The sequence below is a fragment of the Citrobacter sp. S39 genome (assembly GCF_009495675.1).
GTDB lineage: Bacteria > Pseudomonadota > Gammaproteobacteria > Enterobacterales > Enterobacteriaceae > Citrobacter > Citrobacter freundii.
The window spans coordinates 2,182,178-2,239,848 of the sequence record NZ_CP045555.1 but is presented as its reverse complement, the minus strand read 5'-3'; the positions used below and the strand labels follow the sequence as shown (position 1 = coordinate 2,239,848).

Here is a 57,671-nt window from a genome sequence, read left to right as displayed (position 1 = left end):
GCTGAACACGCCCGTGAGCTGGCGAAAAATACGCATCTGGATATCGCGACCATTACCGGCGGCGTGGCTTACATGAACCACATGGAAGTCTTTAGCGAAAACCAGGACATCGTGGTTGCCACCACGGGTCGTCTGCTGCAATATATTAAAGAAGAAAACTTCGACTGCCATGCGGTTGAGACGCTAATTCTCGATGAAGCAGATCGTATGCTGGACATGGGTTTTGCCCAGGACATCGAACATATCGCCGGTGAAACCCGCTGGCGTAAGCAAACCATGCTGTTCTCCGCCACGCTGGAAGGCGATGCGATTAAAGATTTTGCCGAGCGTCTGTTGGAAGATCCGGTCGAAGTCTCAGCGGATCCGTCCACCCGCGAACGCAAGAAGATCCATCAGTTTTACTACCGTGCCGATGACATCGAGCACAAAACTGCGCTGTTGATCCATCTGTTAAAACAGCCGGAAGCGACCCGCTCGATTGTCTTCGTACGTAAACGCGAGCGTGTGCACGAGCTGGCAGGCTGGCTGCGCCAGGCGGGCATTAACAACTGCTATCTCGAAGGCGAGATGGTGCAGAACAAACGCAATGAAGCGATCAAACGCCTGACCGATGGCCGCGTGAACGTGCTGGTAGCCACCGACGTTGCCGCTCGCGGGATCGATATTCCTGACGTCAGCCATGTGTTTAACTTCGACATGCCGCGCAGTGGCGATGCCTATCTGCACCGCATTGGCCGTACCGGTCGCGCAGGTCGTAAAGGTACTGCGATCTCTTTGGTTGAAGCGCACGACCATCTACTTCTCGGCAAAGCGAGCCGCTATATTGACGAACCGCTGAAAGCACGCGTCATCGACGAACTGCGTCCAACCACGCGCGCGCCAAGTGAGAAATCCAACGGTAAACCATCCAAGAAAGTGCTGGCGAAGCGCGCCGAGAAAAAAGCGAAAGAGAAAGAGAAGCCGCGGGTGAAAAAACGTCACCGCGATGCAAAAAATATCGGCAAACGTCGTAAGCCGAGCGGAGCTGCTACCCAGCAGTCCGACAAAGAGTAAACCGAATGCCGGGCCGTTTAGCCCGGCATTTTTTCACGTGATGCAAAACTCTCTTCAATACACTCAAGAAACACCCGCATCGCCGGACTAACGACTTTTCCGGCATGATAACCACACAATGCCGTAATTAACTCAGGTTGTTCACTGTACGGTAATTCAATCAATTCCCCAGAACGTAGCTCCTTCTCAACGGCAAAACGCGGCAAAAAGCTGACCCCAAGATTTGCCGATACGCACTGCTTAATGCTTTCAATGCTCCATAGCTCAATGGTATTTTCCAGCGTAATCTGTCGTTTACGCAGTAGCCCCTCGAAGCGCTGTCTGAAAATACATTGCGGCTCATTAATGATAAAACTGCAGGGAATGTGCTGGTTAGACTGAGTAAAATCAACGTGCTGAAGCAGCGGCGAAGCAACTAATGCCAGTGACTGATCGCCTAGCGGCATCAACTCAAGGGCATCGTCATTACCCACTCGATAAAACACCCCCAGATCGACCTCATCACTGAGCAACGCATCGCGAATGACATAGCAATTGAGTGACTGTAAAGACAATCGCACATGGGGCGCACGTTGTTTAAATCGCTGTAAAACCTGCGGCATTTTATACGCCAGCAGCGTTTCGCCCGTCGCGACACGTAGCTCGCCGCTCGGCTGCGCATCCTGATGTGCTGACTGTCGAATCGATGCCATCACGCGCGTCAGGTCATGGATATGCGGCATCAGCCGTTTTCCCTCACTGGTGAGACACATCCGGCGTCCAATTTTTTCAAACAACTGCACCGAAAGTTCTTGCTCAAGCTGTTGAATATGAAAGGTAACTGTTGATTGCGTACAACACAGTTTTTGTGATGCCCGCAGGAATGAGCCCTCTTCCACCACTGTTTTTAACGTAATAAACCGACGTAAATCCATTCGCACTAACCCATCGAAAATATCGAATTCAGAATGCAAAAACATTCATTTTTTTAAATGTTTTGTCTCGGGTACTGTCTACCAAAACAGAGGAGATAACAAGTGACCCCTACCCTTTTAAGTGCATTCTGGACCTATACATTGATTACCGCGCTAACCCCCGGACCAAACAACATCCTTGCGCTCAGTGCCGCGACATCACACGGTTTTCGTCAGAGTATGCGCGTACTGGCCGGAATGAGTTTGGGCTTTTTAATCGTCATGCTGATGTGCGCCGGGATTTCATTTTCACTGGCGGTTATGGATCCTGCCATTATCCATTGGCTCAGTTGGGCTGGGGCAGCTTATATCCTGTGGCTGGCGCTGAAGATCGCCACCAGCCCGGCTACAAACGATGGTTTGCTGTCAGAGCCGATTAGCTTCTGGGCGAGTTTTGGCTTGCAGTTTGTTAACGTCAAAATCATTTTGTACGGCATTACCGCGTTATCCACGTTTGTATTACCGTACACTCAGGACGCGCACTGGCTGATTGGGGTGAGTATTCTGTTGGCGCTGATCGGCACCTTCGGAAATGCCTGCTGGGCGCTGGCGGGCCATCTTTTTCAGCGCGTTTTTCGCCGTTACGGCCGGCAGTTGAATATCATTCTGGCGCTGCTGTTGGTGTATTGCGCAGTAAGGATCTTTTACTAACGGATGCAAAAAAGCGGAAGACACACTGGCATCTTCCGCTTTTTGATTCTTTGCTAAACGGGGTTATTCCCCGTGAGCCTTACAGGCTCTCAGTAAAGGTACGAGCAATAACGTCGCGCTGCTGTTCTGGGGTCAGAGAGTTGAAACGCACTGCATAACCAGAAACACGGATGGTCAGCTGCGGATATTTTTCCGGATGCTTAACTGCATCTTCCAGCGTTTCGCGACGCAGAACGTTCACGTTCAGGTGCTGACCACCTTCCACGCGGACTTCCGGCTGTACGTCTACCGGTACTTCACGGTATTCGATTTCGCCCAGTTTGCTGACAGCAACGACTTCATCAGCATTGAAACCTGCTTTCGCAACGATGCAGCGTGCTTCGCCTTTTTCGCTGTCCAGCAGCCAGAAAGAGTTCAGCAGGTCGTCGTTTGCAGCTTTAGTAATCTGGATACCTGTAATCATTTGATGCCTCCCCGGCAAAATTATTTGATCTCGGTTGGCCGTCATACGGCCAATTGGTAAAACCATTGTTGCTTGAGTGTATATATACCCCTCACACACCCTTGAATCTTTGATTTAAATCAATAAAAACCACACATGAAAAGTGGTGATAGATAGATTTTATTGTTTTACATCAACTTACGCCATGTACATAGCTAAACTTTTTACATAAATTTTCAACTATCTTTAAGGGGTAGACCATTGAGAAACGTACAGAATTTTGCGACGTCGAAAGAAGCAGTTAAGCTAGGGGGATTGAAAATTCGCAGGAGAGCGAGATGGCCACCGAATTAACCTGGCACGATGTGCTGGCTGAAGAAAAACAGCAGCCTTATTTTGTTAACACACTGCATACTGTTGCCGGCGAGCGTCAGTCAGGAATGACAATTTATCCGCCGCAAAAAGATGTGTTTAACGCGTTTCGTTTTACCGAGCTTGGTGACGTGAAAGTTGTCATCCTGGGTCAGGATCCTTACCACGGCCCAGGCCAGGCACACGGTCTCGCGTTCTCTGTCCGCCCCGGCATTGCCACTCCGCCTTCGTTGCTGAACATGTACAAAGAGCTGGAAGCAACAATTCCCGGCTTCACACGCCCCACGCACGGATATCTGGAAAGCTGGGCACGCCAGGGCGTACTGTTACTCAACACCGTACTCACCGTTCGCGCCGGTCAGGCACATTCTCACGCCAGCCTTGGATGGGAAACCTTTACCGATAAAGTTATCAGCCTGATTAACCAACATCGGGAAGGCGTGGTTTTCCTGCTCTGGGGTTCTCACGCACAGAAGAAAGGCGCGATTATTGATGCGCAGCGTCACCATGTGTTGAAAGCGCCACACCCATCACCGCTCTCTGCGCATCGCGGTTTCTTTGGTTGCAATCACTTTGTACTGGCTAATGAATGGCTGGAACAACGAGGTGAAAAACCGATTGACTGGATGCCGGTATTACCCGCAGAAAGCGAGTAAAAAAATGCCAGCGATTCGCTGGCATTTTTATTATCAGGCTTTGTTCTGACGCCACCACTCCGCGAGCAACACGCCGGTCGCGACAGAAACATTGAGCGTTTCTACCTTGCCGGTACCGTCAATCGCCACGCACAGGTCGTCGGCTGAACATGCTGCTTCTGGCAGAGCTTCACGCTCACGCCCTAATACCAGCACCATTTTTTCCGGCAGCGTGGTAGTAAACAGCGGTTTACCTTTCACGCTTGAGGTCATCACTACCGTGTAACCCGCGTTACGGAAATCGTCCAACACATCGACAATGCTGTCACCGGTAATCGGCTGAACATGCTCTGCTCCACCTTCAGCAGTACGGATAGCCGCCCCCGATTCCAGCAGCGCCGCATCCTGAACCACCACGCCTTTCACACCGAAGTGCGCGCAGCTACGCATCATACCGCCCAGGTTATGCGGGTTAGCGATATCTTCCAGTGCCAGCACGCAATCCTGCGCCCCTGCCTGACCGACCCACTGCTTAACGGTAGTACCGTTACGTTTTTTGATCAGGAAACAGACGCCACCGTGGTGTTCAGTGCCAGAGGCTTTCGCCAGCTCGGCTTCGTCAACCACGTGATAGGCTTTGCGGTTTGCCGCCATCCAGCGTAATGCTTCTTTAAAACGCGGGGTTACGCTCTGAACAAACCAGGCGCGGACGATAGCGTCCGGACGACTCTGGAACAGAGCCTGACAGGCATTCTCACCATAAACGCGGGTTTCTTCCGCGCGCTGACGGCGTAATACTTCAGGATCGATAAAGCTCTTACCGCTAATACCGCCGTGATCGGCTTTATCCGCTGCGTCATCATTCGGTGCGCGGGAAACGGTACGCCACGGTGAATCTTCACGTCTGCGGTCGCGTTCTACATCGCGGTCACGCCCGCGTTCACGACCACGTTCGCTGTTCGGACCCTTTCGTTCATCACGGGCAGGGCGACGACCGCCTTCGGCTCGGGAAGTACCGGGGCGACCGCCGCCTTTGCCAGTACGTGGATTTTGGGTGCGTTTATCCGAGTCATCGTCACTGCGGACGTACATCACTTTGACCTTGCCGTTTTTGTTCTTCAGTTCGTCGCTCATGTTTTTCTCCACCTGCTCTGCGCGAAGCGCGCAGATTACCCGATGTGCACGTCGTTAGCCATTATTTCATTTAAAAGCTAAGGACTATTGTACTCATTGAATAAAACGCATTGTTGTTTAGAACAGACTCTCCGATAATATGTAACATAATAGAAACATACTGGCGTTTATGCCGTGAAGTCCACTCCACTCATCCAGAGGTTAGTTATGAATACCGTTTGTACCAGCTGCCAGGCTATCAACCGCATCCCTGACGATCGTGTCCAGGAAGCGGCTAAATGCGGACGCTGTGGTCACGACCTGTTTGATGGGGAGGTGATCAATGCGACCGGTGAGACACTGGATAAACTGTTAAAAGACGATCTCCCGGTTGTCGTTGACTTTTGGGCCCCCTGGTGTGGTCCATGTCGTAACTTCGCCCCGATTTTTGAAGATGTCGCGGAAGAGCGTAGCGGCAAAGTGCGTTTTGTTAAAGTGAATACGGAAGCCGAGCGTGAACTCAGCGCCCGTTTCGGTATCCGCAGCATTCCGACCATCATGATCTTCAGAAAAGGTGAAATCGTCGACATGCTTAACGGCGCTGTACCAAAAGCCCCGTTTGATAGCTGGCTTAACGAATCATTATAATCTCTACGGGGCGCATCTTGTGCCCCGTTTTCACCTCTGCGACAATAGCGTTTTTCAACGTGTTTCCCCATGACCGATAACGCTGTTCTTCAGTTACGCGCTGAGCGCCTCGCGCGCGCCACGCGTCCTTTCCTTGCCCGAGGTAATCGCGTTCGCCGCTGTCAACGCTGCCTGCTGCCGCAGAAGCTCTGCTTGTGCGCAACTCTGGCGCCCTCTGAGGCAAAAAGTCGCTTTTGTCTGGTGATGTTTGACACCGAGCCGATGAAGCCCAGCAACACGGGGCGTTTAATTGCTGATATTCTGCCCGATACCACGGCTTTTCAGTGGTCACGCACCGAGCCACCGCAGGCGCTGCTGGAACTGGTAAAAAATCCGGATTACCAGCCGATGGTTGTATTCCCGGCCTCCTATGCGGGTGAAGAGCGTGAAGTGATTTTCACGCCACCAGCCGGTAAGCCCCCATTGTTTATCATGCTCGACGGCACCTGGCCTGAGGCGCGTAAAATGTTCCGCAAAAGCCCGTACCTCGATAACCTGCCGGTGATCTCTGTTGATTTATCACGCCTTTCTGCTTACCACCTGCGTGGCGTTCACGCCGAAGGGCAATATTGCACAGCCGAGGTGGCCATCGCCTTGTTGGATCTGGCGGGAGATACGCAAGCCGCAGAAGGGTTAAGCGATCATTTTACTCGCTTTAAAACCCGCTACCTGGCAGGAAAAACTCAACATCAGGGAAGCGTCACAGCAGATTTATCAGAAAACGTTTAAAATCATTCGGTCACTGGTGTCATTAAGGAAGCCGATATGAGTCAGCGTGGTCTGGAAGCACTATTGCGACCGAAATCCATTGCGGTGATTGGGGCGTCAATGAAGCCTAATCGCGCAGGTTACCTGATGATGCGTAACCTGCTTGCTGGCGGTTTCAATGGACCTGTTTTACCGGTGACGCCCGCATGGAAAGCGGTGTTGGGCGTACTGGCGTGGCCCAATATCAACAGCCTGCCTTTTAGCCCCGATCTCGCCGTGTTGTGCACCAATGCCAGCCGTAACCTGGCATTACTCGAAGCACTTGGCGAGAAAGGTTGTAAAACCTGCATTATTCTCTCAGCACCCTCGGCGCAGCACGCGGAGCTGCTGGCCTGCGCATCACGCTACAACATACGTCTTCTGGGTCCCAACAGCCTGGGACTTCTCGCCCCCTGGCAAGGACTTAACGCCAGCTTTTCCCCCGTCCCGATTAAGCGCGGCAAGCTGGCTTTCATCTCTCAATCCGCCGCCGTGTCCAATACCATACTCGACTGGGCACAGCAGAGAGAAATGGGCTTTTCTTACTTTATCGCGCTGGGTGATAGCCTGGATATCGACGTTGATGAGCTGCTGGATTACCTGGCACGCGACAGTAAAACCAGCGCGATATTGCTGTATCTCGAACATTTAAGTGATGCCCGGCGCTTTGTTTCCGCCGCCCGTAGCGCCTCGCGCAATAAACCTATTCTGGTGATTAAGAGCGGTCGCAGCCCTGCAGCGCAGCGTTTACTGCATACCAGCGCCGGGATGGACCCTGCGTGGGATGCAGCTATTCAGCGCGCCGGTTTACTGCGCGTACAAGACACTCACGAGCTGTTCTCAGCAGTCGAAACCTTGAGCCACATGCGTCCACTACGTGGCGACAGGCTAATGATCATCAGCAATGGGGCCGCGCCTGCCGCACTGGCATTAGATGAACTGTGGTCAAAAAATGGCAAGTTGGCGACGTTGAATGAAGACACCTGCCAGAAATTACGCGATGCCTTGCCTGAACATGTTGATATCGCCAACCCACTGGATCTGCGTGATGACGCCAGCAGCGAACACTACGTTAAGACGCTGGATATTTTGCTCGCCAGCCAGGATTTCGACGCGTTGATGGTGATTCATTCACCCAGCGCAGCCGCTCCCGGAACCGAAAGCGCACAGGCATTGATTGAAGCGGTAAAGCATCATCCCCGAGGAAAATTCGTCTCGTTGCTGACCAACTGGTGCGGAGAGTTTTCCTCTCAGGAAGCCCGCAGACTGTTTAGCGAAGCCGGATTACCAACCTACCGCACGCCTGAAGGCACTATCACTGCATTTATGCATATGGTGGAGTACCGGCGTAACCAGAAGCAACTGCGTGAAACGCCAGCGCTACCCGACAATCTGACCACCAACACCGCCGAAGCGCATAATCTGTTACAACAGGCGATTGCAGAAGGCGCAACGTCACTGGATACTCATGAAGTTCAGCCTATTTTACAGGCCTACGGCTTACATACACTGCCGACATGGATCGCCAGCGACAGCGCAGAGGCCGTACATATCGCGGAGCAAATCGGCTACCCGGTGGCGCTCAAGCTGCGTTCTCCTGATATCCCGCATAAGTCGGAAGTTCAGGGGGTAATGCTCTACCTGCGTACAGCAACAGAAGTGCAGCAGGCTGCCAATGCAATTTTCGATCGGGTAAAAATGGCCTGGCCGCAGGCACGCATTCACGGTTTATTAGTACAAAGTATGGCGAATCGCGCTGGTGCTCAAGAACTTCGCGTCGTCGTTGAACACGACCCGGTATTTGGTCCGTTGATTATGCTGGGTGAAGGTGGCGTTGAGTGGCGACCGGAAGAGCAAGCCGTGGTGGCCTTGCCGCCATTGAACATGAATCTGGCGCGTTATCTGGTGATCCAGGGGATCAAAAATAAAAAGATCCGCGCTCGCAGCGCACTACGTCCGCTGGATATCGCCGGGTTGAGCCAACTTCTTGTGCAGGTCTCCAACTTGATCGTCGACTGCCCGGAAATTCAGCGTCTGGATATTCATCCTCTGCTGGCCTCCGCCGAAGAATTTACCGCGCTGGACGTTACGCTGGATATTGCCCCTTTCGCGGGAGATAACGAAAGCAGGCTGGCTGTACGTCCCTACCCCCATCAGCTTGAAGAGTGGGTGGAGTTGAAGAACGGCGAGCGCTGTCTGTTCCGCCCCATTTTACCGGAGGATGAACCTCATCTACAGCAGTTCATTTCTCAAGTGACAAAAGAAGATCTTTATTATCGCTATTTCAGTGAGATCAATGAATTTACCCACGAAGATTTAGCCAATATGACGCAGATCGACTACGATCGGGAAATGGCTTTTGTTGCGGTGCGTTGTAAAGATAATCACGAAGAGATCCTCGGCGTAACGCGAGCAATCTCGGATCCTGATAACGTAGATGCTGAGTTTGCCGTACTGGTTCGTTCCGATCTCAAAGGGCTTGGACTGGGTCGCCGATTGATGGAAAAATTAATTGCATATACCCGAGATCACGGACTTATACGTTTGAATGGTATTACGATGCCAAACAATCGTGGGATGGTCGCCCTGGCCCGAAAACTCGGGTTTGTTGTTGACGTCCAGCTCGAAGAGGGAATTGTTGGGCTAACGCTTAATCTGGCCCAATGTGAGGAATCGTGAGTAAGGTACTGGAAATGTTGACCACATTAATGGGTACTGGTGGTATCATTGCCCGCTTATGTCGTCTGCATAGCACAGAGGACCCTTCAATGAACAGAGAAGAAATGCACTGTGATGTTGTCAAAATTTAAGCGTAATAAACATCAACAACACCTTGCCCAACTACCCAAGATTTCTCAGTCAGTTGATGATGTAGATTTCTTTTATGCTCCCGCTAATTTCAGGGAGACTCTGCTGGAAAAAATAGCCAGCGCGACGCGACGGATCTGCATTATTGCGCTGTACCTGGAACAGGATGACGGTGGTAAAGGCATACTTGACGCTCTCTATGCGGCAAAACGGCAGCGTCCTGAACTGGATGTCCGGGTGCTTGTCGACTGGCACAGAGCTCAGCGCGGTCGTATTGGGGCTGCGGCATCCAATACTAATGCTGACTGGTATTGCCGAATGGCGCAAGAAAACCCTGGTATCGATATTCCTGTTTATGGCGTTCCGATTAACACCCGTGAAGCACTTGGCGTCCTGCATTTCAAAGGCTTTATTATCGATGACAGCGTCCTGTACAGCGGGGCCAGTCTGAACGATGTTTACCTGCATCAGCATGATAAATATCGCTATGACCGTTATCAGTTGATTCGCAATGCGCAAATGGCCGATATCATGTTCGATTGGGTTACGCAGAACCTGATAAAGGGTCGCGGCGTTAACCGCCTTGATGATATCAACCGACCTAAAAGCCCGGAAATTAAAAACGACATCCGCCTGTACCGCCAAGAACTGCGTGATGCGTCATTCCATTTTCAGGGTGATGCTGATAACGAACAGCTTTCGGTTACGCCTCTGGTGGGCCTTGGGAAATCCAGTCTGTTAAATAAGACCATTTTCCATCTTATGCCCTGCGCGGAGCACAAACTCACAATCTGTACCCCTTATTTCAACCTGCCCGCCATACTGGTGCGCAATATAATTCAACTGCTGCGTGAAGGGAAAAAGGTTGAAATCATTGTCGGTGATAAAACCGCCAACGACTTTTTCATTCCAGAAGATGAGCCATTCAAGATCATCGGCGCGCTGCCTTATTTGTATGAAATAAATCTGCGCCGTTTCCTGAGCAGATTGCAGTATTACGTAAATACCGACCAGTTGGTCGTACGCCTATGGAAAGATGATGACAACACCTATCATCTGAAAGGTATGTGGGTTGATGATAAATGGATGCTGCTCACCGGCAACAACCTTAACCCTCGCGCCTGGCGTCTGGATCTGGAAAACGCCATCCTTATCCACGATCCTAAGCAAGAGTTGACTCCCCAGCGCGATAAAGAGCTGGAGCTTATCCGTACGCATACTACCGTCGTTAAGCATTATCGCGACCTGCAAAGTATTGCTGACTATCCAGTCAAAGTGCGTAAGCTCATTCGTCGACTACGCCGTATTCGTATCGACAGATTAATTAGCCGTATTCTGTAATCAAGACCCCGTCCAGTGACGGGGTTTTTCATATGGAGGCAACGGTGCGCCTGTTCATTCTTACCAGCATCCTGGCCATTTCTGGCTGCAGCCACATGGCTAACGACCAGTGGAGTGGGCAAGACAAAGCTCAACACTTCATCGCCTCCGCCATGCTTGCCGCAGCCGGCAATGAATATGCCCAACATCAGGGCAACAGCCGCGATCGCAGTGCGGCTATCGGCCTGATGTTCTCAGTCAGCCTGGGCGCGTCAAAAGAACTGTGGGACAGCCGTCCCGCAGGGAGCGGCTGGAGCTGGAAGGACTTCGTCTGGGATGTTGCAGGCGCGTCTACCGGCTATGCGGTCTGGCAACTGGCACATTACTAGAGGCGCAGACCTTTCCCCTTCCCATGCAGCATCAGCGATACTAAAAACGCGACAACTGCCAGCGCGGTGACGTACCAGAAGAATGTCGTTTCCATACCGACAGACTTCAGGGATAACGCCACATATTCAGCTGAGCCACCAAACAGGGCATTAGCCACCGCATAAGATAAGCCAACTCCCAGAGCACGCACCTGCGCCGGGAACATCTCAGCCTTCAAAATACCGCTGATTGACGTATAGAAACTCACGATTAACAGGGCACACATCACCAGAGCAAACGCCATATACGGGGATGTTACGCTTTGCAATGCTGTCAGAATGGGAACAGTGAAAATCGCAGCCAACGCGCCAAAACACAGCATTGAAGTACGCCGGCCAATCTTATCTGACAAAGCGCCGAACAGCGGTTGAACCAGCATGAACACACACAGTGCCGCCGTCATAATCCCGCTGGCTACGTTGGCATGCATACCAGCGGTATTGACCAGGTATTTCTGCATGTAGGTTGTGAACGTGTAAAAACACAACGAACCCGCGGCGGTAAAGCCAAGCACCATGACAAAGGCTTTGCGATTACGCCACAGACCTTTCAGGGAACCCGCTTCTTTCAGCGCGCGAACGTCCTGTTTCGAGGTTTCATCCAGTTGGCGACGCAGCCATAGCGCAACAATAGCCAGCACGGCGCCCAACGCAAATGGAATACGCCAACCCCACGCTCTGAGCGCAGAGTCTTCTAACGTGTGCTGTAATATGACCACAACCAGCAATGCCAGTAACTGTCCGCCGATTAACGTTACGTACTGGAATGAAGCATAAAAACCTTTCTTACCTTCAACGGCAACTTCACTCATATAGGTCGCGCTGGTTCCGTATTCACCACCTACAGATAACCCCTGGAATAGTCTGGCCAGCAATAATAGCGCAGGGGCCCAGGTACCGATAGTTTCATATCCCGGTAGACAAGCGATCACCAACGATCCCATACACATCATACAAACGGACAGCAACATGGACTTTTTACGCCCGTGCTTATCCGCGATGCGGCCAAATAACCAGCCTCCAATTGGTCGCATCAAGAAGCCTGCGGCAAACACGCCGGCGGTTTGTAAGAGTTGTGTGGTGGTATTTCCTGATGGGAAAAAGATATGAGCAAAATAAAGAGAACAGAAAGAGTAGATATAGAAATCAAACCATTCGACCAGATTCCCTGATGATGCTCCGACAATCGCCCATATACGACGGCGGGTATCGCCGTCTGCCAGCGCCCCGTTCTCAGTTACACTACTATCAGCCATTAGAATTGTACCCCTGCCAACGATCGCGTGAATTTATCAATGATGGTTGTGTGTTTTTTGGTGAATCAAATGTTATATAATTGTTATATATTATTATGCAGGAAAGATCACGGTTTTAATTAGCAGAGAAAGGATTCAGATATGTTCGAGGGAGAGATCCGTGACAGTGTGCTTTTGTTAATCGATTAAGGCGGTTAGGTCGAATCCAGCAATCTGCCGCCGGAATTGCCTGATGCGCTGCGCTTATCAGGCCTGCACAATACGTTCAGCCCGGCGGTTTTTACCCCGCACACACGCAAAAAAGCCCATCCGTCAGGATGGGCTTCTTCACTTTATTTGATGCCTGGCAGTTCCCTACTCTCGCATGGGGAGACCCCACACTACCATCGGCGCTACGGCGTTTCACTTCTGAGTTCGGCATGGGGTCAGGTGGGACCACCGCGCTACAGCCGCCAGGCAAATTCTGTTATTAACCCGCTTTTCGCCGGTTAATCTTATCTGTATCAAGCTGAATGTCGTCTCTTCGCCAAAACATCTTCGGCGTTGTAAGGTTAAGCCTCACGGTTCATTAGTATCGGTTAGCTCAACGTATCGCTACGCTTACACACCCGACCTATCAACGTCATCGTCTTTAACGTTCCTTCAGGAGACTTAAAGTCTCAGGGAGAACTCATCTCGGGGCAAGTTTCGTGCTTAGATGCTTTCAGCACTTATCTCTTCCGCATTTAGCTACCGGGCAATGCCATTGGCATGACAACCCGAACACCAGTGATGCGTCCACTCCGGTCCTCTCGTACTAGGAGCAGCCCCCCTCAATTCTCCAGCGCCCACGGCAGATAGGGACCGAACTGTCTCACGACGTTCTAAACCCAGCTCGCGTACCACTTTAAATGGCGAACAGCCATACCCTTGGGACCTACTTCAGCCCCAGGATGTGATGAGCCGACATCGAGGTGCCAAACACCGCCGTCGATATGAACTCTTGGGCGGTATCAGCCTGTTATCCCCGGAGTACCTTTTATCCGTTGAGCGATGGCCCTTCCATTCAGAACCACCGGATCACTAAGACCTGCTTTCGCACCTGCTCGAGCCGTCACTCTCGCAGTCAAGCTAGCTTATGCCTTTGCACTAACCTCCTGATGTCCGACCAGGATTAGCTAACCTTCGTGCTCCTCCGTTACTCTTTAGGAGGAGACCGCCCCAGTCAAACTACCCACCAGACACTGTCCGCAACCCGGATTACGGGTCCACGTTAGAACACCAGCCATTAAAGGGTGGTATTTCAAGGATGGCTCCATGCAGACTGGCGTCCACACTTCAAAGCCTCCCACCTATCCTACACATCAAGGACCAGTGTTCAGTGTCAAGCTATAGTAAAGGTTCACGGGGTCTTTCCGTCTTGCCGCGGGTACACTGCATCTTCACAGCGAGTTCAATTTCACTGAGTCTCGGGTGGAGACAGCCTGGCCATCATTACGCCATTCGTGCAGGTCGGAACTTACCCGACAAGGAATTTCGCTACCTTAGGACCGTTATAGTTACGGCCGCCGTTTACCGGGGCTTCGATCAAGAGCTTCTCCTTACGGATAACCCCATCAATTAACCTTCCGGCACCGGGCAGGCGTCACACCGTATACGTCCACTTTCGTGTTTGCACAGTGCTGTGTTTTTAATAAACAGTTGCAGCCAGCTGGTATCTTCGACTGATTTCAGCTCCATGAGTAAATCACTTCACCTACATATCAGCGTGCCTTCTCCCGAAGTTACGGCACCATTTTGCCTAGTTCCTTCACCCGAGTTCTCTCAAGCGCCTTGGTATTCTCTACCTGACCACCTGTGTCGGTTTGGGGTACGATTTCGTGTTACCTGATGCTTAGAGGCTTTTCCTGGAAGCAGGGCATTTGTTACTTCAGCACCGTAGTGCCTCGTCATCACACCTCAGCGTTAAAAAGGTACCGGATTTACCTGGAACCTCCGCCTACATGCTTAAACCGGGACAACCGTCGCCCGGCTAACATAGCCTTCTCCGTCCCCCCTTCGCAGTAACACCAAGTACAGGAATATTAACCTGTTTCCCATCGACTACGCCTTTCGGCCTCGCCTTAGGGGTCGACTCACCCTGCCCCGATTAACGTTGGACAGGAACCCTTGGTCTTCCGGCGTGCGGGTTTTTCACCCGCATTATCGTTACTTATGTCAGCATTCGCACTTCTGATACCTCCAGCATACCTCACGATACACCTTCAACGGCTTACAGAACGCTCCCCTACCCAACAACACATAGTGTCGCTGCCGCAGCTTCGGTGCATGGTTTAGCCCCGTTACATCTTCCGCGCAGGCCGACTCGACCAGTGAGCTATTACGCTTTCTTTAAATGATGGCTGCTTCTAAGCCAACATCCTGGCTGTCTGTGCCTTCCCACATCGTTTCCCACTTAACCATGACTTTGGGACCTTAGCTGGCGGTCTGGGTTGTTTCCCTCTTCACGACGGACGTTAGCACCCGCCGTGTGTCTCCCGTGATAACATTCTTCGGTATTCGCAGTTTGCATCGGGTTGGTAAGTCGGGATGACCCCCTAGCCGAAACAGTGCTCTACCCCCGAAGATGAGTTCACGAGGCGCTACCTAAATAGCTTTCGGGGAGAACCAGCTATCTCCCGGTTTGATTGGCCTTTCACCCCCAGCCACAAGTCATCCGCTAATTTTTCAACATTAGTCGGTTCGGTCCTCCAGTTAGTGTTACCCAACCTTCAACCTGCCCATGGCTAGATCACCGGGTTTCGGGTCTATACCCTGCAACTTAACGCCCAGTTAAGACTCGGTTTCCCTTCGGCTCCCCTATACGGTTAACCTTGCTACAGAATATAAGTCGCTGACCCATTATACAAAAGGTACGCAGTCACCCCATAAAGAGGCTCCCACTGCTTGTACGTACACGGTTTCAGGTTCTTTTTCACTCCCCTCGCCGGGGTTCTTTTCGCCTTTCCCTCACGGTACTGGTTCACTATCGGTCAGTCAGGAGTATTTAGCCTTGGAGGATGGTCCCCCCATATTCAGACAGGATACCACGTGTCCCGCCCTACTCTTCGAGTTCACAACCTGTGCATTTTGGTGTACGGGACTATCACCCTGTACCGTCGGACTTTCCAGACCGTTCCACTAACACACAAGCTGATTCAGACTCTGGGCTGCTCCCCGTTCGCTCGCCGCTACTGGGGGAATCTCGGTTGATTTCTTTTCCTCGGGGTACTTAGATGTTTCAGTTCCCCCGGTTCGCTTCATTACGCTATGTATTCACGTAATGATAGTGTGTCGAAACACACTGGGTTTCCCCATTCGGAAATCGCCGGTTATAACGGTTCATATCACCTTACCGACGCTTATCGCAGATTAGCACGTCCTTCATCGCCTCTGACTGCCAGGGCATCCACCGTGTACGCTTAGTCGCTTAACCTCACAACCCGAAGATGTTTCGTAAAACACCATCGTGTTGCGAAAATTTGAGAGACTCGAACACACCGCTTTTCATTTCTTATTACGGAGAAATGAAACAGTGTGTCGTTTCAATTTTCAGCTTGATCCAGATTTTTAAAGAGCAAATATCTCAAACGTCACCCGAAGGTAAGTTTTGAGATATTGGGGTCGGCGACTTTCACTCACACATACCAGCAAGTGGCGTCCCCTAGGGGATTCGAACCCCTGTTACCGCCGTGAAAGGGCGGTGTCCTGGGCCTCTAGACGAAGGGGACGTATAAGTCTCAATCGCAAGACGCCTTGCTATTTACTTTTCATCAGACAATCTGTGTGAGCACTACAAAGAACGTTTCTTTAAGGTAAGGAGGTGATCCAACCGCAGGTTCCCCTACGGTTACCTTGTTACGACTTCACCCCAGTCATGAATCACAAAGTGGTAAGCGCCCTCCCGAAGGTTAAGCTACCTACTTCTTTTGCAACCCACTCCCATGGTGTGACGGGCGGTGTGTACAAGGCCCGGGAACGTATTCACCGTGGCATTCTGATCCACGATTACTAGCGATTCCGACTTCATGGAGTCGAGTTGCAGACTCCAATCCGGACTACGACATACTTTATGAGGTCCGCTTGCTCTCGCGAGGTCGCTTCTCTTTGTATATGCCATTGTAGCACGTGTGTAGCCCTACTCGTAAGGGCCATGATGACTTGACGTCATCCCCACCTTCCTCCAGTTTATCACTGGCAGTCTCCTTTGAGTTCCCGGCCTAACCGCTGGCAACAAAGGATAAGGGTTGCGCTCGTTGCGGGACTTAACCCAACATTTCACAACACGAGCTGACGACAGCCATGCAGCACCTGTCTCAGAGTTCCCGAAGGCACCAAAGCATCTCTGCTAAGTTCTCTGGATGTCAAGAGTAGGTAAGGTTCTTCGCGTTGCATCGAATTAAACCACATGCTCCACCGCTTGTGCGGGCCCCCGTCAATTCATTTGAGTTTTAACCTTGCGGCCGTACTCCCCAGGCGGTCGACTTAACGCGTTAGCTCCGGAAGCCACGCCTCAAGGGCACAACCTCCAAGTCGACATCGTTTACGGCGTGGACTACCAGGGTATCTAATCCTGTTTGCTCCCCACGCTTTCGCACCTGAGCGTCAGTCTTTGTCCAGGGGGCCGCCTTCGCCACCGGTATTCCTCCAGATCTCTACGCATTTCACCGCTACACCTGGAATTCTACCCCCCTCTACAAGACTCTAGCCTGCCAGTTTCGGATGCAGTTCCCAGGTTGAGCCCGGGGATTTCACATCCGACTTGACAGACCGCCTGCGTGCGCTTTACGCCCAGTAATTCCGATTAACGCTTGCACCCTCCGTATTACCGCGGCTGCTGGCACGGAGTTAGCCGGTGCTTCTTCTGCGAGTAACGTCAATCGCTGCGGTTATTAACCACAACGCCTTCCTCCTCGCTGAAAGTACTTTACAACCCGAAGGCCTTCTTCATACACGCGGCATGGCTGCATCAGGCTTGCGCCCATTGTGCAATATTCCCCACTGCTGCCTCCCGTAGGAGTCTGGACCGTGTCTCAGTTCCAGTGTGGCTGGTCATCCTCTCAGACCAGCTAGGGATCGTCGCCTAGGTGAGCCGTTACCCCACCTACTAGCTAATCCCATCTGGGCACATCCGATGGCAAGAGGCCCGAAGGTCCCCCTCTTTGGTCTTGCGACGTTATGCGGTATTAGCTACCGTTTCCAGTAGTTATCCCCCTCCATCGGGCAGTTTCCCAGACATTACTCACCCGTCCGCCACTCGTCACCCAAGGAGCAAGCTCCTCTGTGCTACCGTTCGACTTGCATGTGTTAGGCCTGCCGCCAGCGTTCAATCTGAGCCATGATCAAACTCTTCAATTTAAGTTTGATGCTCGTGAATTAAACTTCGTAATGAATTACGTATGTTCACTCAGAGACTTGGTATTCATTTTTCGTCTTGCGACGTTAAGAATCCGTATCTTCGAGTGCCCACACAGATTGTCTGATAAATTGTTAAAGAGCAGTGCCGCTTCGCTTTTTCTCAGCGGCGCGGGGTGTGCATATTACGCCATCCCGCTGCGAAGTCAAGCATTTAATTTCGCTTTCTTCGCCGGAGTTCTCAGTGGAACCCCGCTGACCCGGCGGCTTGTAATCCGTTGTTCCGTGTCAGTGGAGGCGCATTATAGGGAGTTATTTCAGGCTGACAAGTTAAAAATATAAAAAACTTATCAAGCGATTACTTTTCAATCAATACGTCTATTTTCGCCTGAATTTTAAACAAAAACGAGCCCCGCAGGGCCCGTTTATTGTTGTTTTGTGACTTACTGCACTGCCACGATGCGATCGTCATTCACTTCCAGACGAATCGTTTTGCCCGGAATCAGTTCACCAGACAGAATTTGCTGCGCCAGCGGGTTTTCGATCTGCTGCTGGATAGCACGTTTCAATGGACGTGCGCCATACACCGGATCGTAACCATTCGCACTCAGCAGTTTAAGCGCCTCGTCAGAAATGTGGATTTCATAGCCACGCTCTTCCAGACGTTTGTACAGACGCTGCAGCTGGATCTGAGCAATAGAAGCAATGTGCTGCTCACCCAACGGATGGAATACAACAACCTCATCTATACGGTTGATGAATTCCGGGCGGAAGTTATGGCTCACGACGCCCAGCACCATATCTTTCATGTGGCCGTAATCCAGCTCACCAAAGCGTTCCTGGATTAGATCGGAGCCCAGGTTCGAGGTCATGATGACAACCGTATTACGGAAATCGACCGTTCTTCCCTGTCCGTCAGTCAGACGACCATCGTCAAGCACCTGCAGCAGAATGTTGAACACATCCGGGTGCGCTTTCTCCACTTCATCCAGCAGGATGACAGAGTAAGGACGACGACGTACTGCTTCCGTCAGATACCCACCTTCTTCATAACCGACATATCCCGGAGGTGCCCCAACCAAGCGAGACACCGAGTGTTTCTCCATAAACTCGGACATATCGATACGCACCATTGCGTCGTCACTGTCGAACATAAAGTTTGCCAGCGCTTTGCACAGTTCGGTTTTACCGACCCCGGTTGGACCAAGGAACAAGAATGAACCAATCGGACGATTCGGATCGGACAAGCCCGCGCGGCTACGACGGATGGCGTTAGAAACGGCTTCCACCGCTTCGTTCTGACCAATCACACGGCTGTGCAGCTCCTGTTCCATACGCAACAGTTTTTCCCGTTCGCCTTCCAGCATGCGAGCAACCGGGATCCCGGTCCAGCGCGCCAGCACCTCAGCAATTTCTGCATCCGTGACTTTATTACGCAGCAGACGCATGGTTTTGCCTTCAGACTGGGTGGCTGCTTCCAGCTGTTTTTCCAGTTCAGGAATTTTGCCGTACTGCAGTTCAGACATCCGCGCCAGGTCGCCAACGCGGCGCGCCTGTTCGATGGCGATTTTTGCCTGCTCCAGCTCAGCCTTGATAGTTTGCGTTCCCGAGAGGGAGGCTTTTTCAGCTTTCCACTCTTCCTCTAACTCAGAATACTGGCGCTCTTTGTCGTCCAGCTCTTCGTTGAGCATATCGAGACGTTTTTTACTTGCCTCATCAGACTCTTTCATTAATGCCTGCTGTTCCAGTTTGAGCTGGATAATACGGCGGTCGAGTCTGTCGAGTTCCTCCGGCTTGGAGTCAATCTGCATACGAATGCTGGATGCCGCTTCGTCAATAAGGTCGATAGCTTTATCCGGTAACTGACGATCGGCAATATAACGATGAGACAACGTAGCTGCCGCAACAATCGCCGGGTCAGTAATCTGCACATGATGGTGCAGCTCATAACGTTCTTTCAGGCCACGCAAGATTGCGATGGTGTCTTCCACTGAAGGTTCAGCCACAAACACTTTCTGGAAACGACGTTCCAGCGCCGCATCTTTTTCGATGTACTGGCGATATTCATCAAGCGTTGTGGCACCTACGCAGTGCAGTTCCCCGCGAGCCAGCGCTGGTTTCAGCATGTTCCCGGCGTCCATCGCGCCATCGGCTTTACCCGCCCCAACCATGGTATGCAATTCGTCGATAAACAGAATGACGTTGCCTTCCTGTTTCGAGAGATCGTTCAGCACACCTTTTAAGCGCTCTTCAAACTCACCGCGATATTTGGCCCCAGCCACCAGCGCGCCCATATCCAGCGCCAGTACACGACGGCCTTTTAAGCCCTCCGGCACTTCACCATTGATGATGCGTTGGGCCAGCCCTTCAACAATGGCTGTTTTACCGACACCGGGTTCACCGATTAACACTGGGTTATTTTTAGTACGACGTTGCAGCACCTGAATGGTACGGCGAATTTCTTCATCACGGCCGATAACTGGATCGAGTTTGCCCTGTTCAGCACGTTCAGTCAGATCGACGGTATATTTTTTCAAGGCCTGACGTTGGTCTTCAGCCCCCTGGTCATTCACGCTTTCACCTCCACGCATTTGTTCAATTGCCTGAGTGATATTGGCGGTCGTCGCCCCTGCTGATTTTAATAAGTCGGTCAGCGTACCGCGTGACTCAAGCACCGCCAGAACGAACAGTTCTGACGAAATAAAGTTGTCCCCACGTTTTTGCGCCAGCTTGTCGCAAAGATTCAGTACACGCACCAGTTCCTGAGAAGGCTGCACATCACCGCCGGTACCTTCTACCTGCGGCAAGCGGCTCAATGCCTGGTCAATGGCTGTACGTAACTGGCCAGCATTAATGCCAGCAGACGTTAATAAAGGACGTACCGATCCCCCTTCCTGATTCAGCAAGGCGCTCATTAGATGAAGTGGTTCGATGAATTGATTGTCGTGCCCCAATGCGAGTGACTGGGCATCGGCAAGAGCAAGCTGGAATTTATTGGTAAGACGATCCAGACGCATAACTCCTCCCATAACAGGTCAAAATTGCTACTGGAGATTAAATGAGGTCATCCCTCAATTATTCAAGGTGAATGACCTGAATTATGTGAAAAGAAAATTACACGTACCGGATCGTCTTGATTCTTTAGGTTATATCAGCCAAATAAAACTTGCCATACGACCCGTGGTATTGTCGCGACGATAAGAGAAGAACGTCTCACTTTCACTAAAGGTGCAACGGTCGCCGCCGTGGATGTTCTCCACGCCGACATTTGCCAGCCGCTGACGGGCAAGCTGGTAGATATCCGCCAGATACTTGTCGCCGCGCGGTACAAATGCGAGGTCCGCTTGCGGATCTTTCGTCATGAATGCCTCGCGAACTTCTGCTCCCACTTCAAAGGCGTTTGGGCCTATCGCCGGTCCTAGCCAGGCAATAATGTTTTCAGGTTCGTCGGCAAAACACGCCACCGTCTCTTCCAGCACGCCAGCGCATAATCCTCGCCAACCCGCATGGGCCGCAGCCACTTCCGTCCCGGCGCGATTGCAAAACAGCACCGGCAGACAATCAGCGGTCATTACCGCACACACTGTGCCCGGCGTGTTGCTATACGACGCATCTGCGCGTTTGGAGGCGTAAAGCCCGCCTGTCAGTTTCAGGACATCCTTACCGTGGACCTGCTCCAGCCAGACCGGCTTTGACGGCAGATTGCCCGCAGCAAACAGTCGTTTGCGGTTCTCTTCAACATGCTCCGGGTTATCGCCGCAATGGGCGCCCAGATTCAGCGAATCGTAAGGCGGCATACTGACTCCGCCAATACGGGTAGAACTACACGCCGCGACACCTTGAGGTATCGGCCACTGCGGAACAATTAGCTTACTCATAGCCAGGCAATATCATCCTTATGTTCTTCGAAATCAGCGCGCATCACTTCAATCAATTGCACCATATCTTGTGGGATCGGCGCATGCCATTCCATTTCGATACCGGAAATCGGGTGATACAAACGCAGCATGGTCGCATGTAGCGCCTGGCGGTCGAACTTACGCAGTACGGAGATAAATTCGTCAGAAGCGCCTTTCGGTGGACGTGGACGACCGCCGTAGACCTGATCGCCCACCAGCGGATGAGTGATATGTGCCATGTGCACGCGGATCTGGTGCGTACGTCCGGTTTCCAGACGCAACCGCAGACGCGTGTGCACACGGAAGTGTTCCATAATGCGATAGTGCGTTACCGCCGGTTTCCCCATTGGGTGTACCGCCATGTGCGTACGCTTGGTCGGGTGACGGCTAATCGGTTCCTCAACGGTTCCGCCAGCAGTCATGTGACCAATTGCTACGGCTTCGTACTCACGGGTAATTTCGCGCAGCTGCAATGACTCAACCAGACGTGTTTGTGCCGGAACCGTTTTTGCCACCACCATTAATCCGGTCGTGTCTTTATCCAGACGGTGTACGATACCGGCACGAGGAACATCCGCGATTGGCGGGTAGTAATGCAGTAACGCATTCAATACCGTACCATCAGGATTCCCGGCGCCCGGATGCACTACAAGGTCACGGGGTTTGTTGATGACAAGAATATCATCATCTTCATAAACGATATCCAGTGGGATATCCTGAGGTTCAAAACGAACCTCTTCATCAATTTCTGCATTGATGGAGACACGCTCTCCACCCAACACTTTTTCTTTCGGTTTATCGCAAAGATTGCCATTTACCAGCACGCGCTGGTCGAGGATCCATTCTTTTATGCGCGATCGCGAATAATCAGGGAACAATTCGGCCAAAGCCTGATCTAAGCGTTGACCGAGCTGATTTTCGGAGACTGTTGCGGTGAGTTCTACTCGTTGTGCCATAAACTGCTTCTTCGTTTAACGTTGGGTTTTACGGCTTTGCCGTTTAATATAGTGTGCTATTGTAGCTGGTCTTAACCGGGAGCAGGAACAGAGAATCTCCCGTATTACATTTTGAGGAAAGTCAAAACGTCATGACGCGCATGAAATATCTGGTGGCAGCAGCCACGTTGAGCCTGTTTTTGGCGGGTTGCTCTGGTTCAAAGGAAGAGGTGCCCGATAATCCGCCAAATGAAATCTACGCGACTGCTCAGCAAAAGCTGCAGGACGGTAACTGGAAACAGGCAATAACGCAATTGGAAGCGTTGGATAACCGTTATCCATTTGGACCGTATTCTCAGCAGGTGCAATTAGATCTCATCTACGCCTACTACAAAAACGCCGATCTGCCACTTGCTCAGGCTGCTATCGATCGTTTTATCCGTCTTAACCCGACACACCCTAACATTGATTATGTCATGTATATGCGTGGCCTGACCAATATGGCGTTGGATGATAGCGCACTGCAAGGATTCTTTGGTGTTGATCGCAGCGATCGCGATCCGCAACACGCCCGAGCTGCGTTTAATGACTTTTCCAAACTGGTACGTGGCTATCCGAACAGCCAGTACACCACTGATGCCACCAAACGTCTGGTGTTCCTGAAAGATCGTCTGGCGAAGTATGAATATTCCGTTGCGGAATACTACACTGCCCGCGGTGCATGGGTTGCCGTGGTAAACCGTGTGGAAGGTATGCTACGCGACTACCCTGATACTCAGGCAACACGTGATGCTCTGCCGTTAATGGAAAAAGCTTATCGCCAGATGCAGATGAATGCGCAGGCAGAAAAAGTAGCGAAAATCATTGCCGCCAACAGCAGCAATACCTGATTTACCTCAGAATGCAAAACGGCAGCCCAAGGGCTGCCGTTTTTTTATCCGTTAACGCTACAACTGAAGCGGTTTAGCTCCGACGCATCCCATCAAATATGGCCTGCTTTCAGGTATTCCTCAAGTAAAAAATCGCCTGTTCCTGCGGTGCCTCACAAAAAGGTTTTCTTGACAAAAAGCGACAAAAAAATGTGATTTATATCACGCATTTTGACATTGGGAACGGTATGCTGGAATCACCAAGACGGGAAAGACAAGAGGTAAAATTTATGACAATGAACATTACCAGTAAACAAATGGAAATTACTCCGGCAATTCGCCAGCATGTCGCAGACCGTCTCGCCAAACTAGAAAAATGGCAAACTCATCTGATTAATCCACATATCATTCTGTCTAAGGAGCCACAGGGTTTCATTGCTGATGCCACCATCAATACACCGAACGGACATCTGGTCGCCAGCGCAAAACACGAGGATATGTACACCGCAATTAACGATTTGATCAACAAGCTGGAACGGCAGCTCAATAAAGTGCAGCACAAAGGCGAAGCCCGTCGTGCAACAACTTCAGTCAAAGACGCCAACTTCGTCGAAGCAGAAGAAGAGTAGTCCCTTACATTGAGTGTATCGCCAACGCGCCTTCGGGCGCGTTTTTTGTTGACAGGGTGAAAACAGTACGGGTACTTTACTGACGTAGCCAAAGGAAAATTACATGAAACTTGTCCCGTTCTTCTTCGCATTCTTTTTTACCTTCCCCTGAATGGGAGGCGTTTCGTCGTGTGATAAAGAATGCGAAGACGAACAATAAGGCCTCCCACAACGGGGGGCCTTTTTTATTGATAACAAGAAAGGCAACACTATGACATCGGAAAACCCATTGCTGGCGCTGCGCGATAAGATCAGCACGCTGGATGAAAAATTACTGGCCCTGCTGGCTGAGCGACGTGGACTGGCCGTAGAAGTTGGTAAAGCCAAACTGCTTTCACATCGTCCGGTACGAGATATCGACCGTGAACGTGACCTGTTGGACCGTCTGATTCAGTTGGGCAAAGCACATCATCTTGATGCTCACTACATTACTCGCCTGTTCCAACTCATCATCGAAGACTCCGTCCTGACTCAACAGGCTCTGCTCCAGCAGCACCTGAACAAAATTAACCCACACTCCGCGCGCGTGGCCTTCCTTGGGCCAAAAGGATCATATTCCCATCTGGCAGCACGTCAGTACGCCGCCCGCCATTTTGAACAATTTATTGAAAGCGGCTGCGCAAAATTTGCCGATATCTTTAATCAGGTCGAAACCGGACAGGCTGACTATGCTGTGGTTCCGATTGAAAACACCAGCTCCGGTGGGATTAACGACGTTTACGACCTGCTGCAGCACACCAGCCTGTCTATTGTTGGCGAGATGACCATTACGATAGACCACTGTGTACTGGTGTCCGGCACGACGGATCTGGAGACCATTGAAACGGTATACAGCCATCCGCAGCCGTTCCAGCAGTGCAGCAAATTCCTGAGTCGTCATCCACACTGGAAGATTGAGTACACCGAAAGCACCTCTGCGGCAATGGAAAAAGTTGCGCAGGCTAACTCGCCGCGCGTGGCGGCTCTGGGGAGCGAAGCCGGAGGTGTGCTGTATGGTTTGCAGGTTCTTGAGCACATTGAAGCTAACCAAACACAAAACATCACCCGCTTTGTGGTGCTGGCGCGCAAAGCCATCAATGTTTCCGACCAGGTTCCGGCAAAAACCACGTTGCTGATGGCAACAGGACAACAGGCCGGTGCGCTGGTAGAAGCATTGCTGGTGCTGCGTAACCATAATCTGATTATGACTAAACTGGAGTCACGCCCGATTCACGGCAATCCGTGGGAAGAGATGTTTTATCTTGATATCCAGGCCAACCTGGAATCGCCCCAAATGCAAAAAGCATTGAAAGAGCTGGGTGAGATTACACGTTCGATGAAAGTACTGGGATGCTATCCGAGTGAGAACGTGGTGCCGGTCGATCCGAGCTAACGTTTGACAATGCCGGATGGCACTACGCTTATCCGGCCTACAATTCATGCGATTTTTGTAGGCCGGATAAGGCGAAGCCGCCATCCGGCATCTTAATTAAGGACGGCTGTCATTCGCCTGGCGTAACAAAGTACGGCTTTCACTCTGGAAGCGTTTCGCATAATCGCCAAACCAATGCTCCACCTTACGGAAACTGTCGATAAACGCTTGCTTATCGCCCTGTTCCAGTAAACCGATCGCCTCACCAAAACGTTGATAGTAGCGTTTGATCAGCGCAAGGTTGCTCTCAGACGACATAATAATATCGGCATAGAGCTGCGGATCCTGGGCAAACAGACGGCCAACCATCGCCAGTTCAAGACGGTAAATCGGCGAAGAGAGCGCCAGCAGTTGCTCCAGTTGAACATTCTCTTCCGCTAAATGCAGACCGTAAGCAAAGGTCGCAAAGTGACGCAATGCCTGAATAAACGCCATGTTCTGATCGTGTTCAACGGCGCTGATCCGATGTAGTCGTGCACCCCATACCTGAATCTGTTCCAGAAACCACTGATAGGCTTCCGGCTGACGTCCATCACACCAAACGACGACCTGCTTTGCCAGGCTGCCACTGTCCGGACCAAACATTGGGTGTAACCCCACCACCGGGCCATCATGTGCAGCCAGCATCGCCTGCAAAGGACCATTTTTCACTGAAGCCAGATCCACCAGGATGCAGTCAGACGGCAGACGCGGTAGTTTGGCGATCACCTGCTCGGTGATGTGGATCGGCACACTGACGATCACCATCCCAGCATCAGAGACGATCTCCGGCGCGCGATCCCAATCCTGCTGTTCCAGGATCCGCACCTGGTAACCTGACAGGGTGAGCATTTTTTCAAACAGACGCCCCATCTGACCGCCGCCACCGACGATCACTACCGGCCGCAGAGAAGGACAAAGCGTTTTAAACCCTTTGTCGTTCTCACTGGAATAGGACTCACGCATAACGCGGCGTAGCACATCTTCAATCAGGTCCGGCGGCACGCCAAGGGCTTCCGCTTCTGCCCGGCGAGAGGCAAGCATAGAGGCTTCCCGTTCCGGCACGTAAATCGGCAACCCAAAACGGCTTTTTACTTCACCAACTTCGGCAACCAGCTCCAGGCGGCGTGCCAGTAAATCCAGCAGCGCCTTGTCGACTTCATCAATTTGATCGCGTAATGCGGTCAATTCAGCAACCATAACCAACCTCTTATGCTACACGCGCCGACAGCTGACCGTTTAAATCTTGACTAATTTCACGCAGCAGCGCATCCGTCATTTCCCAGCTAATGCAGGCATCGGTTACGGACACGCCGTATTTCATTTCGCTGCGCGGCTGTTCAGAAGACTGGTTGCCTTCGTGAATATTACTTTCAATCATCAAACCAATGATCGAGCGATTGCCATCTTTGATTTGTGCAATTACGGATTCAGCCACGGCAGGCTGACGGCGGTAATCTTTATTGGAATTACCATGACTGCAATCTACCATCAGAGAAGGTCGTAGTCCCGCCTGCTCCATCTCTTTTTCGCACTGGGCGACATCTGCCGGGCTGTAGTTCGGCGCTTTACCCCCGCGCAGGATCACGTGGCCGTCCGGGTTCCCCTGAGTTTGCAACAGCGCAACCTGCCCGGCCTGATTAATACCAACAAAGCGGTGCGACTGCGCAGCCGCACGCATGGCGTTAATGGCGGTCGCCAGGCTACCGTCAGTACCATTCTTAAAGCCGACCGGCATGGAAAGACCGGAAGCCATTTCGCGGTGTGTCTGCGATTCCGTGGTACGGGCTCCGATTGCAGACCAGCTAAACAGATCGCCCAGGTATTGCGGGCTATTTGGATCCAGCGCTTCAGTTGCCAGCGGCAGTCCCATATTTACCAGTTCAAGCAGCAGCTGACGCGCAATTTTCAGACCTGCTTCAACATCAAAAGAGCCATCCATATGAGGATCATTAATTAACCCTTTCCAGCCAACGGTGGTACGGGGTTTTTCAAAATAGACGCGCATCACCAGGTAGAGGCTATCGCTGACCTCTGCGGCAAGGGCTTTAAATCGACGAGCATACTCAATAGCCATTTCAGGATCGTGAATGGAGCATGGGCCACATACGACCAGCAGGCGCGGATCGCGACCGGAGATAATATCTGAGATGGTTTTACGCGACTGGGCGATTTGCGCCTCTTGCTCCTGGCTCAGCGGAAATTCAGCTTTCAGCTGCTCCGGGGTCATCAGAACCTGTTCGTCGGTAATATGTACGTTGTTCAGCGCGTCTTTTTGCATGATGGTGATCCTGTTTAGCTCGTTTGCGATAGTTGATCCTCAGCGAGGAGGAAATAACGATACCATAACAGGTAAAGATTTCAATCCACAATCCGTAAATTTTAATTTACACAGCGTTATTTTAAGGCAAAAACAGCTCTTATAGATGTACACTTAAATTTACATCACGAATTTTCAGATCCGCTATGCTTAAAAAAACAAGGGAGCACAGGCAATGAAGCAACTCATCAGCATCTTATTTCTATTCCTTCTTAGCGGATGTCAGATAGATCCCTATACCCATGCCCCCACCTGGACTGGTACTGACTGGTATGACGCCGGGATACAAGATGCCATTTCGGGCTATGCCGTTAAAGATAATGAAACTCTTGCCGACAACTTCAATGATCCCGAAGTCGATCGTACGAAATATCTTAAGGGTTACGCCGAAGGGCAACGCAAAATCTGCCAGCAAGATTTTGTTTACGCCAGAGGTCTGACCGGGAAAACCTTTCCTCCAAGTTGTGATACGGTCGAAAATATTGACCAGTTACACGATGCCTGGAAAAAAGGAGCAAACGAAGGTGCTGCCTCAATAAGATTAAACTAAACAATGGTTTAAATATTACAGACAACTAGGATTTAACTTAAATCGCCATCAGCTTTACCCCTGGAATAATGACGACTTAGGAAAATAATGTTATTTTGTCTTAAACAATCTTGAATGTATTTCGACGCTTTACGGCAAACGCTGGTAGGTAACTATTCATGAGCTATTCTTACCGACTCATACTTCTACTGGCACTGCTCCTGACCGGGTTACCGCTGTACGCCCAAAGCGTTACAGAAGAAGCAAAATCTGTACGTGCTATGGTTTCCGGCATCGTCAGTTATACACGCTGGCCAGCACTTTCCGGGCCACCCAAACTGTGTATTTTCTCTTCATCGCGTTTTTCCAGTGTTCTGGAAGATACCAGTACTGGGGCATTACCCTATCTTCCCGTCATCATTCGTACGGAACAAGAAATATTAGTTTCGCAATGTGACGGTTTTTATTTTGGAAAAGAATCACCTACTTATCAGGTGGAATTAAAGAATAAATATCCGACTAAGGCATTGCTATTAATTGCAGAACAAAATCCCGAATGCGTTATTGGCAGCGCCTTTTGCCTCATAATTAAAGATGAAGATGTGAGATTTTCCGTAAATATGGATTCCCTTTCACGCAGCGGCGTAAGGGTAAGTCCTGACGTATTGATGCTTGCACGGAATAATAAGCATGGATAAGGGCCATTCTCCTGTAACACGCCCAACGTTTAAACGGACATTACGGCGTATCAGCATAATCAGCGTCCTGGTGACGATGACGTTGATCTGGCTGCTGCTCAGCATTTCTTCCGTGCTGGCCTTAAGACAGTATGCGCAAAAGAATCTGGATCTGACTGCCGCTACCATGACCCGCACGCTTGAAGCTGCACTCGTCTTTTCTGATGCCGTCGCGGCAACGGAAACTCTGGCGGCATTGGGTCAGCAAGGGCAATTTTCCGTTGCGGAAGTTCGTAATAAAAACCAAAAGGTGATCGCCACCTGGCGCTATAACGCGCAAGACACCACGGAGAAGATCAGCGGACTGATCAGCCACTGGCTGTTCCCACAACCGGTCACTCAGCCTATTTTGCATAATGGCAACGTCATCGGCGAAGTACGATTGACTGCACGCGATAGCGTTATCAGCCGTTTCATCTATTTGTCGCTGGCCGTTCTTACCGGGTGCATTTTGTTGGCATCAGGCATAGCATTAATGCTCACCCGCTATTTACACAATGGCGTCGTGGAAGCCCTGCAAAATATAACCGAGGTGGTACATGATGTACGTACCAACCGTAACTTTTCGCGACGCGTTTCCGAGGAACGCATTGAGGAGTTTCATCTTTTTGCCCAGGACTTTAATAGTCTGCTGGACGAGATGGAGGAGTGGCAACTTCGGCTGCAGGCAAAGAACGCTCAACTTTTGCGTACCGCGCTACATGATCCTCTGACGGGCCTGGCAAATCGCGCCGCTTTTCGTAGCAGTATTAACGCGCTGATGAATGACGATGCCGCCCACAGCAGCTCCGCTTTGTTATTCCTTGATGGTGATAATTTTAAATTTATCAATGATACCTGGGGCCACGCTGCGGGGGATCGGGTTCTGATTGAAGTCGCTAAAAGGCTGTCCGAATTTGGCGGTAATCGACATTCGCCATACAGACTTGGCGGCGACGAGTTCGCGATGGTGCTGTATAGCGTTCATTCTGAATATGAGGTTCAGCGGATCTGCGCGGCACTGTCACAAGAGTTTAACCGACCTTTTGACCTGCATAATGGTCATCTGGCAAGCATGACACTCAGCATTGGGTTTGCGCTGACGTGGGAACATGCCTCTGCCGAAAAATTACAAGAACTTGCCGATCAAAATATGTATCAGGCTAAACATTTGCGTTCTGAACGCATTATTAAAAAATAAGGAATTACACACATGCTAAAACGTTTATTATCCCCGTTTCTTCTGCTTTTACTGATTCTGGCAGGCTGTCAGGCACCTCAGGGGAAATTTACCCCAGAGCAAATTGCAGCCATGAAATCATACGGATTTACTGAAGCATCAGGAGACTGGTCTCTCGGCCTGTCTGACAGCATCCTGTTTGACAAAAATGACTATAAACTCCGTCCTGAAAGTGAAAAACAGATCAAGGAAATGGCATCCAAACTGGCAGCTACCGGGCTAAATCATGCTCGCCTGGATGGTCATACTGATAACTACGGTGAAGACAGCTATAACGAAGCTCTGTCGCTCAAACGCGCGAATGTGGTTGCCGATGCCTGGGCGCAGGGCGCCAACATTCCCCGCACCAACCTGACGACTCAGGGACTCGGGAAGAAATATCCCATTGCCAGCAACCAGACATCAAAAGGTCGTGCTGAAAACCGCCGCGTTGCCGTCGTGATCGCTACACCATAATCACTCTCCTACTGGCTGCGCGCCGCGCAGTCATTCCATTGCCATAAAGAACAACAGAGCAAACGTCGGGATAAAAAAAGGGCCAGCCTTTCGGCCAGCCCTTTTCTAACAGGATGTCGCTTGCGCGAATCTTAGTTAAGACGCTCTTTGATACGAGCAGACTTACCAGTGCGCTCACGCAGGTAGTACAGTTTAGCTTTACGAACAGCACCACGACGTTTAACAGCAATGCTGTCAACTACCGGAGAGTGAGTCTGGAAGACACGCTCAACGCCTTCGCCGTTGGAAATTTTACGAACAGTGAATGCAGAGTGCAGACCGCGGTTACGAATAGCGATAACCACGCCCTCGAATGCCTGCAGACGTTTTTTGGAACCTTCAACAACCCATACTTTCACTTCCACGGTATCACCCGGACGGAAGGAAGGTACGTCCTGCTTCATCTGTTCTTGTTCAAGTTGCTTAATAATGTTGCTCATAATTTAATCTCTTATCCTGGGTAAACTGATATTGGGGGCTTACGCCTGCCCATCATGTTTATGTTGCTGTTGTGCGTGTTCCTTTTTGAACTCCGCCAGCAACCTTGCTTGCTCTTCAGTCAGAGCCAGGTTTTCCAGAAGTTCAGGTCTTCTAAGCCAGGTCCGGCCCAGCGACTGTTTCAAACGCCAGCGACGTATCTCAGCGTGGTTTCCTGACAGTAACACTGCCGGTACTTCCATCTGCTCTAACACTTCAGGTCGGGTATAGTGCGGGCAATCCAGCAATCCATCAGCAAACGAATCTTCGATTGCTGAAGCTTCATGACCCAGAACTCCCGGAATAAACCGGGAAACGGAGTCGATCAGCGTCATTGCCGGTAACTCACCACCGCTGAGTACGTAATCGCCGATTGACCATTCTTCGTCAATTTCGGTTTGAATCACGCGCTCATCTATTCCTTCATAGCGACCACATACCAGAATCAGCTTTTGATTCGTGGCCAGTTCGCTAACGCCCGCTTGATCAAGCTTGCGTCCCTGAGGTGACAAATAAATCACCTTTGCGCCTTCACCAGCCGCAGCTTTTGCTGCATGAATGGCGTCCCGTAAAGGTTGCACCATCATTAACATCCCCGGTCCGCCGCCGTACGGACGATCGTCCACGGTACGGTGCCGGTCATGAGTAAAGTCACGAGGACTCCAACTCTGGATGTTCAGCAGGCCATTTTTTACTGCCCGGCCAGTTACCCCGTAATCGGTAATTGCGCGGAACATTTCTGGAAACAGGCTAACGATACCTATAAACACAAGCCAATCCCCATAACGCCGACTTTTACCGTTTATCCGGTGGTTTAAAAACCAGGATCCCAATCTACTTCGATAGTACGAGTAGCGAGATCGACTTTCTTGATAACCTGCCCATCGAGGAACGGCACAAGACGTTCCTTGATACCAAACGCATCTTTCAGGTTTGCCTTGATGACGATGACGTCATTCGAACCGGTTTCCATCATATCGACGACTTTACCGAGATCGTAGCCTTCAGTGGTCACTACCTGGCAGCCCATAAGGTCTTTCCAGTAGTAGGAACCATCTTCCAGCGCTGGCAACTGCGAGGAATCCACGACAATTTCGCAATTAGTCAGTAGATTCGCCGAATCACGATCGTCAACGCCTTTCAGCTTGATGATCAGATCCTGATTGTGGTGCTTCCAGCTTTCCAGCTGTACTTGCTGCCACTGACCCGCCTTCTGGATAAACCAGGGCTGATAGTCAAAAATGCTTTCGGCGTCTTCAGTGGAAGAAAACACTCTGAGCCAACCACGGATACCGTAAGAAGACCCCATTTTCCCCAAAACGATGGGTTCTACAGGAGCCTGTGCGGCGAGTTGCTTGCTCATCATGACCACCGTGACAGATTAAGCTGCTTTGTTTGCTGCTTTGATCAGCGTAGCTACGCGATCAGAAATAGTCGCGCCCTGGCCAACCCAGTGAGCGATGCGATCCAGATCCAGGCGAGTGCCTTCTTCTTTTTCGCTAGCGATTGGGTTAAAGAAGCCAACGCGCTCGATGAAGCGACCGTTGCGTGCATTACGGCTGTCGGTAACAACAACCTGGTAGAACGGACGCTTTTTAGCGCCGTGACGAGCTAAACGAATAGTAACCATAACATCCTCTTGTGTGAATAAAACACCCAGGCCCCATCGAGGAACGGAGCCCAGGTGTCATATTAAAAGCCCGAAAATTTTACTGATTTCTGGAAAAAAAGCAATCAACATGTGATGAAGCTTTATACCAGGGCGTTACCGTTGCAGCCAGTTTGGCGTCGGCGCGCGCGCAGAAAGCGGAGCGTACACGCAGTACGTGAGCATTTCGAGCACACTCCGGCGTCAAAATGGCAAATAAGGTAGCCCGATATATTTATCTACCAGGGAAGCCGGGCGGCATCATCCCCTTCATACCACGCATCATCTTCGCCATACCGCCCTTCTTCATTTTCTTCATCATGCGCTGCATGTCGTCGAACTGTTTCAGAAGGCGGTTTACGTCCTGTACCTGCATACCGCAACCGGCAGCGATACGGCGTTTACGGGAACCTTTGATAATTTCCGGCTTAGCGCGTTCTTTCATCGTCATCGAATTGATGATGGCTTCCATACGCACCAGAACTTTATCGTCCATCTGCGATTTCACATTGTCAGGGATCTGACCCATGCCCGGCAGCTTGCCCATCAGGCTTGCCATACCGCCCATGTTTTTCATCTGGTTGAGCTGTTCAAGGAAATCATTGAGATCGAAGCCATCGCCTTTTTTCAGCTTGCTGGCTAATTTTTCTGCCTGCGCGCGGTCAACCTTGCTTTCGATATCTTCGATCAGCGACAGCACGTCGCCCATGCCGAGAATACGCGAAGCAATCCTGTCCGGGTGGAACGGCTCCAGCGCTTCGGTTTTCTCGCCGACGCCGAGGAATTTAATTGGCTTACCGGTAATATGACGAATAGAAAGCGCCGCACCGCCACGGGCATCACCATCAACTTTTGTCAGTACTACGCCGGTTAACGGTAGCGCTTCGTTAAAGGCTTTTGCGGTATTCGCGGCATCCTGACCGGTCATGGCGTCGACCACAAACAGCGTTTCTACCGGTTTGATAGAAGCGTGGACCTGTTTGATTTCGTCCATCATCGCTTCGTCAACGTGCAGACGACCGGCGGTATCCACCAGCAGCACGTCATAGAATTTGAGTTTGGCTTCTTTCAGCGCGGCGTTAACGATATCGACCGGCTTCTGGCCAACATCCGACGGGAAGAAGTCCACGCCGACCTGCTCGGCCAGAGTTTCCAACTGTTTGATCGCCGCCGGGCGATAAACGTCCGCGGAGACCACCAGCACTTTTTTCTTGTGCTTCTCGCGCAGGAATTTACCCAGCTTACCGACGCTGGTCGTTTTACCCGCACCCTGCAGGCCCGCCATAAGCACCACGGCTGGCGGCTGTGCAGCCAGATTCAGGGTCTGGTTTTCTTCGCCCATTGCCGCAACCAGTTCGTTACGGACAATCTTGACGAATTCCTGACCCGGCGTCAGGCTTTTGTTAACTTCATGACCAACCGCTTTCTCTTTTACGCGATTGATAAACTCACGCACTACCGGCAGCGCTACGTCAGCCTCCAGCAGCGCCATGCGCACTTCGCGCAGCGTCTCTTTAACGTTGTCTTCAGTAAGGCGTCCACGGCCACTGATATTGCGCAGCGTGCGCGACAAACGATCGGTTAAATTATCAAACATTGTCTCTCGCCTGGGGTGGAAACGGTCGGTCGCGACAGCGACACATCAACAGAAATTTGTCGCAGTATAACATGAAGCCGCCTTTGTTGTTATGCAACGGTTGGAGCAGCGGTCACGTAACGCTATACTGCTTTTCTTTATCACTGGCCAACTGTCGACACCTATATGCCCGTTTTTGCTCTGCTCGCCCTTGTCGCCTACTCAGTCAGCCTCGCGCTGATTATTCCCGCTCTGCTGCAAAAAAACAGCGGCTGGCGGCGTATGGCTATTCTCTCTGCGGTTGTCGCGCTGGTAAGCCATGCTATCGCCCTGGAAGCGCGTATTCTGCCCGGCGGTGAAAGCGGACAAAACCTGAGTCTGTTGAACGTCGGCTCGCTGGTGAGCCTGATGATCTGTACGGTAATGACCATTGTCGCTTCCCGCAATCGAGGCTGGCTATTGCTGCCCATTGTCTACGCCTTTGCGCTGATAAACCTGGCCTTCGCCACGTTTATGCCTAACGAGTTCATCACCCATCTTGAAGCTACGCCGGGCATGATGATCCATATCGGGCTTTCGCTTTTCGCTTACGCCACGCTGATTATCGCCGCACTCTATGCGCTACAGCTTGCATGGATTGACTACCAACTGAAAAACAAAAAACTGGCTTTCAGCAATGAGATGCCGCCGTTGATGAGTATTGAGCGGAAAATGTTTCATATCACCCAAATTGGCGTGGTTCTGCTGACACTCACCCTGTGCACAGGCCTGTTTTACATGCATAACCTGTTCAGTACCGAGAACATTGATAAAGCCGTTCTCTCTATCGTGGCATGGTTTGTCTATATCGTTCTGTTGTGGGGGCATTACCATGAAGGTTGGCGCGGACGTCGCGTCGTATGGTTTAACGTCGCAGGCGCAGGCATTCTGACACTGGCCTATTTCGGCAGTCGTATCCTGCAGCAGTTCGTGAGTTAAATCTTTAAGGAATCCTACGTGGAACACATCTCCACCACCACGCTCATTGTCACGCTCCTCATCATGGTGGTCATTTCCGCCTATTTTTCCGGTTCTGAAACCGGAATGATGACCCTGAATCGCTATCGTCTACGTCATCGGGCCAAGCAGGGAAATCGACAGGCAAAACGCGTTGAAAAGTTACTTCGCAAGCCGGATCGCCTGATAAGCCTGGTGCTCATCGGCAATAATCTGGTGAATATTCTGGCCTCCGCGCTCGGTACTATTGTCGGTATGCGCCTGTATGGCGATGCGGGCGTCGCCATTGCCACTGGGGTACTGACGTTTGTGGTACTGGTTTTTGCCGAAGTACTGCCAAAGACGATTGCCGCACTATATCCGGAAAAAGTCGCCTATCCGAGCAGTGTCCTGCTGGCTCCCCTGCAGATTCTGATGATGCCGTTGGTATGGTTACTCAACACCATCACGCGGCTGCTGATGCGCATGATGGGCATCAAAACGGATATCGTAGTGAGCGGTTCGCTGAGTAAAGATGAACTGCGAACGCTGGTGAATGAATCGCGCTCGCAAATCTCACGCCGTAACCAGGATATGCTGCTGTCAGTGCTGGATCTGGAAAAAGTCAGCGTCGATGACATCATGATCCCGCGTAATGAAATTATCGGCATTGATATCAACGATGACTGGAAATCAATCGTGCGTCAGCTTTCGCACTCTCCGCACGGTCGTATTGTGCTGTATCGTGACTCGCTGGACGACGCTATCAGTATGCTACGCGTACGTGAAGCCTGGCGATTGATGGCCGAGAAAAAAGAGTTCACCAAAGAGACCATGTTACGCGCCGCCGACGAAATTTATTACGTTCCGGAAGGCACGCCACTCAGCACCCAGCTCATTAAATTTCAGCGTAATAAGAAGAAAGTGGGCCTGGTCGTCAATGAATATGGTGATATTCAGGGACTGGTTACGGTCGAGGATATCCTGGAAGAGATTGTTGGTGACTTCACGACCTCAATGTCACCGACGCTTGCCGAAGAAGTCACACCGCAGAATGACGGTTCGGTGATCATTGACGGTAGCGCCAACGTTCGTGAAATCAATAAGGCGTTTAACTGGCACCTGCCGGAAGATGATGCACGTACCGTGAACGGTATTATTCTTGAAGCGCTGGAAGAAATCCCGGTTGCCGGCACACGTGTGCGTATTGGGCAGTACGATATCGATATTCTCGACGTGCAGGACAATATGATTAAACAGGTGCAGGTGTTGCCCGTCAAACCGCTGCGGGAAAGCGTATCGGACCAGTGAGAGTAATCCAGACCGGGTAGCGCATCAGCATTACCCGGTCTGAGGCTGATTAGCCTTTAGCTTTCGCCACAGAGACCATCGCCGCACGGATGGTACGTCCGTTCAGGGTATAGCCTTTCTGCATAACCATCAGCACATTACCGGCAGCAACGTCGTCAGACTCTACCATGGCAATCGCCTGATGCACATTCGGGTCCATCGGCACGTCGATATCCGCAACCACTTGTACGCCAAACTTCGCCACAACATCCAGCATTGACTTACGGGTCAGCTCAATACCTTCAACCATCGCCGCCATAGCGTCATTGTCTTTGTCCGCAACTTCCAGCGCACGGTCCAGGCTATCCAGCACCGGCAGCAGCTCGTTGACGAATTTTTCCAGTGCAAACTTATGCGCTTTTTCTACGTCCAGTTCGGTACGACGACGCAGGTTTTCCATTTCCGCTTTGATACGCAACACGCTGTCGCGCTCGCGAGTTTCGGCTTCAGCAAGCTGAGCTTCCAGATTCGCAATTTTTTCATCGCGCGGATCCACCTGCTCAGCAGAAGCGTCTGATTCAACCGCCTCAACTTCTTCGTGCTGATCCATGATAATTTCTTCCGGGGCTTGCCCCTCAGGCGTTTTCTGTTCTTTACTACTCATGAATTTCTCCGCGTTTTTTTCGCATTCATCTCGCTAACCTGGATTATTATGGGGATAAGATTCAGGGTTTCAAGGGAAGTACTCACATTGTCACTAATCTTCGTTACAAGGACCTCGAGAAAATGAACAAACATTTCAAGTGTATTGGCATTGTGGGGCATCCACGTCACCCCACTGCACTGACCACACATGAAATGCTCTACCGTTGGCTGTGCGCCAAAGGTTATGAGGTTATCGTTGAGCAACAAATCGCCCACGAGCTGCAGCTGAAAAATGTGAAAACCGGTACGCTCGCAGAGATTGGCCAGCAGGCAGACCTCGCCGTGGTTGTCGGTGGCGACGGCAATATGCTGGGCGCCGCACGCACCCTGGCACGTTATGACATCAAGGTTATTGGCATTAACCGCGGCAACCTCGGTTTCCTGACCGACCTTGACCCAGACAATGCGCAACAACAGTTAGCTGACGTGCTGGAAGGCCACTACATCAGCGAAAAGCGCTTTTTACTCGAAGCCCAGGTATGCCAACTGGACTGCCAGAAGCGTATTAGCACTGCGATCAATGAAGTCGTGTTGCACCCCGGAAAAGTGGCGCACATGATTGAATTTGAAGTCTATATCGATGAAATTTTTGCCTTCTCCCAGCGTTCGGACGGCTTGATTATTTCCACTCCGACCGGCTCTACTGCCTACTCACTCTCTGCCGGAGGCCCGATACTGACGCCTTCGCTGGATGCCATTACGCTAGTCCCGATGTTCCCACATACGCTTTCCGCACGACCGCTGGTGATCAACAGTAGCAGCACCATTCGCCTGCGCTTCTCTCATCGCCGTAACGATCTGGAAATCAGTTGCGACAGCCAGATCGCCCTGCCTATACAGGAAGGTGAAGACGTATTAATTCGCCGCTGTGATTATCATCTGAACCTTATACACCCAAAAGATTACAGCTATTTCAACACATTAAGCACTAAGCTAGGCTGGTCAAAAAAATTATTCTAATTTAACGCCAACCTCTTTACTGTATAAAAAACCAGTTTATACTGTATGTAATTACAGTTATGGTTTTTCATACAGGAAAACAGCTATGTTGGCACAACTGACCATCAGCAATTTTGCTATCGTTCGTGAACTTGAGATCGATTTCCAGAACGGAATGACCGTTATTACCGGTGAAACCGGTGCGGGTAAGTCTATTGCCATTGATGCTCTCGGTTTGTGCCTGGGCGGACGCGCAGACGCCGACATGGTACGTGCAGGCGCCACGCGAGCCGACCTCTGCGCCCGCTTTGCCTTAAAAGACACCCCCGCGGCCCTGCGCTGGCTGGAAGAAAACCAGCTTGAGGAAGGCCGTGAGTGTTTGCTACGTCGCGTTATCAGCAGCGACGGACGTTCACGTGGCTTCATTAACGGCACTGCCGTACCGCTGTCACAGCTGCGCGAGTTGGGCCAGTTGCTTATTCAAATCCACGGTCAGCATGCGCATCAGCTCCTGACAAAATCAGAACACCAAAAATCCCTGCTTGATGGCTACGCCAATGAAGCATCCCTGACTCAGGAAATGGCTGTGCGCTACCAACTGTGGCACCAAAGCTGCCGTGACCTGGCACATCATCAACAACAGAGTCAGGAACGCGCAGCCCGGGCAGAGCTATTGCAATACCAGTTAAAAGAACTGAACGAATTCAACCCGCAGCCAGGTGAATTTGAGCAAATTGATGAAGAGTACAAGCGTCTGGCTAACAGCGGGCAATTGCTCACCACCAGCCAACAGGCACTGGCTATCATGGCAGACGGCGAAGACGTTAATCTGCAAAGCCAGCTGTACACGGCACAACAGTTGGTTAGTGAACTGGCAGGAATGGACGGTAAGCTCTCCGGTATTCTGGACATGCTGGAAGAGGCCACTATCCAGCTCAGCGAAGCCAGCGACGAGCTGCGCCACTATTGCGATCGTCTGGATTTAGACCCTAACCGTTTGTTCGAACTTGAGCAGCGTATTTCCAAACAAATCTCATTGGCGCGAAAGCATCATGTTGCCCCTGAAGCGCTGCCACAGTTCTATCAGTCATTGCTGGATGAACAACAGCAGTTAGACGATCAGGCCGACTCTCTCGAAACCTTAACCCTGGCGGTGAACAATCACCACCAGCAGGCACTGGAAACGGCAAAAATGCTGCACCAACAGCGCCAGCATTATGCTCAGGAACTGGGACAGCTTATTACAGAGAGCATGCATACTCTCTCAATGCCGCACGGTGTCTTTTGCATTGATGTGAAATTTGAGGAACATCATTTGAGCTCAGACGGTGCCGATCGCGTAGAGTTTAAAGTGACCACTAACCCAGGCCAGCCGTTGCAGCCGATTGCGAAAGTCGCTTCCGGTGGGGAACTGTCGCGCATTGCGCTGGCTATTCAGGTTATTACCGCACGTAAAATGGAAACACCGGCGCTGATTTTCGATGAAGTGGATGTCGGCATCAGCGGCCCGACTGCTGCGGTGGTGGGAAAAATGCTGCGTCAGTTGGGCGAGTCAACCCAGGTAATGTGTGTGACTCACCTGCCGCAGGTTGCTGGCTGTGGTCATCAACATTTCTATGTCAGCAAAGAAACTGACGGCGCGATGACCGAAACACACATGCAACCACTTGATAAACGCGCTCGTCTGCAGGAATTAGCCCGCTTACTCGGAGGTAGCGAAGTAACGCGCAATACCCTCGCAAATGCAAAAGAACTGCTGGCGGCATAAACTTTTTTACCTTGTTAAGGTCTGAGTTCAATATAAAATCGCCGACCGACCCGACAGCAAAAGGTTTTAAAGTGGTGAAAGGTCTATTATCATCGGCATATTACATATGAGCCGCGTACTGCTCGGGCCCGAAAAGGAATCAAATCACTATGCGCTGTAAAACGCTGACTGCTGCTGCAGCAGTACTACTGATGTTGACTGCAGGCTGTTCCACTCTGGAGCGAGTGGTTTACCGCCCTGACATCAACCAGGGAAATTATCTGACACCTACCGATGTCGCCAAAGTGCGCACGGGTATGACGCAACAGCAGGTTGCTTATGCTCTGGGTACACCAATGATGTCCGATCCTTTTGGCACTAACACCTGGTTTTATGTGTTCCGTCAGCAACCTGGTCATGAAGGCGTAACCCAGCAAACACTGACGCTGACTTTTAACAGCAGCGGCGTTTTGACCAACATTGATAATAAACCTACGTTGACCGACAACAAGTAGGATTAACAGATCAAAAAAAGGTGCTCAATGAGCACCTTTTTTATTGTCTGCTATTTTTTAGCGGATTTCTCTGCTCGCTGTCTGCGCAGCTCTTTCGGATCAGCAATCAGTGGCCGGTATATTTCCACCCGATCGCCGTCTTGCAGAACATCAGCAAGCTTTACCGGACGGCTGTATATCCCGACTTTATTTTTGTTGAGATCGATATCGGTACGTAATTCCAGCAGCCCGGAAGCGCGGATAGCCTCTTCCACCGTAGCACCCTGTTGCAGCGTTACACGCTGTAGATACTGTTTCTCGGGCAGCGCATACGCCACTTCAACGACAATTTTAGCCGACGCTGACACTGTAAACCTCTTTCGCGCGAACCGTGAAGGCCTGCACCATGTTTGAAGCCAGTTCTTTAAAGATACGACCAAACGCCAGCTCGATTAACTTATTGGTAAACTCAAAATCGAGATGAAATTCAATACGACATGCTTCATGACTCAGTGGCGTAAACTTCCATCCGCCAATGAGTTTCTTGAACGGGCCGTCGACCAGATGCATCAGGATGCTCTGGTTACTGGTCAATTGATTGCGCGTGGTGAACGTTTTGCTAATCCCTGCTTTCGAGACATCCACAGCCGCGGTCATCTGTCCCGGAGTTGACTCCAGCACACGGCTACCGGTGCAACCCGGTAAAAACTGGGGATAGGATTTAACATCATTCACTAGCTGATACATCTGTTCCGCACTGTAAGGTACTAAAGCGGTCCGGCTAATCTGAGGCATAACAATTTCCATCAATATCAATCACACAAATAATACCATTTATCCCCCGCTAAAAAAAACGCTATAGCCTAACTCGTGCTAAGATAGCGCCTTGCGCCCCGCTGGATGAAATGGGGTGTTTTTCGATTCCAGATTACCTATACTGAGCGGCATTATGACGAAGAAAAAAGCACACAAACCTGGCTCAGCCACAATCGCGCTTAACAAGCGCGCACGACACGAATACTTTATTGAAGAAGAGTTCGAAGCAGGACTCGCTCTGCAAGGTTGGGAAGTCAAATCTCTGCGCGCAGGTAAAGCTAACATCGGCGATAGCTATGTCATCCTTAAAGACGGCGAAGCGTTCCTGTTTGGCGCCAACTTCACGCCAATGGCTGTTGCCTCAACGCATGTGGTATGTGATCCCACCCGTACCCGTAAGCTGTTGTTAAACCAGCGTGAACTCGACTCCCTGTATGGTCGTATGAATCGTGACGGTTATACCGTCGTTGCGCTTTCACTGTACTGGAAAAATGCCTGGTGCAAAGTGAAAATTGGCGTCGCAAAAGGTAAGAAACAGCACGACAAGCGCTCCGATGTGAAAGAACGCGAATGGCAGTTAGATAAAGCGCGTATTATGAAAAATGCTGGTCGCTAAACGCTACTCCTCTGTGACCAGTCTCTCACCCTGAGACTGGTTCTTATTTTTTAGTTATTGAAACCCACCCAATACATTCATCAAATTTATGGTTTATTTGTGCTGAATCGTTCAGGTATGAAATAAACTCCCATGGCATTACCGTAGCGACCCATAGTCTAATAAAATAAAACTTCAAGACCATATTGCCTATATTTAGGTTTATTTTATAACACTATTATTACTGTTGTTTATTATATCCCCCTCATTTCAATTTAAATAAAAAACATTAAAATACAATAAGTTAACCAAAACAAATCATTAAATACGCACCGAAAAGTATCCTTTTCAATTAGCCAAATATATTTTTAATATGGATAAGTTGCAGAATACTTTCTTTCTGACTATATCATCTAATACGAAAGAACTATTCAGTCGGCAGGTCCCGAACGTATTTACTAAGTAAACGAACATCTGCATGACCTAATCAATGTAATTACATGTGTAAATTCATCTTTATGATGAACGGGGCCCCTGTCTGCTCATTTTCCCAGCGCGCTGTTGCGGATTAATACTCCCGACATGCCATCAGGAGTGAACATATGCGTCTACTCGCCGTTGTATCAAAATTAACTGGCGTTTCCACAAATGTTGAATCCTCTGAAGTTACGCTCAGTTCGCCTTCTATCGTGAAACTGTCGGTGTCGCGTGAGGAGGTAAGTCAACTAACACGCGTTAATCAGGATCTGGTTGTCACACTCCGCTCGGGTGAAACCATCACCATTAAAAACTTCTACGTCGGAAAAGGTGATGCGCAAAACCAGCTTGTTCTGGAAGACAGCAATGGCGCGCTGTGGTGGGTTCAGGATACTGGTGGAGCGTTCCACTTCCAGCATTTAGACGATCTCACTCCGCTAATGACTGCCGAGGGAAGCCATGAAGGCGGCGCCGTCTGGCCGTGGGTTCTTGGCGGGATCGCGGTTGCTGGCGGAATTGGCCTTGCCGCAGTTGGCGGTGGCGGCGGTGGAGGTGGCGGCGGCGGCGGTGGCGGTGGCGGTGGCGGTGGCGGTGGCGGTGGGAGCGATAACAACGCCGGAAGCGGTAATGGCAACGGTAACGGCGATGGTGGTGGAAACGGTAATGGCGATGGCGATGGCGGCGATCCGCCAACGACAACACCTAACGCACCAGATGTGCCGGTTATTACCAGTGTAATCGATGACCAGGAGCTAATTACTGGTCCTGTTAATCAGCAGGAATCCACCAACGATAATACGCCCACTCTCCAGGGTACCGGCCCCGCAAATGCTACATTGCATATTTTTGATAACGGCGTAGAAATCGGCCAGGTCGCTATCGATGCCAACGGCAACTGGTCGTTTACGCCATCCTCTCCACTCGCAGACGGTACCCACAAGTTTACCGTCAGTGCATCAGACGGTACAGGCAGCAGCGGCATGTCAGACAGTTGGGAGATTATTGTCGATACGCTTGCCCCCGACGCCCCTGTGGTCACAGAAATAACTGACGATTCCGGTTCCATTAAAGGCTTGATCGGTATTAACGGCGTAACCGACGATGCCACGCCAACGCTCACAGGCACTGGCGAAGCTGGTTCTTACATCAGCATTTCTGATAACGGCATTCTGATTGGTATGGTCCAGGTGGATGACAATGGCAACTGGACGTTTACACCGGACACACCGCTTAGCGACGGTGTTCACAATCTGACGCTGACGCAAACTGACGATGCGGGTAACGTGAGCGCGGAAACGAGCGTACCTACATTCACCGTCGATACTACCCCGCCTGAAGGCGCGGTCATTTCCTCCGTTAATCCGGAAGGCACTGAGGTAACCGGTAGTGCTGAGGCTGGAAGCCTGGTGATGATCATCGGTAGCAATAATCAGGTTCTGGGTTCAATAACGGTCGGCCAAACCGGCAATTTCGTCATCGCGATTTCACCTTCACAGACGCACGGTGAAGCGCTAATCGCGAAGATTCAGGACCAGGCCGGTAACATCGGGCCAGATACCCCATTCAATGCGACGAACTCGGGCTATCCTGGCGTACCGGTTATCGTCAGCGTGATGGATGACTTCTCCCCATCAACCGGGCCATTGAGCAACAATCAGGCCACCAACGATAATACCCCCACGCTCTCTGGCACTGCCGATGCCAACAGCACAGTGACTATTTACGACAACGGCACAATTATCGTCAGCGTACTGGCTGACGGTAACGGTAACTGGACATGGACTTCCAGCTCCCCGTTATCAGATGAGCTACACGCCTTCACCGCCACCGCGACAAACCAGTCAGGTACAGGAGGCATGTCACCAGCGTTCAATATCAACATCGACACCCAGCCACCGTCGCCACCTGATGATCTCAACGTATCTGCAGATGGGACTGTCGTCACCGGAACGACCGAGCCAGGCAATACCGTAGTTATCACCAGCAGTAGCGGAACTCAGATCGGCAGCGGCGTCGCCGGGCCGGATGGCTCATTTACCATCACCATTAACCCACCACAGACCAATGGCGAAACCATTGAAGCCATCGCAACCGATCCGGCAGGAAACCCAAGCCTGCCAGAAACTGCGCTCGCGCCAGACATCACGGCCCCGCAGCCGCCTGTTAACCTGGTGATTAACTCCACAGGCGATCAGGTTACCGGCATAGCAGAACCCAACAGTACGATACATATTCTGGATCCAGGTGGCGCGAATATTGGAACGGCAACCGCCGGCCCGGACGGAAGTTTCACCGCAACGCTGGTTCCGCCACAAACCAACGGAGAACATCTTGTCGCCAACGCGACGGATGCGGCAGGCAATACCAGCGGTAACACCCCGCTCACCGCCCCGGATACCACGGCGCCTGATGCGCCAACCGGCGTTAGTGTCGCCGGAGACGGCGGGTCTGTGAGTGGACATGCCGAAGCGGGAAGCACTATCACCATCAAAGACAGCAACGGTAGCCCGATTGGCACAGGTCAGGCTGACAGCGGCGGCAACTTCACGGTGTCGATTACGCCGCTGCAAAAGAACGGCGAAACAGTAAACGTCACCGCAACGGACAGCAGCAATAACGAGAGTCTGCCTACTTCCGCGTTGGCGCCAGATATCACCGCCCCCGGCATTCCGATCATTACCGCCGTGACGGATGACCAGCCCATGTACCAGGGTCCTCTCAATAACGGCGACGTCACCAACGACAGCAAACCTAAACTGGAAGGCACTGCCGAAGCGGGTTCTCTGGTCAAAATTTACAATAACGGCACCCTGCTGACGACGGTGACCGCAGATACCAACGGTAACTGGAACTATACGCCTACCTCGGCGCTGAGCGAAGGCGCTCACATTTTCACGGTGACCGCCACAGACGCGGCGAGTAACACCAGCGGCGCGGCAAGCTGGAAAATCATTGTCGATACCATCGCGCCAACAGTGCCAGTCATAACGCTGGTTAACGCTGATGTTGGCAGCAGCGCCGGTAACGTCGCGAGCAATGCCTGGATTACCAACGACAACACGCCAACCCTCTCAGGTACCGGTGAGCCGGGCTCGCTCGTGAGCCTGTACGATGGCAGTCTGCTGATGACGGTGATGCTTATCGACAGCTCGGGGACCTGGAGCTATACCGTTCCAACCAATCTGGCGCTCAACGATCGCATCCACCAGTTTACGGTATCAGCAACAGATGCAGCCGGTAACGTCATTACCTCGCCCATCGTAGTCAGTGTCACCGTGGATACCCAAGCACCTGGGACCCCCGTGATTTTGACCGCAACCGACGACGTCGGGAATGCACCCACCGATCTGCCCACCGGTAGCCGTTCAAACGATACCCTGCCGCTGCTGAAGGGGACCGGGACCGTCGACTCCACCATCACTATCTATGACGGCGCCACACTTATTGGAACCGCAACGGTCGTGTCCGGGGGCACCTGGAGTTTCCAGATCACTCAGCCGCTTAGTGAAGGCCCACATACATTATCTGCTATCGCAACAGATGCAGCGGGTAACGCCAGCAATGCCGGAAATTTCACGCTGACCATTGATACCACACCTCCAGCGGCCCCGGTCATCACTACAGTAGAAGGCCTGATTGGCAGCACCACTCAGGAACTCACTAACGGCGGCAGCACCAAGAGCCTCGCCCCCACGCTATCTGGCACTGGTGAAGCAGGGGCGACAATCACCATTTTTGACAATAACGCCTCTATTGGCACCACCATCGTTCAGCCAAATGGAACCTGGACATTTACCCCAAATCCCGCGCTTGCAGATGGCCCGCACAAATTCACCGCCGCAGCGACAGACATTGCAGGCAACACGGGGATCCCGTCAGCTGGCTTTACGCTGACGATAGATAATGTTGCTCCGGGGCAGCCCGCACCTCCTACCATTACGGATGATCTAAATCCGATCACGGGAGTCATCACGAACGGCATCACCAACGACACCACACCGACCTTTAGCAGCACGGGAAACGTTGGAGACCGTATTTCTATTTACCTTGATGGTAATACCACGCCACTCGGTACCACGACGGTTGGCGCAGACGGCACCTGGAGTTTTACACCCACCACGCCTATTAATCCGGACACTTATCAGGTTACCGTTACCGCAACCGATCCGGCAGGTAACATCAGCCAACCGTCGACCGCCATCCCACTGAACATTGATATTACGCCTCCCGCAACGCCCACAATCCTTACCGTATATGACGACGTAGGCGCGATTCAGGCAGATATCCCGGAAAACGGAACCACCGATGACAGCACGCCAACTGTGCGCGGAACCGGAGAAAGCGGCTCGATCATTACGCTGTATAACGGCACTACCGTCATCGGCACCACTACCGTGGTGAATGGTTTGTGGAGCATCACGCCGACGACCCCGCTTCCCAATGGCACCTACATGATGACCGCAACCGCAACCGATGCGGCAGGTAACATCAGCAACAGCTCAAACAGTATTTCATTTACGGTGAACACCACACTGCTCACAGCGCCACTTGTGACGAATATCGAAGATAACGTCGGCGTGATTACCGGTACACTCGGCAATGGAAGCGTGACGGACGATCTCTCGCCCACCGTCAGTGGAACGGGAACGCCGGGCAGTACGATCCTAATCTATGATAATAGCAATCCCATCCCGCTGGTCACCACAACGGTGGGAGCCGATGGTAAATGGAGCGTGGACGTTCCGCTTTCTGCCAATGCGCAACATACGCTGACCTTTGGTGCGCAGGATGCGGCAGGTAATAGCCTTCCGGCGGCCAACCCGATCGTTATAACAACCGATACACAAGCGCCGGGCGCCCCCGCTGTAGACACCATAGATAATAGCGGTACGCTGGTGAGCGGGACAGCCGACCCGGGCAGCACCGTCATCATCAGAAACGGTACAACGGTGCTGGGCCAGACCGTCGCAGATAGCACTACCGGAGCTTACACCGTCACGATTTCACCAGCGCAGACGGCGGGTGAATCATTGAACGCGATCGCTCAGGATCCAGCGGGTAACCAAAGCGGAGAAACACCGTTTACCGCCTCAATATCCAGCGTTCCGCATCCGCCAACTCTGCAAATTATCGACGATGCTGCCCCCGGAACAGGCGATATTGGCAACGGTAAAACCACTAACGATACCTTACCGTTGTTGCAAGGAACGGCCACCGCCGGGGCAACCGTTAATATTTATATCAATGGTGGATTGCCACCGATAACGGTAATAGCCGACGCTGTTTCCGGCGCATGGAGTTATCAGTTGCCTACGGCGCTGATAAACGGCATAACCTATAACTTCACCGTGTCGCAAATCGTGGGGGGAATACCAAGCGGCCTGTCGCCAAACTATGCCATTACCATCGACACTACTGCGCCGCAAGCACCGGCTATCACCAGCATTATCGACGATGTTGCCCCCGGCACCGGGTCGTTGGATAAAGGGCAAATGACCAACGACTCTCGCCCGACGTTCAACGGCACCGGCGAAGCTGGCGCAACCATCACCCTCTACGATAACGGCGTCGCTTATGCCACAGCCACGGTAAACAGCAACGGATTCTGGAGCTTTACCCCGACAGACGCGCTGGGAGAAGGCAATCACCTCTTTACCGCTCGCGCAACCGATGCTGCTGGCAACCAGGGCGATGCCTCCGCTGATTTTCTGATCATTGTTGATACTTTAATTCCGAATGCCCCCTCCATTGTCACAGTCACAGACAACGTTGGCACCATTCAAAACCTGACGTCCGGACAGTCAACTAACGATAATACCCCAACGCTCACGGGCGTTACCGAGGCAGATTCAATTGTCACCATCCGTGATGGCAGCACAGTGATTGGCACAACCACCAGCGACGCCAGCGGTAACTGGAGCTTTACGCCAGCCCCTGCGCTCAGTGAAGGAAGCCATTCGCTGACAGCCACCGTCACGGATGGTGCAGGCAACATCAGCCCGGCAGCGCCACCGTTCGTCGTGGTTGTCGATACGCTGGCGCCCGCCGCGCCAAGTATTACCTCGGTCATCGAAGATCAGCCGGGAAGCACGCTGTTGACCAACGGCCAACTGACCAATGATGCCCAACCAACACTAAGTGGCACGACCGAAGCTAATGCTATTGTCACCATTCGTAGTAACGGTACTATCATTGGCACCGCAAATGCTGATGGAGCCGGTAGCTGGAGCTTCACCCCAACAAACGCGCTGGCGCAGGGGGAAAATATCTTTACGGTGACCGCGACGGATGCGGCGGGCAACACCAGCGGAGCTTCTGCCTCGTTCACCGTTTTGGTCGATTCAGTTGCCCCGTCTGCACCAGTAATTCTGACCGTTCAGGACAATACCGCGCCGACAACCGGGCCAATCTCCAACGGGCAAATCAGTAACGAAAGTCGCCCGGCGCTCAGCGGTACCGGTGAAGTTGGCGCGACCATTACCGTCCTGAGCGATGGTCAGCCCATTGGCACCACCATCGTCGGCGCAGGCGGAACCTGGAGTTTTACGCCCTCAACGGCATTGAGTAACGGCCTGCATACTCTGACCGTCACGGCGACAGATAGCGCAGGCAATACCAGTCTGCCTTCAGGCGGCTTTACCTACACCGTCGACACACAAGCACCGGCAGCACCAGTGATCACTCAGGTCACCGATGATGTCGGCCCGCTGACCGGAAATCTGAACAACGGCCAGGCGACAAACGATGCGCGCCCTACCCTCAGCGGCACGGCAGAGGCCAATTCAACGGTTAAAATTTACGACAACGGCACGCTGATCGATACCGTTTCGGCAGACGGGGGCGGTGCATGGATTTTCACGCCGGGAACAGCGCTGAGCAACGGCAACCACACGCTGACGGTGACAGCAACCGACGCAGCCGGAAACGTTAGCTCAACGTCCGCTGGATTTAACATCGTTGTTGATACTGTTGCCCCGCTTGCGCCAACGATTATCCAGGCTTTTGATGACGTGGTGCCGGGAACCGGAACGCTGTCGAACGGCGCTTACACCAATGATACTCGCCCCGTACTGAACGGCTCGGCGGAAGCCGGTGCCCGGGTAGCCATCTACGATAATGGCACGCTGCTGGCGACGGTGACAGCGGCAATAGATGGCACCTGGGAATATCTGCCTGCCACACTGGGCAACGGCCCGCATGTCTTTACCGCCATTGCCACGGATGCCGCCGGGAACGTCAGCCCCACCTCAAGCGAATTTATTATCAACGTTGACACGATCGCGCCGTCAGCGCCGCTCCTGACCTCGGTGGTGGATGACGTCGCAGGCGGTGTGTTCAACGCGGGGCTTAGCAACGGGCAACTGACTAACGATGCCCGACCAACGCTCAACGGTACCGCCGAAGCGGGCAGCACCGTCAGCATCTATGACGGCAGCACCCTGCTGGGCACGGCGCTGGTACAAAGTAATAACAGCTGGACGTTTACCCCAACCACGCCACTGGCGAATGGATCGCACACCTTCACCGTCACCGCTACCGATGCGGCGGGCAACACCAGCGGCGCAACGGCAGGCTTTAGCGTAGTGGTCGACACCACGGCACCAACGCAGCCTTCAATCAGCAGCATTATTGACGATGTTGGGCCAAACACCGGGGTGATTGGCAATAATCAGCCAACCAACGACGCACGCCCAACGTTAAACGGCACCACGGAAGCCAACGCTCGGGTCGATATTTATGATAACGGCACCTTTGTAACCAGCGTAACGGCGGACGGCAGCGGCAGCTGGAATTACACGCCACCTACGGCGTTGGGTCAGGGGACGCATTCCTTCACCATCACAGCAACAGATACCGCAGGTAATACCAGCGGGCTATCGTCTGCCTCCGCAATTGTGGTCGATACCGTCGCACCGGGTATTCCAACCGGTCTGGCGGTCAACGCCAACGGCACCACGCTGACCGGCGCTGCCGAAGCGAACAGTACGGTGATCATCACCTCCAGCAGCGGAACCGTACTTGGTACCGCAACAGCCAACGCCTCCGGTAATTTCACCTTCACGCTGAGCCCACCGCAAATCAGTGGGCAAACGCTGCTGGTCAGCGCACAGGATGCCGCAGGCAACATCGGCACATCGGGTAACGTGCTGGCACCGTTTACTGGCGTACCGCCTGCGCCGGTTATTGCCAGCGTGCTCGATGACGTTGGCACTATCATGGGACCCGTCGCTCCCGGTAAAACTACCAATGATACCCTGCCAACGCTTAGTGGAACGGCGCAGGCTAACGCCATCATCAATCTGTACAACAACAGCGTACTCATGGGCAGTACGACCGCAGATAGTAACGGGCTCTGGAACTTTACCCCATCCGGCGCGCTCAGCGAAGGTAACCACGCGTTTACCGCCACGGCAACAAACGCCAACGGCGTAAGCGGGGTGTCCGGCTCGTTCAGCGTGATTGTGGATACCACGCCACCGACCGCGCCAACGATACTGATCAGCGCCGATGGCGGTACCATCAGCGGCGTCGCCGAAGCGGGAAGCACGGTTACCATCTCTCTGCCCGGCGGCACCAGCGTGACGGCAATCGCCAACAGCAGCGGTGTCTACAGCGTCAACCTGCCGGTTCGCCAGATTGAGGGGCTGTCGCTGTCCGCCACGGCGACCGATGCGGCGGGAAATACCTCATTGCCAACAAGCGCAATCGCGCCGGTATTGCCGCTGCTGGCTGAAGACAATGTCACCAGTCTGCCTCTACAAACCGATGTCACCGTCAGCACCGAGCATCAAAGCGATTATGGTTTCCTGTTGGTCAATGCGCTGGGAAATGTCGCCAACGTGCTGGGGAACGATACAGCAAGCGTCAATTTCAGCATCGCTTCTGGCGGCAGCGGATCCATTACAATCAATGCCGCAGCGACCGGCGTGGTGCTGTCGCTGTTAAACACGCTTGAAGTCGTCATCCAGCGCTTTGACACCGGGCTGAATGCCTGGGTAACGGTGGTGGATACCGGGAAACCAGACTTTGCCAGCCTGCTCACCCTAGGCGCCTCGGGCGTAACGCTCAATTACAGCGGACTGACTGGCGGGGATTACCGCGTGGTCAGCTACAACACCAACCTACTGGCGACAGGGGCATACACCAGCCTGGATGTCTCGGTGGTAAAAGCCAGCGCAGGGACCATCACCGGTGGTACTACCGAGTCTGGCAATATCATCACCGATACCGATCCCGCCAATGGGCAGGATAACGCCCCTTCCGGCACGCTGGTCACCGCCATCACCGACGGTAACGGCAACGTGGTGAACATCCCGGCGGGCGGCATTGATGTGCAGGGAAAATACGGCACCCTGCATATCAATCAGAATGGTAGCTACACCTATACTCTGACCAATACGTCAATCTCAGTGTATGGACGTTCCGAAAGCTTCACCTACACGCTAACGCATGGCAGCGATCACTCCTCGGCAAAACTGGTGGTCACGCTGGGTCAGGCCCCAACCACCAGCACGGTAACTGCGGCAGACGATGTGGCTGCGCTGACTTACGGGACGCAGGTCATCGCAGTCGACAACCATCCATCACAACAAACCGGCTTCACGCTCGCCAGCGTTGGTTTGGGACAATTGTTGGATGTTAGCCTGGTCAACGGTTTGACCAACCCGATTAAATTCAACGTTGATGACGGCGCGACGCGAACGATCACGGTTCAGGCCAACGTACTTGGCGTAACGCTGGGCGGCTTTGATCTCTATGTCTACCGCTTCAACGAGTCTATTCAGCAGTATGAGCAGTACCGGGTACAGCCGAACTGGGTCACCGCCCTGCTGGGCGGCAGCTCACCGGCGTATACCATTACACTGCCGGGCGGTGACTATCTGTTCCTGCTTAACGCTTCCGGCGGCCTGACGCTGTTAACCAGCTATACCCTGAATATTCAGGCCGATCACACCTACGCCGTCGACAGCCTGAGTGCAGCAACCAATGGAAATCTGCTGGCCAACGACTCGGCTCCGGCTAATACCGTTATCACCGAAGTTAACGGTGTCACCGTTAACACAACAGGCACTACCACCATTAACGGACAGTACGGCACACTGACTATTGATGCGAAAGGGAACTATACCTACACGCTGAGAAGCGGACTGGGCGCAGACGGTATCAATACGCCGGATAGCTTCGTGTATAAGGTCAAAGCACCAAACGGCGATACCGGTAGCGCGTCGCTGAACATTACGGCAACCCCACAGGCGCTGGATGCCGTAAACGACATCAGCAGCCAGATGGCGGTCACCACCCAGGCCGATACATCCAGGTCGTTTACCGACAACAGCGTTGGCAACGCCAGCTGGAGCGCCCAACTCCTTTCACCCACCTCACAAAATGGTACTGGCGTCATTGAAGTCGCGACGGGAACGGCGGTGCAAAACGCCATACTGCATTTTAACGTCGCTTCAGGTCTGACGCTGGGCGGACTGACCGTCACCTGGGCGCTGTATGACAGCAACAACGTCAAGATTGCCGGTAACTCATTCAATGGCGGATTGCTGATTGGCGGCAATATTGATATTGCCCTCAGCGGGGTAGTACTGCACCCCGGCAACTATCGCCTCGACTATACCGGCAGCGTCGGGGCTCTGGGGCTGGGGAATATCACCATCACCCCCAGCGTGAAAGGCACGATAATCGACCTGCAAAACTTCGAGACTTCCACAGCGAATAGCGTCACCGGCAATATTTATGACGGAGACCATATTGCCAGCGTGCATACCTTGCTAACGGTGAATGGCACGGGCGGCAGCGCCGCCACGCTGGATCCGCTGAGCAGCACGACCAGCGCCATCATTAACGGGTTGTACGGCAAACTGACCATTGGCATTGATGGTCATTACACCTATGCCCTCAACAGCGATGTCTCGCTCTCCACCATCGTCACCAAAGAGACATTTACCTACACCCTTAACGACCTGAATGGCCATACCGATACCGCTACGCTGACCATCAATATGAATCCGCAAGTGGTGAGTACCGTCGATGCCGATCGCCTGACTGGCAGCGCCTACGGCGATACGCTGATTTATCACCTGCTCAATGCCAACGACGCTACCGGCGGTAACGGAACAGCGGACACCTGGACCAACTTCTCGCTGGCCCAGGGTGACAAAATCGATATCGGTGACCTGCTGGTGGGCTGGAACGGGCAGAACGCGACGCTCGGCAACTACCTCACCGTTACAACCAGCGGTAACAACACGGTTATTGCCATCGACCGTGACGGTACGGGCAACACTTATCACTCAACCAATCTCATCACGCTGGAGAACGTACACACCACGCTCGACGAGCTGGTGCAACAAAATCACATTGTGCCCTGAAGTGAACATATAGCGTTAAAGCGCCATAACTACAGCCCCGGATGCGATGACATCCGGGGCAATAACAGTCGTCGCTGCCGTATTTTGTAAGGGATAATCTATGAGAAATGTCGCGCCTGTTGCCTTACTGCTGGCATTAACGCTCTGTACCCTGCGGGTGAATGCCGAAGATGAACCGCAAATTATTACGCCGGAAGGACTGGCCACTAGCCAGATGCTTCCCTCGCTGGACGGCGCGGTTGCCGATCTGCCGCTGAGCGCTGCCGCTCCCGGTAGCCTGACGCTCAACGACGCGGTGAGTCGTGCCGTGAGCTGGCATCCTTCTATTCGTGAATCCATCGGCAAACTGCTCTCACAAAACGAGCAAATCGACGTGGCGAAGTCAAAATATTACCCGCAGGTTTCTGCCGGAATGAACAACGGTTACAGCAATACCTACACCGACCACGGCTTTAGCCCGGTGCTGGTGATTTCGGTATCGCAAATGCTGTACGACTTCGGCAAAGTGGCAAGCCAGGTCCGCGCCGAGACCGCCGGAGCCGCGCAACAGCAGGCGAATGTGTTACTCAGTATTGATACCATCGCCCACGCCACCGCCAACGCAATAGTCCAGGTACAGACGTGGCAGCAAATGGTGGACGCCGCCGAAGAGCAGCTCACCGCCTTAAACGGCATTGGTCGACTGACCCGTCAACGCAATGATGAAGGGGCAACCTCGCTGTCAGACGTGGTGCAAACCGATGCGCGTATCGAGTCTGCACGTTCTCAGTTGGCGCAGTATCAGGCCAATCTCGACAGCAGCAAGGCAACGCTGATGAGCTTCCTCGGCTGGAACTCGCTTAACAGCATCAGCAATGAATTCCCGGTCAAACTGGACAGCAGCTGTGATGTGGTCAAACCGGACGATAAACTGGTTCCCGCGGTCCTGGCGGCCTGGGCGCAGGCGAATGTAGCGCAGGCAAATCTCGACTACGCCAACGCGCAGATGACGCCCACCATCTCTCTGGAACCGTCGGTTCAGCACTATCTCAACGACAAATACCCCAGCCATGAGGTACTCGACAAAACCCAGTATTCTGCATGGGTAAAAGTTGAAATGCCGCTGTATCAGGGGGGCGGACTCACCGCCAGACGCAACGCCGCCAGCCATGCGGTAGAATCTGCACAATACTCCATCCAGCGCACCCGACTCGAAGTACGGCAGAAATTACTGGAGTCCCGCAGCCAGGCGATGAGCCTCGCCACCGCCCTGCAGATTCTGCGTCGCCAACAGCGGCTGAGCGAACAAACGCGCGAGCTTTATCAACAGCAATATCTGGACCTTGGCTCGCGCCCACTGCTCGACGTGCTTAACGCCGAGCAAGAGGTGTATCAGGCCCGTTTTGCTGAACTCCAGACTCAAAACCAGCTGCGCCAGCTCCAGTTGAACTGTCTCTATAACACCGGCTCGCTTCGCCAGGCGTTCGCCTTAAATAATCGCAGCATTCAATCGGTGGAGATCAAGCTATGAGCGACCTCGATTCACATGCGGATGATGTAATTGGCGAACACGCCCTGAGCCAGTGGGCGCAGGCGATGACGCATATTGCCAATCACTATCGCGTGGCCTGTTCTCCTGGCGCAATCCAGGCCAACGCCCCATGGTTTGCGGGAAAAAGCCGGGCCACGGCCCTATCGCAACTGGCGCGTCAGGCGGGACTGTCATTTCATGCGCTGAATACCGCCGCGCAGGCGTTCGGTCAATGGCGCCTGCCAGTGGTGGCGGAACTGCGCGACGGCCAAATGATGGTAATAGAACATTTCAACGGCGAAGATACGTTAGATGTTTTCATCATCGCCGAAGAGGGCCAGCGTAACAGGTTAACGATTGCAGAACTTCTGCCGGAGATCGTAAGCATTACCGCGCTGCGCCCGCTGTCGGCGCTGAAGGACAGTCGGGTAGACCGCTATATTTCTCGCTTCAAGCCCGACTGGATGCGCGAACTGGTGTTAAAGGACATCCGCCCTTACCTGCCGGTCATGATTGCCGCCTTTCTGATTAACGTCCTGTCGCTCGCCGGGATTATCTTTTCCATGCAGGTCTATGACCGGGTGATCCCCGCCCAGTCTTATCCAACGCTGTATGTTCTCTCTACCGGTGTTCTGGTGGCGGTGCTGTTTGGCTTTTTGCTGCGCGAAGCGCGTACCCACATAATGGATCTGCTCGGCAAACGCGCCGATATGCGCATTTCCGATCGCGTGTTTAGCCACGCATTGCGGCTGCGCAACAGCGCCGTCCCCCGCTCGACGGGGAGCTTTATTTCTCAACTGCGCGAGCTGGAACAAGTTCGCGAGATGATCACCTCCTCAACCATGTCGACCATTGTCGATCTGCCGTTTTTCTTTCTGTTTATCGTGGTGCTGGCCTGTATTGCCCCGCCATTGGCGTGGATAGCCCCCGTCGCGGCCCTGTTGATGATACTGCCTGGCTTGCTGTTACAGAAGAAGCTGGCGGTGCTCGCCAACCAGGCTGCCCATGAATCCACCCTGCGCAACGCGGTGCTGGTCGAAAGCGTCCAGGGGCTGGAAGACATCAAGCTGATGCAGGCGGAAAACCGCTTTTTACAGCAGTGGAACAGCTATATCCGTATTACCGGAGAGTCAGGGCTACGCACGCGTAAGCTGACTCAAGGGCTGATTGGCTGGGGCATGTCGGTACAAAGCCTGGTCTACGCCGCCATCATTATGTTTGGCGCGCCGATGGTCATTGAAGGCACGATGACCACCGGCGCCGTGGTGGCGGCTTCAATGCTCGGTTCCAGAATGATTGCCCCGATGGCTAATCTGTGCGGCGTGCTGGCCCGCTGGCAACAGGTTAAGGCGGCGAAGATGGGATTAGACAGCATCATGCAGCTTCCCACCGAAACGCAGTACGACGAAGACCGGGTGCATCAGGAGATTTTTCACGGCCATTATCTTTTTGAAAACGCACACTTTCGCTACCACAGCGACGATCAGCGCGTTCCACTGCGGATCACGCGTCTGGAGGTCATGCCCGGCGAACGGGTGGCGATCCTCGGGCGTAACGGTGCCGGAAAATCAACGCTGCTACAGGCCATGGCGGGTGGTGTGGAGATTATCCAGGGCGATGTCCGGCTCGATAACCTGAGTCTGGCGCAAATTGATATGGCCGATTTACGCCGCAACATCGGTTTTCTCAGCCAGAATGCGCGACTGTTTTTCGGCACCCTACGCGAGAACCTGACCCTCGGCGCACCGCACGCCAGCGACGCGCAGATCTTCGAAGCGCTGGAGGTCAGCGGCGCAGCTGCTTTCGTTAAACAGCTCGCCAAAGGGCTGGCGCATCCCATTATGGAAGGCGGCAACGGTTTGTCCGGTGGACAACGGCAGTCGATCCTGCTGGCTAGAATGCTGCTGCGATCGCCCAATATCGTGCTGCTCGATGAACCCAGCGCCTCGCTGGATGAACATACCGAGCGGGAATTTATTCAGCGCCTCAACCAGTGGTTGGGTAACCGCACATTGATTGTCGCCACCCATCGCGTACCGGTTCTGGAACTGGTCGAGCGCGTGGTGGTGTTAAAAGAAGGCCAACTGGTCATGGATGCCCCGAAAGCGCAGGCGTTGAATGCGAGCCGGGCACCTGCCCCAACTC

Annotated in this window: 42 protein-coding genes, 1 tRNA gene, 3 rRNA genes and 1 other annotated feature (2 of these 47 running past the window's edge); of the genes, 25 read left to right on the top strand and 21 right to left on the bottom strand. The window is 52.4% G+C overall.

What is annotated here, in order from left to right; genetic code table 11:
• Positions 1–1,053, top strand: the 3' portion of a protein-coding gene (gene srmB, locus GFB57_RS10600; RefSeq protein ID WP_003037569.1) for an ATP-dependent RNA helicase SrmB. It extends 276 nt beyond the left edge of the window; only the last 1,053 of its 1,329 coding nucleotides appear in the window; the start codon falls outside the window, past its left edge; it ends in the stop codon at positions 1,051–1,053.
• A 17-nt stretch (positions 1,054–1,070) separates the two neighbouring features.
• Here the strand turns inward: srmB and GFB57_RS10595 are convergent, their stop codons facing one another.
• The gene (locus tag GFB57_RS10595; protein WP_003037568.1) at positions 1,071–1,967 is read right to left on the bottom strand and encodes a LysR family transcriptional regulator; all 897 of its coding nucleotides are present in this window, start codon (positions 1,965–1,967) and stop codon (positions 1,071–1,073) included.
• 102 nt (positions 1,968–2,069) lie between these two features.
• Here GFB57_RS10595 and eamB point away from each other — a divergent pair, with 102 nt between their 5' ends.
• Complete coding sequence (gene eamB, locus GFB57_RS10590; protein ID WP_003037565.1) at positions 2,070–2,657, top strand: cysteine/O-acetylserine transporter; 588 nt, start codon at positions 2,070–2,072, stop codon at positions 2,655–2,657.
• Positions 2,658–2,736: 79 nt separating this feature from the next.
• Here the strand turns inward: eamB and grcA are convergent, their stop codons facing one another.
• Positions 2,737–3,120 carry an autonomous glycyl radical cofactor GrcA gene (grcA, locus tag GFB57_RS10585; protein WP_003037563.1) on the bottom strand — a complete coding sequence of 128 codons (384 nt, stop codon included), beginning with the start codon at positions 3,118–3,120 and terminating at the stop codon, positions 2,737–2,739.
• 317 nt (positions 3,121–3,437) lie between these two features.
• On the opposite strand from grcA, the gene ung reads away from it, so the two are divergent.
• Positions 3,438–4,127 (top strand): uracil-DNA glycosylase, encoded by a 690-nt coding sequence (gene ung / locus GFB57_RS10580; RefSeq protein ID WP_003037561.1) that lies wholly within the window; start codon positions 3,438–3,440, stop codon positions 4,125–4,127.
• Between the two features lie 33 nt (positions 4,128–4,160).
• On the opposite strand, the gene GFB57_RS10575 is transcribed toward ung, so the two are convergent.
• Positions 4,161–5,240: a tRNA/rRNA methyltransferase gene (locus GFB57_RS10575; protein WP_003037560.1), complete on the bottom strand. Its 1,080-nt coding sequence runs from the start codon at positions 5,238–5,240 to the stop codon at positions 4,161–4,163.
• 207 nt (positions 5,241–5,447) lie between these two features.
• Between GFB57_RS10575 and trxC the strand changes: the two genes are divergently transcribed.
• The 5 genes from trxC (at position 5,448) to GFB57_RS10545 (ending at position 11,170) form a co-directional block, all read left to right on the top strand.
• A complete protein-coding gene (gene trxC, locus GFB57_RS10570) occupies positions 5,448–5,867 on the top strand; it encodes a thioredoxin TrxC (protein ID WP_003037559.1) in 420 nt (139 codons plus the stop codon).
• A gap of 69 nt (positions 5,868–5,936) precedes the next feature.
• Positions 5,937–6,635 carry a tRNA-uridine aminocarboxypropyltransferase gene (tapT, locus tag GFB57_RS10565; RefSeq protein WP_003037557.1) on the top strand — a complete coding sequence of 233 codons (699 nt, stop codon included), beginning with the start codon at positions 5,937–5,939 and terminating at the stop codon, positions 6,633–6,635.
• A gap of 36 nt (positions 6,636–6,671) precedes the next feature.
• Entirely contained in the window at positions 6,672–9,332 is a 2,661-nt protein-coding gene (pat, locus tag GFB57_RS10560) for a protein lysine acetyltransferase (protein WP_003037556.1), read from the top strand.
• A 114-nt stretch (positions 9,333–9,446) separates the two neighbouring features.
• Positions 9,447–10,802: a CDP-diacylglycerol--serine O-phosphatidyltransferase gene (gene pssA / locus GFB57_RS10550; RefSeq protein WP_008319601.1), complete on the top strand. Its 1,356-nt coding sequence runs from the start codon at positions 9,447–9,449 to the stop codon at positions 10,800–10,802.
• 44 nt (positions 10,803–10,846) lie between these two features.
• Entirely contained in the window at positions 10,847–11,170 is a 324-nt protein-coding gene (locus GFB57_RS10545; RefSeq protein WP_003037554.1) for a YfiM family lipoprotein, read from the top strand.
• Here GFB57_RS10545 and GFB57_RS10540 read toward each other — a convergent pair.
• The 8 genes from GFB57_RS10540 to rluD all read right to left on the bottom strand — a co-directional run bounded on the left by GFB57_RS10540 (position 11,167) and on the right by rluD (position 22,693).
• Positions 11,167–12,465 (bottom strand): MFS transporter, encoded by a 1,299-nt coding sequence (locus GFB57_RS10540; RefSeq protein ID WP_003037551.1) that lies wholly within the window; start codon positions 12,463–12,465, stop codon positions 11,167–11,169. The genes GFB57_RS10545 and GFB57_RS10540 overlap by 4 nt on opposite strands.
• 341 nt (positions 12,466–12,806) lie before the next feature.
• Positions 12,807–12,922 (bottom strand): 5S ribosomal RNA (rrf, locus tag GFB57_RS10535).
• A gap of 90 nt (positions 12,923–13,012) precedes the next feature.
• Positions 13,013–15,919, bottom strand: a 23S ribosomal RNA gene (locus tag GFB57_RS10530).
• A gap of 219 nt (positions 15,920–16,138) precedes the next feature.
• A tRNA-Glu gene (locus GFB57_RS10525) sits at positions 16,139–16,214 on the bottom strand.
• An 85-nt stretch (positions 16,215–16,299) separates the two neighbouring features.
• Positions 16,300–17,841, bottom strand: a 16S ribosomal RNA gene (locus GFB57_RS10520).
• Together the 16S, 23S and 5S rRNA genes with 1 tRNA gene alongside form the textbook arrangement of a ribosomal RNA operon.
• Positions 17,842–18,281: 440 nt before the next feature.
• Positions 18,282–20,855, bottom strand: coding sequence for an ATP-dependent chaperone ClpB (gene clpB / locus GFB57_RS10515; protein WP_003031249.1), 2,574 nt, complete (start codon positions 20,853–20,855; stop codon positions 18,282–18,284).
• 129 nt (positions 20,856–20,984) lie between these two features.
• The gene (gene yfiH / locus GFB57_RS10510; protein ID WP_003031247.1) at positions 20,985–21,716 is read right to left on the bottom strand and encodes a purine nucleoside phosphorylase YfiH; all 732 of its coding nucleotides are present in this window, start codon (positions 21,714–21,716) and stop codon (positions 20,985–20,987) included.
• Positions 21,713–22,693: a 23S rRNA pseudouridine(1911/1915/1917) synthase RluD gene (gene rluD, locus GFB57_RS10505; protein ID WP_003031246.1), complete on the bottom strand. Its 981-nt coding sequence runs from the start codon at positions 22,691–22,693 to the stop codon at positions 21,713–21,715. The genes yfiH and rluD overlap by 4 nt, the downstream gene beginning before the upstream one ends.
• Positions 22,694–22,824: 131 nt before the next feature.
• On the opposite strand from rluD, the gene bamD reads away from it, so the two are divergent.
• The 4 genes from bamD (at position 22,825) to pheA (ending at position 25,581) form a co-directional block, all read left to right on the top strand.
• A complete protein-coding gene (gene bamD / locus GFB57_RS10500) occupies positions 22,825–23,562 on the top strand; it encodes an outer membrane protein assembly factor BamD (RefSeq protein ID WP_003031245.1) in 738 nt (245 codons plus the stop codon).
• 269 nt (positions 23,563–23,831) lie between these two features.
• The gene (gene raiA, locus GFB57_RS10495) at positions 23,832–24,170 is read left to right on the top strand and encodes a ribosome-associated translation inhibitor RaiA (protein WP_003031244.1); all 339 of its coding nucleotides are present in this window, start codon (positions 23,832–23,834) and stop codon (positions 24,168–24,170) included.
• A 102-nt stretch (positions 24,171–24,272) separates the two neighbouring features.
• Positions 24,273–24,398 (top strand) — a sequence feature (Phe leader region).
• Positions 24,274–24,321: a pheA operon leader peptide PheL gene (pheL, locus tag GFB57_RS10490; protein WP_100250063.1), complete on the top strand. Its 48-nt coding sequence runs from the start codon at positions 24,274–24,276 to the stop codon at positions 24,319–24,321. (Overlaps the previous feature by 48 nt.)
• A gap of 22 nt (positions 24,399–24,420) precedes the next feature.
• A complete protein-coding gene (gene pheA, locus GFB57_RS10485) occupies positions 24,421–25,581 on the top strand; it encodes a bifunctional chorismate mutase/prephenate dehydratase (RefSeq protein WP_003031243.1) in 1,161 nt (386 codons plus the stop codon).
• Between the two features lie 96 nt (positions 25,582–25,677).
• On the opposite strand, the gene tyrA is transcribed toward pheA, so the two are convergent.
• Together tyrA and aroF are read right to left on the bottom strand one after the other, a co-directional pair.
• A complete protein-coding gene (gene tyrA, locus GFB57_RS10480; protein ID WP_003031242.1) occupies positions 25,678–26,799 on the bottom strand; it encodes a bifunctional chorismate mutase/prephenate dehydrogenase in 1,122 nt (373 codons plus the stop codon).
• A gap of 10 nt (positions 26,800–26,809) precedes the next feature.
• Positions 26,810–27,880 carry a 3-deoxy-7-phosphoheptulonate synthase AroF gene (gene aroF / locus GFB57_RS10475; RefSeq protein WP_003031241.1) on the bottom strand — a complete coding sequence of 357 codons (1,071 nt, stop codon included), beginning with the start codon at positions 27,878–27,880 and terminating at the stop codon, positions 26,810–26,812.
• Between the two features lie 214 nt (positions 27,881–28,094).
• On the opposite strand from aroF, the gene GFB57_RS10470 reads away from it, so the two are divergent.
• From GFB57_RS10470 to GFB57_RS10455, 4 genes are all read left to right on the top strand, one after another.
• On the top strand, positions 28,095–28,469 hold the full coding sequence (locus GFB57_RS10470) for a DUF2799 domain-containing protein (protein ID WP_003031240.1): 375 nt from the start codon (positions 28,095–28,097) through the stop codon (positions 28,467–28,469).
• 158 nt (positions 28,470–28,627) lie between these two features.
• Complete coding sequence (locus tag GFB57_RS10465) at positions 28,628–29,146, top strand: YfiR family protein (RefSeq protein WP_003839843.1); 519 nt, start codon at positions 28,628–28,630, stop codon at positions 29,144–29,146.
• The gene (dgcN, locus tag GFB57_RS10460; RefSeq protein WP_003031236.1) at positions 29,139–30,365 is read left to right on the top strand and encodes a diguanylate cyclase DgcN; all 1,227 of its coding nucleotides are present in this window, start codon (positions 29,139–29,141) and stop codon (positions 30,363–30,365) included. The genes GFB57_RS10465 and dgcN overlap by 8 nt, the downstream gene beginning before the upstream one ends.
• A 12-nt stretch (positions 30,366–30,377) precedes the next feature.
• Positions 30,378–30,860 (top strand): OmpA family protein, encoded by a 483-nt coding sequence (locus GFB57_RS10455; RefSeq protein WP_003031234.1) that lies wholly within the window; start codon positions 30,378–30,380, stop codon positions 30,858–30,860.
• A gap of 131 nt (positions 30,861–30,991) precedes the next feature.
• Here GFB57_RS10455 and rplS read toward each other — a convergent pair whose 3' ends face one another.
• The 5 genes from rplS to ffh all read right to left on the bottom strand — a co-directional run bounded on the left by rplS (position 30,992) and on the right by ffh (position 34,621).
• Positions 30,992–31,339 carry a 50S ribosomal protein L19 gene (gene rplS / locus GFB57_RS10450; RefSeq protein WP_002914145.1) on the bottom strand — a complete coding sequence of 116 codons (348 nt, stop codon included), beginning with the start codon at positions 31,337–31,339 and terminating at the stop codon, positions 30,992–30,994.
• 39 nt (positions 31,340–31,378) lie between these two features.
• Positions 31,379–32,146, bottom strand: a complete 768-nt coding sequence (gene trmD, locus GFB57_RS10445; protein ID WP_003031232.1) for a tRNA (guanosine(37)-N1)-methyltransferase TrmD — start codon at positions 32,144–32,146, stop codon at positions 31,379–31,381.
• Between the two features lie 44 nt (positions 32,147–32,190).
• Positions 32,191–32,739, bottom strand: coding sequence for a ribosome maturation factor RimM (rimM, locus tag GFB57_RS10440; RefSeq protein WP_003031230.1), 549 nt, complete (start codon positions 32,737–32,739; stop codon positions 32,191–32,193).
• Positions 32,740–32,757: 18 nt separating this feature from the next.
• Positions 32,758–33,006 carry a 30S ribosomal protein S16 gene (gene rpsP, locus GFB57_RS10435; RefSeq protein ID WP_003031228.1) on the bottom strand — a complete coding sequence of 83 codons (249 nt, stop codon included), beginning with the start codon at positions 33,004–33,006 and terminating at the stop codon, positions 32,758–32,760.
• Between the two features lie 253 nt (positions 33,007–33,259).
• The gene (gene ffh / locus GFB57_RS10430; RefSeq protein WP_003031226.1) at positions 33,260–34,621 is read right to left on the bottom strand and encodes a signal recognition particle protein; all 1,362 of its coding nucleotides are present in this window, start codon (positions 34,619–34,621) and stop codon (positions 33,260–33,262) included.
• Between the two features lie 165 nt (positions 34,622–34,786).
• On the opposite strand from ffh, the gene GFB57_RS10425 reads away from it, so the two are divergent.
• A complete protein-coding gene (locus GFB57_RS10425) occupies positions 34,787–35,578 on the top strand; it encodes an inner membrane protein YpjD (protein WP_003031224.1) in 792 nt (263 codons plus the stop codon).
• An 18-nt stretch (positions 35,579–35,596) separates the two neighbouring features.
• Entirely contained in the window at positions 35,597–36,886 is a 1,290-nt protein-coding gene (locus GFB57_RS10420) for an HlyC/CorC family transporter (RefSeq protein WP_008324538.1), read from the top strand.
• Positions 36,887–36,935: 49 nt separating this feature from the next.
• Here GFB57_RS10420 and grpE read toward each other — a convergent pair whose 3' ends face one another.
• The gene (gene grpE / locus GFB57_RS10415) at positions 36,936–37,529 is read right to left on the bottom strand and encodes a nucleotide exchange factor GrpE (RefSeq protein WP_003031221.1); all 594 of its coding nucleotides are present in this window, start codon (positions 37,527–37,529) and stop codon (positions 36,936–36,938) included.
• Positions 37,530–37,651: 122 nt separating this feature from the next.
• Here grpE and nadK point away from each other — a divergent pair, with 122 nt between their 5' ends.
• The 3 genes from nadK (at position 37,652) to bamE (ending at position 40,771) form a co-directional block, all read left to right on the top strand.
• Positions 37,652–38,530: an NAD(+) kinase gene (nadK, locus tag GFB57_RS10410; protein WP_003031220.1), complete on the top strand. Its 879-nt coding sequence runs from the start codon at positions 37,652–37,654 to the stop codon at positions 38,528–38,530.
• An 85-nt stretch (positions 38,531–38,615) separates the two neighbouring features.
• Complete coding sequence (recN, locus tag GFB57_RS10405; RefSeq protein WP_003031219.1) at positions 38,616–40,277, top strand: DNA repair protein RecN; 1,662 nt, start codon at positions 38,616–38,618, stop codon at positions 40,275–40,277.
• A 149-nt stretch (positions 40,278–40,426) separates the two neighbouring features.
• Complete coding sequence (gene bamE / locus GFB57_RS10400; RefSeq protein WP_003031218.1) at positions 40,427–40,771, top strand: outer membrane protein assembly factor BamE; 345 nt, start codon at positions 40,427–40,429, stop codon at positions 40,769–40,771.
• 50 nt (positions 40,772–40,821) lie between these two features.
• Here the strand turns inward: bamE and GFB57_RS10395 are convergent, their stop codons facing one another.
• Both GFB57_RS10395 and ratA read right to left on the bottom strand, forming a co-directional pair.
• Positions 40,822–41,118, bottom strand: a complete 297-nt coding sequence (locus tag GFB57_RS10395) for an RnfH family protein (RefSeq protein ID WP_003031215.1) — start codon at positions 41,116–41,118, stop codon at positions 40,822–40,824.
• A complete protein-coding gene (ratA, locus tag GFB57_RS10390) occupies positions 41,102–41,545 on the bottom strand; it encodes a type II toxin-antitoxin system toxin RatA (RefSeq protein ID WP_003031213.1) in 444 nt (147 codons plus the stop codon). The genes GFB57_RS10395 and ratA overlap by 17 nt, the downstream gene beginning before the upstream one ends.
• Before the next feature lie 154 nt (positions 41,546–41,699).
• Here ratA and smpB point away from each other — a divergent pair, with 154 nt between their 5' ends.
• From smpB to GFB57_RS10370, 4 genes are all read left to right on the top strand, one after another.
• Positions 41,700–42,182, top strand: a complete 483-nt coding sequence (smpB, locus tag GFB57_RS10385) for an SsrA-binding protein SmpB (protein WP_003031211.1) — start codon at positions 41,700–41,702, stop codon at positions 42,180–42,182.
• Positions 42,183–42,763: 581 nt separating this feature from the next.
• On the top strand, positions 42,764–54,016 hold the full coding sequence (locus GFB57_RS10380) for a BapA/Bap/LapF family large adhesin (RefSeq protein WP_290366970.1): 11,253 nt from the start codon (positions 42,764–42,766) through the stop codon (positions 54,014–54,016).
• A gap of 100 nt (positions 54,017–54,116) precedes the next feature.
• The gene (locus GFB57_RS10375) at positions 54,117–55,526 is read left to right on the top strand and encodes a TolC family outer membrane protein (protein WP_003033426.1); all 1,410 of its coding nucleotides are present in this window, start codon (positions 54,117–54,119) and stop codon (positions 55,524–55,526) included.
• Positions 55,523–57,671: the 5' portion of a type I secretion system permease/ATPase gene (locus GFB57_RS10370; protein WP_003033428.1), read on the top strand. 38 nt of this gene lie beyond the right edge of the window; the window shows 2,149 of its 2,187 coding nt (coding positions 1–2,149); the start codon lies at positions 55,523–55,525; its stop codon lies off the right edge, out of view. Before GFB57_RS10375 ends, GFB57_RS10370 begins: the two co-directional genes overlap by 4 nt.

Excerpts from the sequence above, each read along its gene's own strand:
- rpsP (WP_003031228.1), bottom strand. The coding sequence starts at position 33,006 with ATGGTTACTATTCGTTTAGCTCGTCACGGCGCTAAAAAGCGTCCGTTC.
- grcA (WP_003037563.1), bottom strand. The coding sequence starts at position 3,120 with ATGATTACAGGTATCCAGATTACTAAAGCTGCAAACGACGACCTGCTG.
- GFB57_RS10380 (WP_290366970.1), top strand. The coding sequence starts at position 42,764 with ATGCGTCTACTCGCCGTTGTATCAAAATTAACTGGCGTTTCCACAAAT.
- rplS (WP_002914145.1), bottom strand. The coding sequence starts at position 31,339 with ATGAGCAACATTATTAAGCAACTTGAACAAGAACAGATGAAGCAGGAC.
- GFB57_RS10540 (WP_003037551.1), bottom strand. The coding sequence starts at position 12,465 with ATGGCTGATAGTAGTGTAACTGAGAACGGGGCGCTGGCAGACGGCGAT.
- ratA (WP_003031213.1), bottom strand. The coding sequence starts at position 41,545 with ATGCCTCAGATTAGCCGGACCGCTTTAGTACCTTACAGTGCGGAACAG.
- ung (WP_003037561.1), top strand. The coding sequence starts at position 3,438 with ATGGCCACCGAATTAACCTGGCACGATGTGCTGGCTGAAGAAAAACAG.
- bamE (WP_003031218.1), top strand. The coding sequence starts at position 40,427 with ATGCGCTGTAAAACGCTGACTGCTGCTGCAGCAGTACTACTGATGTTG.
- rluD (WP_003031246.1), bottom strand. The coding sequence starts at position 22,693 with ATGGCACAACGAGTAGAACTCACCGCAACAGTCTCCGAAAATCAGCTC.
- tyrA (WP_003031242.1), bottom strand. The coding sequence starts at position 26,799 with ATGGTTGCTGAATTGACCGCATTACGCGATCAAATTGATGAAGTCGAC.
- GFB57_RS10575 (WP_003037560.1), bottom strand. The coding sequence starts at position 5,240 with ATGAGCGACGAACTGAAGAACAAAAACGGCAAGGTCAAAGTGATGTAC.
- GFB57_RS10425 (WP_003031224.1), top strand. The coding sequence starts at position 34,787 with ATGCCCGTTTTTGCTCTGCTCGCCCTTGTCGCCTACTCAGTCAGCCTC.
- ffh (WP_003031226.1), bottom strand. The coding sequence starts at position 34,621 with ATGTTTGATAATTTAACCGATCGTTTGTCGCGCACGCTGCGCAATATC.
- trxC (WP_003037559.1), top strand. The coding sequence starts at position 5,448 with ATGAATACCGTTTGTACCAGCTGCCAGGCTATCAACCGCATCCCTGAC.
- grpE (WP_003031221.1), bottom strand. The coding sequence starts at position 37,529 with ATGAGTAGTAAAGAACAGAAAACGCCTGAGGGGCAAGCCCCGGAAGAA.
- raiA (WP_003031244.1), top strand. The coding sequence starts at position 23,832 with ATGACAATGAACATTACCAGTAAACAAATGGAAATTACTCCGGCAATT.
- GFB57_RS10470 (WP_003031240.1), top strand. The coding sequence starts at position 28,095 with ATGAAGCAACTCATCAGCATCTTATTTCTATTCCTTCTTAGCGGATGT.
- tapT (WP_003037557.1), top strand. The coding sequence starts at position 5,937 with ATGACCGATAACGCTGTTCTTCAGTTACGCGCTGAGCGCCTCGCGCGC.
- GFB57_RS10465 (WP_003839843.1), top strand. The coding sequence starts at position 28,628 with ATGAGCTATTCTTACCGACTCATACTTCTACTGGCACTGCTCCTGACC.
- nadK (WP_003031220.1), top strand. The coding sequence starts at position 37,652 with ATGAACAAACATTTCAAGTGTATTGGCATTGTGGGGCATCCACGTCAC.
- pat (WP_003037556.1), top strand. The coding sequence starts at position 6,672 with ATGAGTCAGCGTGGTCTGGAAGCACTATTGCGACCGAAATCCATTGCG.
- clpB (WP_003031249.1), bottom strand. The coding sequence starts at position 20,855 with ATGCGTCTGGATCGTCTTACCAATAAATTCCAGCTTGCTCTTGCCGAT.
- pssA (WP_008319601.1), top strand. The coding sequence starts at position 9,447 with ATGTTGTCAAAATTTAAGCGTAATAAACATCAACAACACCTTGCCCAA.
- recN (WP_003031219.1), top strand. The coding sequence starts at position 38,616 with ATGTTGGCACAACTGACCATCAGCAATTTTGCTATCGTTCGTGAACTT.
- GFB57_RS10455 (WP_003031234.1), top strand. The coding sequence starts at position 30,378 with ATGCTAAAACGTTTATTATCCCCGTTTCTTCTGCTTTTACTGATTCTG.
- yfiH (WP_003031247.1), bottom strand. The coding sequence starts at position 21,716 with ATGAGTAAGCTAATTGTTCCGCAGTGGCCGATACCTCAAGGTGTCGCG.
- aroF (WP_003031241.1), bottom strand. The coding sequence starts at position 27,880 with ATGCAAAAAGACGCGCTGAACAACGTACATATTACCGACGAACAGGTT.
- pheA (WP_003031243.1), top strand. The coding sequence starts at position 24,421 with ATGACATCGGAAAACCCATTGCTGGCGCTGCGCGATAAGATCAGCACG.
- smpB (WP_003031211.1), top strand. The coding sequence starts at position 41,700 with ATGACGAAGAAAAAAGCACACAAACCTGGCTCAGCCACAATCGCGCTT.
- GFB57_RS10375 (WP_003033426.1), top strand. The coding sequence starts at position 54,117 with ATGAGAAATGTCGCGCCTGTTGCCTTACTGCTGGCATTAACGCTCTGT.
- bamD (WP_003031245.1), top strand. The coding sequence starts at position 22,825 with ATGACGCGCATGAAATATCTGGTGGCAGCAGCCACGTTGAGCCTGTTT.
- dgcN (WP_003031236.1), top strand. The coding sequence starts at position 29,139 with ATGGATAAGGGCCATTCTCCTGTAACACGCCCAACGTTTAAACGGACA.
- rimM (WP_003031230.1), bottom strand. The coding sequence starts at position 32,739 with ATGAGCAAGCAACTCGCCGCACAGGCTCCTGTAGAACCCATCGTTTTG.
- GFB57_RS10595 (WP_003037568.1), bottom strand. The coding sequence starts at position 1,967 with ATGGATTTACGTCGGTTTATTACGTTAAAAACAGTGGTGGAAGAGGGC.